Origin of the sequence: Streptomyces triticagri, from assembly GCF_003429565.1 — a bacterium.
Classification (GTDB): domain Bacteria; phylum Actinomycetota; class Actinomycetes; order Streptomycetales; family Streptomycetaceae; genus Streptomyces; species Streptomyces triticagri.
Genome location: NZ_QUAK01000068.1, coordinates 1 through 57,671, shown reverse-complemented (window position 1 = coordinate 57,671; position 57,671 = coordinate 1). Strand labels below are relative to the sequence as shown.

47 protein-coding genes (1 of these 47 running past the window's edge) are annotated in these 57,671 nt (G+C 72.2%); 16 read left to right on the top strand and 31 right to left on the bottom strand.

Annotated features, from left to right (window positions below):
• Positions 1-291: the 3' portion of an enoyl-CoA hydratase/isomerase family protein gene (locus tag DY218_RS12535; RefSeq protein ID WP_128556055.1), read on the top strand. 582 nt of this gene lie to the left of the window's left edge; 291 of the gene's 873 nt are visible here — the last part of the coding sequence; its start codon lies off the left edge, out of view; its stop codon occupies positions 289-291.
• A gap of 89 nt (positions 292-380) precedes the next feature.
• Complete coding sequence (locus DY218_RS12530; RefSeq protein WP_233521559.1) at positions 381-983, top strand: flavin reductase family protein; 603 nt, start codon at positions 381-383, stop codon at positions 981-983.
• Positions 984-1,047: 64 nt separating this feature from the next.
• On the opposite strand, the gene DY218_RS12525 is transcribed toward DY218_RS12530, so the two are convergent.
• The gene (locus DY218_RS12525) at positions 1,048-2,364 is read right to left on the bottom strand and encodes an MFS transporter (RefSeq protein ID WP_407703608.1); all 1,317 of its coding nucleotides are present in this window, start codon (positions 2,362-2,364) and stop codon (positions 1,048-1,050) included.
• A 71-nt stretch (positions 2,365-2,435) separates the two neighbouring features.
• Here DY218_RS12525 and DY218_RS12520 point away from each other — a divergent pair, with 71 nt between their 5' ends.
• A complete protein-coding gene (locus DY218_RS12520; RefSeq protein ID WP_128556054.1) occupies positions 2,436-3,416 on the top strand; it encodes a GlxA family transcriptional regulator in 981 nt (326 codons plus the stop codon).
• Positions 3,417-3,674: 258 nt separating this feature from the next.
• On the opposite strand, the gene DY218_RS12515 is transcribed toward DY218_RS12520, so the two are convergent.
• Entirely contained in the window at positions 3,675-4,745 is a 1,071-nt protein-coding gene (locus DY218_RS12515) for a Zn-dependent alcohol dehydrogenase (protein WP_128556053.1), read from the bottom strand.
• Between the two features lie 48 nt (positions 4,746-4,793).
• Positions 4,794-5,705 carry an SDR family oxidoreductase gene (locus tag DY218_RS12510; RefSeq protein WP_128556052.1) on the bottom strand — a complete coding sequence of 304 codons (912 nt, stop codon included), beginning with the start codon at positions 5,703-5,705 and terminating at the stop codon, positions 4,794-4,796.
• A gap of 110 nt (positions 5,706-5,815) precedes the next feature.
• Here DY218_RS12510 and DY218_RS12505 point away from each other — a divergent pair, with 110 nt between their 5' ends.
• On the top strand, positions 5,816-6,742 hold the full coding sequence (locus DY218_RS12505) for a cyclase family protein (protein WP_128556051.1): 927 nt from the start codon (positions 5,816-5,818) through the stop codon (positions 6,740-6,742).
• Positions 6,743-7,060: 318 nt separating this feature from the next.
• Here the strand turns inward: DY218_RS12505 and DY218_RS12500 are convergent, their stop codons facing one another.
• From DY218_RS12500 to DY218_RS12485, 4 genes are all read right to left on the bottom strand, one after another.
• Complete coding sequence (locus DY218_RS12500; protein ID WP_128556050.1) at positions 7,061-7,516, bottom strand: ATP-binding protein; 456 nt, start codon at positions 7,514-7,516, stop codon at positions 7,061-7,063.
• Positions 7,517-7,959: 443 nt separating this feature from the next.
• A complete protein-coding gene (locus tag DY218_RS12495) occupies positions 7,960-8,862 on the bottom strand; it encodes an acyl-CoA dehydrogenase family protein (RefSeq protein WP_128556049.1) in 903 nt (300 codons plus the stop codon).
• Positions 8,863-8,867: 5 nt separating this feature from the next.
• Positions 8,868-10,022 carry an acyl-CoA dehydrogenase gene (locus tag DY218_RS12490; RefSeq protein WP_128556048.1) on the bottom strand — a complete coding sequence of 385 codons (1,155 nt, stop codon included), beginning with the start codon at positions 10,020-10,022 and terminating at the stop codon, positions 8,868-8,870.
• Between the two features lie 13 nt (positions 10,023-10,035).
• Positions 10,036-11,262, bottom strand: a complete 1,227-nt coding sequence (locus DY218_RS12485) for an amidohydrolase family protein (protein ID WP_128556047.1) — start codon at positions 11,260-11,262, stop codon at positions 10,036-10,038.
• A gap of 223 nt (positions 11,263-11,485) precedes the next feature.
• On the opposite strand from DY218_RS12485, the gene DY218_RS12480 reads away from it, so the two are divergent.
• Positions 11,486-13,033 carry a class I adenylate-forming enzyme family protein gene (locus tag DY218_RS12480; protein WP_128556046.1) on the top strand — a complete coding sequence of 516 codons (1,548 nt, stop codon included), beginning with the start codon at positions 11,486-11,488 and terminating at the stop codon, positions 13,031-13,033.
• 254 nt (positions 13,034-13,287) lie between these two features.
• Positions 13,288-14,355 (top strand): glycoside hydrolase family 5 protein, encoded by a 1,068-nt coding sequence (locus tag DY218_RS12475; RefSeq protein ID WP_128556045.1) that lies wholly within the window; start codon positions 13,288-13,290, stop codon positions 14,353-14,355.
• 108 nt (positions 14,356-14,463) lie between these two features.
• Here DY218_RS12475 and DY218_RS12470 read toward each other — a convergent pair whose 3' ends face one another.
• Positions 14,464-14,979, bottom strand: coding sequence for an EF-hand domain-containing protein (locus DY218_RS12470; RefSeq protein ID WP_128556044.1), 516 nt, complete (start codon positions 14,977-14,979; stop codon positions 14,464-14,466).
• A gap of 183 nt (positions 14,980-15,162) precedes the next feature.
• Complete coding sequence (locus DY218_RS12465) at positions 15,163-15,537, bottom strand: STAS domain-containing protein (RefSeq protein ID WP_128556043.1); 375 nt, start codon at positions 15,535-15,537, stop codon at positions 15,163-15,165.
• Positions 15,538-15,847: 310 nt separating this feature from the next.
• Here DY218_RS12465 and DY218_RS12460 point away from each other — a divergent pair, with 310 nt between their 5' ends.
• Both DY218_RS12460 and DY218_RS12455 read left to right on the top strand, forming a co-directional pair.
• Positions 15,848-16,420, top strand: coding sequence for a sigma-70 family RNA polymerase sigma factor (locus DY218_RS12460; RefSeq protein WP_128556042.1), 573 nt, complete (start codon positions 15,848-15,850; stop codon positions 16,418-16,420).
• A complete protein-coding gene (locus DY218_RS12455) occupies positions 16,417-17,718 on the top strand; it encodes a zf-HC2 domain-containing protein (protein WP_128556041.1) in 1,302 nt (433 codons plus the stop codon). Before DY218_RS12460 ends, DY218_RS12455 begins: the two co-directional genes overlap by 4 nt.
• 21 nt (positions 17,719-17,739) lie before the next feature.
• Here DY218_RS12455 and purU read toward each other — a convergent pair whose 3' ends face one another.
• Together purU and DY218_RS12445 are read right to left on the bottom strand one after the other, a co-directional pair.
• Positions 17,740-18,621, bottom strand: coding sequence for a formyltetrahydrofolate deformylase (gene purU / locus DY218_RS12450; RefSeq protein WP_128556040.1), 882 nt, complete (start codon positions 18,619-18,621; stop codon positions 17,740-17,742).
• A 43-nt stretch (positions 18,622-18,664) separates the two neighbouring features.
• On the bottom strand, positions 18,665-19,111 hold the full coding sequence (locus DY218_RS12445; RefSeq protein ID WP_199566708.1) for an SCO4402 family protein: 447 nt from the start codon (positions 19,109-19,111) through the stop codon (positions 18,665-18,667).
• Positions 19,112-19,318: 207 nt separating this feature from the next.
• On the opposite strand from DY218_RS12445, the gene DY218_RS12440 reads away from it, so the two are divergent.
• On the top strand, positions 19,319-20,638 hold the full coding sequence (locus DY218_RS12440; RefSeq protein WP_128556038.1) for an ABC transporter substrate-binding protein: 1,320 nt from the start codon (positions 19,319-19,321) through the stop codon (positions 20,636-20,638).
• 33 nt (positions 20,639-20,671) lie between these two features.
• Here DY218_RS12440 and DY218_RS12435 read toward each other — a convergent pair whose 3' ends face one another.
• Positions 20,672-22,378, bottom strand: a complete 1,707-nt coding sequence (locus DY218_RS12435) for a hypothetical protein (RefSeq protein WP_128556037.1) — start codon at positions 22,376-22,378, stop codon at positions 20,672-20,674.
• A 216-nt stretch (positions 22,379-22,594) separates the two neighbouring features.
• A complete protein-coding gene (locus DY218_RS12430; RefSeq protein ID WP_128556036.1) occupies positions 22,595-23,977 on the bottom strand; it encodes a transcriptional regulator in 1,383 nt (460 codons plus the stop codon).
• 476 nt (positions 23,978-24,453) lie between these two features.
• Here DY218_RS12430 and DY218_RS12425 point away from each other — a divergent pair, with 476 nt between their 5' ends.
• From DY218_RS12425 to DY218_RS12415, 4 genes are all read left to right on the top strand, one after another.
• Complete coding sequence (locus DY218_RS12425; protein ID WP_128556035.1) at positions 24,454-25,137, top strand: bifunctional DNA primase/polymerase; 684 nt, start codon at positions 24,454-24,456, stop codon at positions 25,135-25,137.
• 77 nt (positions 25,138-25,214) lie between these two features.
• Entirely contained in the window at positions 25,215-25,370 is a 156-nt protein-coding gene (locus DY218_RS34205) for a hypothetical protein (protein WP_158574026.1), read from the top strand.
• Positions 25,349-26,119, top strand: a complete 771-nt coding sequence (locus tag DY218_RS12420; RefSeq protein ID WP_128556034.1) for an ABC transporter ATP-binding protein — start codon at positions 25,349-25,351, stop codon at positions 26,117-26,119. Before DY218_RS34205 ends, DY218_RS12420 begins: the two co-directional genes overlap by 22 nt.
• Positions 26,116-27,747, top strand: a complete 1,632-nt coding sequence (locus DY218_RS12415; RefSeq protein WP_128556033.1) for a transporter — start codon at positions 26,116-26,118, stop codon at positions 27,745-27,747. The genes DY218_RS12420 and DY218_RS12415 overlap by 4 nt, the downstream gene beginning before the upstream one ends.
• Positions 27,748-28,125: 378 nt before the next feature.
• Here the strand turns inward: DY218_RS12415 and DY218_RS12405 are convergent, their stop codons facing one another.
• Together DY218_RS12405 and DY218_RS12400 are read right to left on the bottom strand one after the other, a co-directional pair.
• Complete coding sequence (locus DY218_RS12405) at positions 28,126-29,016, bottom strand: alpha/beta fold hydrolase (protein ID WP_128556031.1); 891 nt, start codon at positions 29,014-29,016, stop codon at positions 28,126-28,128.
• A gap of 612 nt (positions 29,017-29,628) precedes the next feature.
• Positions 29,629-30,321, bottom strand: a complete 693-nt coding sequence (locus DY218_RS12400) for a metal-dependent transcriptional regulator (RefSeq protein WP_128556030.1) — start codon at positions 30,319-30,321, stop codon at positions 29,629-29,631.
• A 289-nt stretch (positions 30,322-30,610) separates the two neighbouring features.
• On the opposite strand from DY218_RS12400, the gene DY218_RS12395 reads away from it, so the two are divergent.
• Positions 30,611-31,366 (top strand): SIS domain-containing protein, encoded by a 756-nt coding sequence (locus DY218_RS12395; RefSeq protein ID WP_128556029.1) that lies wholly within the window; start codon positions 30,611-30,613, stop codon positions 31,364-31,366.
• A 55-nt stretch (positions 31,367-31,421) separates the two neighbouring features.
• Here the strand turns inward: DY218_RS12395 and DY218_RS12390 are convergent, their stop codons facing one another.
• Positions 31,422-32,840, bottom strand: coding sequence for a PAS domain-containing protein (locus tag DY218_RS12390; RefSeq protein ID WP_128556028.1), 1,419 nt, complete (start codon positions 32,838-32,840; stop codon positions 31,422-31,424).
• 513 nt (positions 32,841-33,353) lie between these two features.
• Positions 33,354-34,454, bottom strand: a complete 1,101-nt coding sequence (locus tag DY218_RS12385) for a citrate synthase 2 (RefSeq protein WP_128556027.1) — start codon at positions 34,452-34,454, stop codon at positions 33,354-33,356.
• A gap of 434 nt (positions 34,455-34,888) precedes the next feature.
• Here DY218_RS12385 and pdxH point away from each other — a divergent pair, with 434 nt between their 5' ends.
• The gene (gene pdxH / locus DY218_RS12380) at positions 34,889-35,524 is read left to right on the top strand and encodes a pyridoxamine 5'-phosphate oxidase (protein WP_128556071.1); all 636 of its coding nucleotides are present in this window, start codon (positions 34,889-34,891) and stop codon (positions 35,522-35,524) included.
• Positions 35,525-35,612: 88 nt separating this feature from the next.
• Here the strand turns inward: pdxH and DY218_RS12375 are convergent, their stop codons facing one another.
• The 11 genes from DY218_RS12375 to DY218_RS12325 all read right to left on the bottom strand — a co-directional run bounded on the left by DY218_RS12375 (position 35,613) and on the right by DY218_RS12325 (position 49,674).
• Positions 35,613-36,203, bottom strand: coding sequence for a TetR/AcrR family transcriptional regulator (locus DY218_RS12375; protein ID WP_128556026.1), 591 nt, complete (start codon positions 36,201-36,203; stop codon positions 35,613-35,615).
• Positions 36,191-36,919, bottom strand: coding sequence for an enoyl-CoA hydratase family protein (locus DY218_RS12370; RefSeq protein ID WP_233521558.1), 729 nt, complete (start codon positions 36,917-36,919; stop codon positions 36,191-36,193). Before DY218_RS12370 ends, DY218_RS12375 begins: the two co-directional genes overlap by 13 nt.
• 138 nt (positions 36,920-37,057) lie before the next feature.
• Positions 37,058-38,617, bottom strand: a complete 1,560-nt coding sequence (locus tag DY218_RS12365) for a 4-coumarate--CoA ligase family protein (RefSeq protein ID WP_128556024.1) — start codon at positions 38,615-38,617, stop codon at positions 37,058-37,060.
• Between the two features lie 209 nt (positions 38,618-38,826).
• Positions 38,827-39,960, bottom strand: coding sequence for a glycoside hydrolase family 26 protein (locus DY218_RS12360; RefSeq protein WP_128556023.1), 1,134 nt, complete (start codon positions 39,958-39,960; stop codon positions 38,827-38,829).
• A gap of 193 nt (positions 39,961-40,153) precedes the next feature.
• Positions 40,154-41,326, bottom strand: coding sequence for an acyl-CoA dehydrogenase family protein (locus DY218_RS12355; RefSeq protein ID WP_128556022.1), 1,173 nt, complete (start codon positions 41,324-41,326; stop codon positions 40,154-40,156).
• The gene (locus DY218_RS12350; protein ID WP_128556021.1) at positions 41,323-43,380 is read right to left on the bottom strand and encodes an acetyl/propionyl/methylcrotonyl-CoA carboxylase subunit alpha; all 2,058 of its coding nucleotides are present in this window, start codon (positions 43,378-43,380) and stop codon (positions 41,323-41,325) included. Before DY218_RS12350 ends, DY218_RS12355 begins: the two co-directional genes overlap by 4 nt.
• A 23-nt stretch (positions 43,381-43,403) precedes the next feature.
• On the bottom strand, positions 43,404-45,002 hold the full coding sequence (locus DY218_RS12345) for an acyl-CoA carboxylase subunit beta (RefSeq protein ID WP_128556020.1): 1,599 nt from the start codon (positions 45,000-45,002) through the stop codon (positions 43,404-43,406).
• A 55-nt stretch (positions 45,003-45,057) separates the two neighbouring features.
• Complete coding sequence (locus DY218_RS12340; protein ID WP_128556019.1) at positions 45,058-46,908, bottom strand: acyclic terpene utilization AtuA family protein; 1,851 nt, start codon at positions 46,906-46,908, stop codon at positions 45,058-45,060.
• A complete protein-coding gene (locus DY218_RS12335) occupies positions 46,905-47,753 on the bottom strand; it encodes a TIGR03084 family metal-binding protein (RefSeq protein WP_128556018.1) in 849 nt (282 codons plus the stop codon). The genes DY218_RS12340 and DY218_RS12335 overlap by 4 nt, the downstream gene beginning before the upstream one ends.
• 101 nt (positions 47,754-47,854) lie before the next feature.
• Positions 47,855-48,448, bottom strand: coding sequence for an SMI1/KNR4 family protein (locus tag DY218_RS12330; protein ID WP_128556017.1), 594 nt, complete (start codon positions 48,446-48,448; stop codon positions 47,855-47,857).
• 215 nt (positions 48,449-48,663) lie between these two features.
• A complete protein-coding gene (locus DY218_RS12325) occupies positions 48,664-49,674 on the bottom strand; it encodes an EamA family transporter (RefSeq protein ID WP_128556070.1) in 1,011 nt (336 codons plus the stop codon).
• A 320-nt stretch (positions 49,675-49,994) separates the two neighbouring features.
• Here DY218_RS12325 and DY218_RS12320 point away from each other — a divergent pair, with 320 nt between their 5' ends.
• Positions 49,995-50,888, top strand: a complete 894-nt coding sequence (locus DY218_RS12320; RefSeq protein ID WP_233521557.1) for a LysR family transcriptional regulator — start codon at positions 49,995-49,997, stop codon at positions 50,886-50,888.
• A 118-nt stretch (positions 50,889-51,006) separates the two neighbouring features.
• Here DY218_RS12320 and DY218_RS12315 read toward each other — a convergent pair whose 3' ends face one another.
• From DY218_RS12315 to DY218_RS12305, 3 genes are all read right to left on the bottom strand, one after another.
• Positions 51,007-53,835, bottom strand: coding sequence for an FAD-binding and (Fe-S)-binding domain-containing protein (locus DY218_RS12315; RefSeq protein WP_128556015.1), 2,829 nt, complete (start codon positions 53,833-53,835; stop codon positions 51,007-51,009).
• Positions 53,836-53,975: 140 nt separating this feature from the next.
• Positions 53,976-55,799, bottom strand: coding sequence for an ABC transporter ATP-binding protein (locus tag DY218_RS12310; RefSeq protein ID WP_128556014.1), 1,824 nt, complete (start codon positions 55,797-55,799; stop codon positions 53,976-53,978).
• Positions 55,796-57,671: ABC transporter ATP-binding protein (locus DY218_RS12305; RefSeq protein WP_147336138.1), on the bottom strand; the 1,876-nt coding region annotated here is incomplete at its 5' end. The genes DY218_RS12305 and DY218_RS12310, both read right to left, overlap by 4 nt.

Sequence of the window (57,671 nt, the reverse complement as noted above, 5' to 3'; positions counted from 1 at the left end):
GGCGACGCGCTGCCGGCCGCGGACGCGGAACGCCTCGGCCTGGTGAACCGGGTGGTCCCGGCTGCGGAGTTGGAGAAGACGGCCCGGGAGTGGGCGGAGCGGCTCGCACAGGGCCCGACCCGTGCCATCGCCCTCACCAAGGAGCTGGTCAACGCCTCGCTCGACACGGACCGCAGTACGGCGTTCGCGGCGGAGGCGGCGGCGCAGGAGATCAACATGACCACGGCGGACGCGCAGGAAGGCGTCGCGAGCTTCGTGGAACGCAGGGCGGCGGTGTACCGGGGCCGGTAGAAGCGCGGGGTGTTGCTTGCGGCGGGCGGACCGGCGCACCTGTCGAGCCCTTCCCATCTGACGCATCGTCAGGTTCAATCGTAGGCGTGATGGGACACGCAGGGATGGCGGCCACCGCCGTCCGTTACCTCAGGTCGGTAGGCGCCCCGACGACGGCGGAGCCGGTGACGGCCCTGCCCCGCCCGCGTCTGAGAGCGGTCGGGGACGACGAACGCTGCCCGGTCGACCCGGGCGAATTCCGTGCCGTACTGGGCCACTTCGCGAGCGGCGTCACCGTCGTCACGGCGGCCGCGCCGGACGGCCCCGCGGGCTTCGCCTGCCAGTCCTTCAGCTCTCTCTCGCTCGACCCCCCGCTGGTCGCCTTCATGGTGGCCCGTACGTCGACGACCTGGCCGCGCATCGCCGCCGCGGGAGCCTTCTGCGTGAACGTCCTGGGCGCCGAACAGGCCGACCTGTGCCGGTCGTTCGCCGTCAGCGGCGGCGACAAGTTCGCCGGCGTGCGCTTCGACAGGGCGCCCGCCTCCGGGGCCCCGCGACTGACCGGCACGCGCGCGTGGATCGACTGCGCGGTCCACGCCGTGCACACCGGCGGCGACCATCTGATCGTGGTCGGCCGCGTGGACGCACTCGGGGCGGCGGAGGACGGCGCCCCACTGCTCTTCCACCGGGGGCGGTTCGGGACGTTCACCTGAGGCGGGATGTTCCCCTGACGCGGGACGTTCCCCTCAGGCGGGACGTCCACCCGAGGCAGCGGCCTCACACCTCCGCCCTCCCCTTCCGGATCACCAGCGCCATCAGCGCCGCGGCCGCGCACAGGGCGCCCGAGGCGTACCAGACGACGTCGTAGGAGCCGAAGACGTCGCGGGCCATACCGCCGAGGAAGGCGACGAGGGCCGCGCCGACCTGGTGCGAGGCCAGGACCCAGCCGAAGACGATGGCGCTGTCCTCGCCGTAGTGCGCACGGCACAGGGCCATCGTGGGCGGCACGGTGGCGACCCAGTCGAGGCCGTAGAAGACGATGAAGAAGACCATCGGCGGGTGCACGCTCGGCGCGAGCAGCATCGGCAGGAAGAGCAGCGACAGGCCGCGCAGCGCGTAGTAGACGGCGAGCAGGCGCCGGGCGTCGAAGCGGTCCGTGAACCAGCCGGAGGCGATCGTGCCGAGCACATCGAAGACCCCGATCACGGCGAGCAGCGAGGCGGCGGCGGTGACCGGCATTCCGTGGTCGTGCGCTGCCGGTACGAAGTGGGTCTGGATCAGGCCGTTGGTGGACGCCCCGCAGATCGCGAACGTACCGGCGAGCAGCCAGAAGGGACCCGTACGGGCGGCGGAGAAAAGCACCCTCAACGCGCGCGTGGCGGCTCCCGGCACCGGCGGCGGCTTCGGCACGAACTCGGTGGCACCGTAGGGCGCGAGGCCGACGTCCGCCGGGTGGTCGCGGAGCAGCAGCCACACGAACGGCACCACCAGGAACGCGGACAGCGCGACCGTGACGGCGGCCGGACGCCAGTCGTGGTGCTCGACAAGCCAGGACAGCAGCGGCAGGAAGATCAGCTGGCCGGAGGCGCTCGCGGCGGTCAGGATGCCGGTGACCAGGCCGCGGCGCTCGGTGAACCAGCGGTTGGTGACGGTCGCGGCGAAGGCGAGGGCGAGCGATCCGGAGCCGAGCCCGACCAGCAGTCCCCAGTAGAGGATGAGCTGCCAGGCGGCCGTCATCCACACCGTGAGCAGCGATCCGACGGAGATCACGGTGAGCGCCGCGGCCACCACGCGCCGGATGCCGAAACGGTCCATCAGGGCCGCGGCGAAGGGCGCGGTGAGCCCGTAGAGCGCCAGATTCACCGAGACCGCGAAGCCGATGGTGCCGCGCGACCAGTCGAACTCCTGGTGCAGCGGATCGATGAGCAGACCCGGCAGCGAGCGGAACGCGGCCGCCCCGATGATCGTCACGAACGCGACGGCGGCGACGAACCAGGCGCGGTGGATGCGCGGCGTGCGGCGCCGTATCGGCGGGGGCGTGCCCTGGACGGTCGGTGCGGCGGTGCCCTCGGGTCCGGAAGTTGTCTGTGTCACGACAGGAAGCCTGCCGCCTGCGGCTTCGCCGCACGAGTGGCCCGACGGACATGGTTCGCTAGGATCGGGCCATGACACCACCTCGTGCGGCCAGGACCCATCGCGTGACCGTGCTCGCCCTGGACGGCTGTCTGCCCTTCGAGCTGGGCATCCCGCAGCGCATCTTCGGGCGTGCAAGGTCCGCCCAGGGCGAGCCGCTGTACACGATCACCACCTGTTCCGTACGGCCGCCGGGCCCGGTCCGCACGGACGCCGACTTCTCGGTCCTGGTGGAGAACGGCCCCGAGGAGCTGGCCCGCGCCGACACGGTCGTGGTCCCCGCCTCGTACGAACTCGGCCCGGTCTTCACCGACGGCAGATTGACCGACCCGCTGGAGTCGGCGCTCGCCCGTGTCCGTCCCGGCACCCGCATGGTCTCCATCTGCACCGGCGGCTACGTCCTCGCCGCGGCGGGCCTCCTGGACGGCCGGCCCGCGACCACGCACTGGGCGTCCGCCGAGCACTTCCAGCAGCTCTTCCCGTCCGTACGGGTCGACGCGGACGTGCTGTTCATCGACGACGGCGACGTGCTGACCTCCGCGGGCGTCGCGGCCGGTATCGACCTGTGCCTGCACATCGTGCGCCGCGACCACGGCTCTGGCATCGCCAACGACGTGGCCCGCCGCACGGTCGTACCACCGCACCGGGACGGCGGCCAGGCCCAGTACGTGGACCGCCCTGTGCCCGAGCCCCAGGTCGCGTCCACCGCCGCCGCCCGCGCCTGGGCGCTCGCCCGCCTGCAGGAGCCGCTCCAGCTGCGCGACCTGGCCGAGCGCCAGTCCATGTCGGTACGCACCTTCACCCGCCGCTTCCGCGAAGAGGTCGGCCTCTCCCCCGGCGCCTGGCTGACCCGTCAGCGCGTGGAGCGCGCCCGGCACCTGCTCGAGTCCACCGACCTGCCCATCGAGGCCGTGGCCCGCGACGCCGGCTTCGCCACGGCCCAGTCGCTGCGCGCCCACGTCCAGCGCTCCCTGGGCGTCAGCCCCACCGCGTACCGCCGTACCTTCCGCTGACCGCGGGACGCGGCGCGCATCTCTCGGCGAGACTCGACGGGTGCTGACCGATCTTCCGCGTGAGACGAGCGATTTCGTGGGCCGTGCGGCCGAACTCGAGGCGCCGGCCGGGGCACTTGCCCGCCCCGGGGCCGGCAGGCACCGCCGTGACGGTCACCGGCGCCGCCCACCACATCAACCCCGTCCGGCGCTTGAGGACAAGGCGCCCCAGCGCCGGGCTGGAAAACGCAACCACCACCCGACCGCAGACACCAGGAGTCAGAACGTAAGAACCCCCCGAGCCAGCCGCCCGGCCCTCGCATCGCTCACCGCCGACGCGAAGTCCTCCACCTCATACGTCCGAGTGACAAGCTCATCCAACAACAGCCTCCCGGCAAGGTACTGCGCCGCGTACAACCCCACATCCCGCTGCGGCCGAGCAGCCCCATAGCGGCACCCCAGGATCGACTTGTCCAGGAACAGCCCGGCCGGCAGGAAGCTCGCCTCCGCGTCCGGCGCCGCCATCCCGAGCAGCACCGCCTGCCCGCGCCGCCCGAGCAGATCGATCGCCTGCCGCACCAGGGCGGTGCTGCCGACGCACTCGAAGACGTGGTCGGCGCCCTCCGGCAGCACGGCCCGCACGGCCTCCTCCACACCCCCGTCGGCCGTACTCGCATCGACGAAGTGGGTCGCGCCGAACTGCCGCGCCACCGCCTCCTTCTCGGCGTTCGCGTCCACCGCGATCACCGTCAACGCCCCGGCTATCCGGGCCCCTTGGAGCACATTGAGTCCGATGCCGCCGGCCCCGATGACGACGACGCTGTCGCCGCGGTCGACCCGGGCCCGGTTCAGTACCGCCCCGACCCCGGTCAGGACCGCGCAGCCGATGAGCGCCGCGGAGGTCAGCGGGACCTCCGGCGGGATCCTCACCGCCTGGACGGCCTTGACGACGGTGCGCTCGGCGAACGCCGAGTTGGCCGCGAACTGGTACACCGGCTCCCCGCCGCGCGTGAACGGCCGCCCCGGCCGCCCGATCGCCTTGCGGCACATCGTCGGCCGCCCGCGGTCGCACTGCGCACAGGCACCGCAGTTGGCGAGCGTGGACAGCGCGACATGGTCGCCGGGGGCGACATGCCGCACGCCCTCGCCGACCGCCTCGACCACCCCCGCCCCCTCGTGCCCGAGCACGACCGGCACCGGGAACGGGATCGTCCCGTCCACCACGGACAGATCGCTGTGGCACAGCCCGGCCGCGGCGACGGCGACGAGCACCTCACCGGGCCCCGGGTCCCGTACCTCCAGATCGTCGACGACCTGGACCTCTTTCCCGTCGAACACCACTGCGCGCATCGGACGCCTCCTCCGGCTCCTGACCACGGGCTACGAGTTGGGGCGGGCCTACGAGTTGGGGCGGGCCTTCGCAGCCGCCGCCTGCGCCATCCGCTCCACCTGCTCGAGCAGCGGCATGGGATCCGTCCCGACCGTGCCGGGCAGGAAGTCGGCGATCCGCTCCGGCGTCCAGGGCCCTTCCGCGTATCCGGCACGCAGTTCGCGGGGCTGCGCCCACACCGCGATCTTGGGACCGGCGATCGTGTAGACCTGCCCGGTGATCCGCTCCTCGCGCGCCCGGTCGCTGAGCAGATAGGTGACGAGGGCCGCCACGTCCTCGGGTTCGCCGATCTCCTTGAGCTCCATGGGGACGTTGGCGGACATCCGGGTACGGGCCACGGGCGCGACGGCGTTCGCGGTCACGCCGTACTTGTGCAGGCCGAGGGCCGCGCTGCGGACCAGGGAGATGATGCCGCCCTTGGCCGCCGAGTAGTTGGCCTGGGCGACGCTGCCCTGATGGTTGCCGCTGGTGAAGCCGATCAAGGTGCCGGAGCCCTGCTTGCGCATCACGGCCGATGCGGCGCGGAAGACCGTGAAGGTGCCCTTGAGGTGGGTGGCGACCACCGGGTCCCACTCCTGCTCGGACATGTTGAACAGCATGCGCTCGCGCAGGATCCCGGCGACGCAGACGACTCCGTCGATGCGGCCGTAGCGGGTGAGCGCGGTGTCGACGACCCTCTGGCCGCCGTCCATCGTGGAGATGTCGTCGGCCACCGCGACGGCCTCGCCGCCCGCCGCCTCGATCTCCTTGACCACCGATTCGGCGATCTCGCTCGCCGGTTCGCCGCCCTCGATCGGTACTCCGTAGTCGTTGACGACGACCTTCGCGCCCTCGGCCGCTGCGGCGAGCGCGACCGCCCGGCCGATGCCGCGTCCGGCGCCGGTGACGGCGACTGCCTTGCCTGCCAAGAAGTTCCCCACGTCCGGCCCCTTCCCGCGGTTTCTGACGGACCGTTAGATTCTATGGGGCACCGGTCGTACGAGCACAAGGCCGCGGAGCCGAATCGATTCCCGGACTTACGGAGTGCGCCATGGGCCTGCCCGCCGAGTTCCACGACATCGCCAAGCGCGTGAACAACTGGGGCCGTTGGGGCGCCGACGACGAGATCGGCACCCTCAACCTGATCACCGACGAGGTGGTCCGCGCCGCCGCCACGACCGTCACCTCCGGCCGGCGCATACCGCTCGGCCTGCCGCTGCGCCAGGACGGCATCCAGACCGGGGTGATCCCCGGGCGCATCAACCCGGTGCACGCGATGGTGCAGATCAACCAGGAGATCTTCGGCCCGGGCACGGTGGCCTGCAGCGACGATCTGGTGACCCTGGGCCTGCAGTCGGCCACCCACTGGGATGCGCTGCCCCATGCGTCGCACTCGGGCCGGATCTACAACGGCCGCCCGGCCGATTCGATCACCGCACACCACGGCGCCGAGTTCAGCGGAATCGACAAGGTGCCGCACCTCGTCTCGCGCGGCGTCCTGCTCGACGTGGCCCGCGCGAAGGGCCTCGACCGGCTGCCGGGGAACCACGCGGTGACGCCCGAAGACCTGGACGAGGCAGCCGAGTTCGGCCGGGTCACGGTGGGCGCGGGCGACATCGTCCTGGTCCGCACGGGCCAGTTGCAGCTGAGTCTGGCCGGCGACCATCACGCGTACGGCTATCCGTCCCCCGGGCTCTCGATCCGTACCCCGGAGTGGTTCCACGCCCGGGACGTGGCGGCCGTCGCCAACGACACCCTGACCTTCGAGATCTTCCCCCCGGAGATCGAGAACCTGTGGCTCCCGGTGCACGCCCTGCACCTGGTGGAGATGGGCATGCTGCAGGGCCAGAACTTCAATCTCGAGGAACTGTCCACAGCCTGTGCACAGGAATCGCGTCACGCCTTCCTGCTGTCGGCCATGCCCGAGCCCTTCGTGGGCGCCACGGGGACACCGGTGGCGCCGGTGGCGGTGCTGTGAGGGGAAGTGCCGCGGACGGGCGGCACTTCAGATCCCGAAGCCCGTGCGCGCCAGGGGGATCGCGGCGGGATGGCGGCGCGATGATGGCGCCCCGAGCGCGGCATCGTGCGCCGCCACCCGCTGCGGCGTCCGCTTCCCGTCATCGCCCCGAGGGGACCGGTCGCCGGCGGCGAACCGCACTTGCCGAGTACTGCCGAGTCGTCGGCGGCGCCCTCGACATCCCCTCGCGGCGGATTCGCTGCCACAAGGGTGATCAATCGGACACCTCGCGTCAACACCCACTTCGGTGATTGCGCGAGCAATGGCCTCGCCGGCCGTTCAGACCGGAAAGGCGACCGCACTGCCCGTGGGGACCGCCTCCACGCCGGCCGCGCAGTGGTCCAGTTCGCACCAGATGCGCTTGCCGCCGCTCTCCTGCTGCCAGCCCCAGCGGTCGGCGAGCCCCTCGACGAGCTCGAGCCCACGGCCGTTCGTCTCCTCGCCGTCCGCGTGCCGGGGCTGCGGGGGCCGGGCGCTGGCGTCGGCGACCTCCACCCGCACCGTGCCCGGACAGGCCCCGGAACACCCGGGGAGCTGGATGCGCAAGACCGCCGGACTGCCCGTGTGCACCACGGCATTGGTGACGAGTTCCGAGATGATCAGGACCAGGGTCTCGGCCAGCGGCTCGTCGGCTCCTATGCCGCTGCCCACGAGCCGGGACCTCGCCCACCGTCTGGCGCGCCCCACCTCCGCGGGGTCGGGCGCGACCTCCGTCTGCACTTGAAGCACCTGCACCGCTCACACCATCCGAACCGGCGGACACATCGCCTCGTGTCTCCTCGGAGTCACGCACCGTGACCCCCGTGTGAGACAGCATGGTTGACGTACAGTCACCCCAACAAGCGCTTCGGGCATATTCCAGCGCGAAGGAGTACGGGTGCGGCATACTGTGCGACGCACTTCGCGGGGTGTCGAACACCTGGGCGTACGAGAGGGAATGGCCGTACGAGCGGCGGGCATCCGGGGCTTCGGGGCGGCCCCGAGGGCAGCTCCGGTCCGGCTCAACCACAGCACCGATCGCACCCCACGGAGCGTACCGGAGCAGTTGCCCGACTCCGGGCCGTGACGATCGCGTTCCGGGACACAACCCGATATCGAGGCGGGCGACTGCTCAAAGCCTCGCTCTGAGTAACCGTCAGGCGGCTGCGCGGGATTGGCGCGCCCACCCCTCACTCCGGTCACAGCGCCGCGGCGAGCGCTTCCTCCGACGCTGCCGCCGACGGGCCGAGTTCGGTGCGCAGCCAGGCCCGCTTGAGATGCAGATGGACGTCGGACTCCCAGGTGAAGCCCATGCCGCCGCACACCTGGAGGCAGTCGCGGGCTCCGCGGACCGCCGCCTCGTCGGCGAGCAGCCGGGCGCCCGCGGCCTCCAGCGGGTCGCCGGTGACCGCGGCCGCGTAGACGGCGGCGCGTGCGGTCTCGGTGCGCACCAGCATCTGGGCACAAAGATGTTTGACCGCTTGGAAGGAGCCGATGGGGCGGCCGAACTGTTCGCGCTGACGGGCGTGTTGGACCGCGAGCTCGCAGCTGCGGGCCGCGCTGCCGAGCTGCTCGGCGGCGGTGAGCAGGACCCCGGCGGGATCGTGTGCCGCCGTGTCGGCAGGCGGCGACGGACGGGGCTCGAACGGCACCCGGTGCAGTGGCGTGAGCGGGTCGACGGACCGTACGGGGCGAGCTCCCGCCACGTCGCCGAGCACTACGTCGGCGGCGTCGAGCCATGCCACCAGGGGGCCTTCGGCGCGGGTGACCACGGTCGTACCGGCCGCGGCGCCGGGCACCGTGGCGGCCGCCAGCTCGGTGGCGACCAGTGGGCCCGGCAGCAGTACCCGGCCGGCCTCCTCGAAGGCGAGCACGGCCTCGGGGAGTCCCAGTCCGACCCCGCCCTCCTTCTCGGGCAGTCGCAGCGCGAAGAAGCCTGCCTCGCCGAGCTCCCGCCACAGCTCCCGGTCGAGCGCCGGGCCGCCCTGCCGCTCGGACCCGTCCACGGCGGCCCGAAGCGCGTCCCGTCCGAAGCGGCCCTCGAGCAGCTGCCGTACGCCCGCCCTCAAGGCCCGCTGGTCGTCGGTGAGTTGGAAGTGCATGCCGGTCACCGCCCCTTCGGCAGTCCGAGCACCCGCTCGGCCACGATGTTCTGCTGGATCTGCGAGGTGCCGGCGGCGATGGTGTACGAGAGGGAGCTGAGCCGGTCGGCGGTCCACTCCTCGCCCAGGTCGAGGGCGTCGGGTCCGAGGACCTCGGCGGCCGTGTCGTAGAGCTCCTGACGGGCGTGCGAGTAGCGGAGCTTGAAGACGGAGCCGCCGGTGCCGGGGACGCCGCCGGTGGCCTGGGCCTCGGAGACGTTCCACTGGGTGAGGCGCCACAGGGCGGTGAATTCGGCGCTGAGTCTGCCGAGCCTGCGGCGCAGTACGGCGTCGTCCCAGCGGCCGTTCTCCCGTGCGCGCGCGGCGAGTCGGCCCAGGGTGCGGCGGCAGGCGACGACCTCGCCGACGAAGGCGGTGCCGCGCTCGAAGGACAGGGTGACCATGGTGACGCGCCAGCCGTCGTTCTCCGCGCCGACCCGGTTCGCGACCGGTATGCGTACGTCGTCGAGGAACACCTCGGCGAATTCGGTGGATCCGGCGAGGGTGCGCAGCGGCCGCACGGTGATACCGGGTGCGTCCATGGGCATCGCGAGCCAGCTGATGCCGCGGTGCTTGGGCGCGGACGGGTCGGTGCGGACGAGGAGTTCGCACCAGTCGGCGACCTCGGCGTGCGAGGTCCAGATCTTGGAGCCGGTGACCACATAGTGGTCACCGTCGCGCACCGCGCGGGTGCGCAGCGCGGCCAGGTCGGAGCCGGCGTCCGGTTCGCTGAAGCCCTGGCACCAGACCTCGTCGCCGCGCAGCACGGGCGGCAGCCAGCGGCGCCGCTGCTCCTCGGTGCCCTCGGCGGCGATGGTGGGTCCGGCGTGCAGCAGGCCGACGAAGTTGGCGCCGACATAGGGGGCGCCCGCGCGTTCGGTCTCCTCCAGATAGATGAGGTGCTGGGTGGGCGTGGCGCCGCGGCCGCCCGCGTCGACCGGCCAGTGCAGGCCCGCGTATCCGGCGTCGTACAGCATCCGCTGCCAGCCGAGGTCGTAGGCGCGGCGGCCCGGCCAGTCGGTGGGGTCCGGCTTCGGCGGGAGGCCGGGCAGCACCTTGCCGAGCCACTCCCGCAGCCTCGACCGGAACTCTTCCTCTTCCTCGCTGTACTCGAGGTCCACGCGGGCCGCCCGGCTACTTCGCGGCGCCGCGGTCGCGAGCGGAGTCGCGGTCGCGGTCGAAGTCGAGGTCGAGCATGCGGATCGCGTTGCCGCGCATCAGCTTGTAGACGGTCTCGTCGTCGAGGCCCTTGACGTGGTCGAGGGCGACCTCCTTGGTGTGCGGGAAGGTCGAGTCGACGTGCGGATAGTCGGTCTCGAAGACGGCGTTGTCGCGGCCGACGACGTCGAGGGACGCGACCCCGTGCTTGTCGCGGAAGAAGCAGCAGAACATCTGCCGGTAGTAGTACGTGGACGGCGGCTCGGGGATCAGATCGCGGACGCCGCCCCAGGCGCGGTGCTCCTCCCAGACGTCGTCGGCGCGCTCCAGGGCGTACGGGATCCAGCCCATCTGGCCTTCGCTGTAGGCGAGTTTGAGCCGCGGGAACTTGACCAGGACGCCGCTGAAGAGGAAGTCCATCATCGAGGCCATCGCGTTGTTGAAGGAGAGCGAGGCCTGGACGGCGGGCGGTGCGTCGGGGGATGCGGCCGGCATCTGGGAGCTGGAGCCGATGTGCATGTTGACCACCGTCCCGGTCTCCTGGCAGACGGCGAAGAACGGGTCCCAGTACCCGGAGTGGATCGACGGGAGCCCGAGATAGGTCGGGATCTCCGAGAAGGTGACCGCCCGAACCCCTCGCGCGGCATTCCGCTTGATCTCCGCGACGGCGAGGTCGATGTCCCAGAGCGGGATGATGCAGAGCGGGATGAGCCGGCCGCCGCTGCCGCCGCACCACTCCTCGACCATCCAGTCGTTGTACGCGCGGACGCAGGCGAGGGCGACCTCCTTGTCGTGCGCCTCGGCGAAGGTCTGCCCGCAGAATCGCGGGAAGGTGGGGAAGCACAGGGACGCCTCGACATGGTTGAGGTCCATGTCCTCAAGGCGCTCGGCGGGGTCCCAGCAGCCGGGTCGCATCTCGGCCCGCGTGATGCCCTCGAGGGTCATGTCGTCCCGGTCGAAGCCGACGGCCGCGATGTTCCGCTTGTACGGGAACCTCAGGTCCTCGTAGATCCACCAGTCGGTGGGCGGGCCGTCCGGGTCCATGGTGATGACGTACTTGCCGCCGGTGTACTCGAGTTCGCCGATGCCGGCGGTGAGCGGCTTCGGGCCGCGGTCGCGGTACTTCTTCGGCAGCCAGGTGTCGAAGAGGTGCGCGGGCTCGATCACGTGGTCGTCGACGCTGATGATCCGAGGCAGTTCCATGGGGGTCCCCTCACCTGGCGGTGCCGTGTCGGCGGTGCGGCCTGCGACGCGGACCGGTCCCTGGGGCATGTCCGGAGGGGCCGGGCGCTGAGGCGTGCCTTACCTGATGGGTCGTCAGATAGCAGGCTAGCCCCCGACCTCTGGACCGACAAGGCGCGGCGCCCTACGCTCTCGACACGATCTGACGCTTCGTCAGTTACATCGGTGAGTACGGAGGTTCGCGATGACCGGCACCGCCCACCGCCTCGGCAGCGCACCCACCCTCTGGGACCTGGTGGCCCGGCGCGCCGCGCTCACCCCCGACGACCCGGTCCTCATCCAGGCCGAGGACGACCCGGCGGCGGACCGCACGCTCACCTTCGGGCAGCTGCGGGACCGCTCGGAGCGGGTGGCGGCCGGGCTGCACGGACTGGGCATCCGCCCCGGCACCGTGGTCGCCTGGCAGCTGCCGACCCGGATCGAGACGGTCCTGCTCTCCATGGCGCTCGCCCGGATCGGCGCCGTACAGACCCCGCTCATCCCCTTCTACCGGGACCGCGAAGTGGGCTTCGCACTGCGCGAGTCCAAGGCCGAGTACTTCGCCTCGCCCGGCAACTGGCGCGGCTTCGACCACACAGAGATGGCCGAACGCCTGGGCACCCGCGGCATCTTCGACGGCTACCGCGCACTGCCCGACGGCGACCCGGCCGTACTGCCGCCGCCGCCCGCGGACGGCACGGCGGTGCGCTGGATCTACTGGACCTCCGGCACCACCTCGGCCCCCAAGGGCGTACTGCACACCGACCGTTCGCTGATCGCGGGCGGCTCCTGCCTGGCCCACGCGCTGCACCTGTCGGCGTCCGACGTGGGCTCGATGGCCTTCCCGTTCGCCCACATAGCCGGGCCCGACTACACGGTGATGCTGCTGCTCTACGGCTTCCCGGCCATCCTCTTCGAGAAGTTCGCGATGCCGGGCGCGCTGGACGGATACCGGCGGCACGGGGCGACGGTCGCGGGCGGCTCGACGGCCTTCTACTCGATGTTCCTCGCCGAGCAGCGCAAGGATCCGGACACTCCGGTGATCCCCTCGCTGCGCCTGCTCGCCGGCGGCGGCGCGCCGAAGCCGCCGGAGATCTACCACGCCGTCGTACGGGAGATGGGCGTCCAACTCACCCACGGCTACGGCATGACGGAGGTCCCCATGATCACGATGGGCGCCCCCGACGACACGGTCGAGAATCTGGCCACCACGGAGGGCCGGCCGCCGGACGGCATGGAGATACGCATCACCGGACCCGACGGATCCGTACTGCCGCCGGACACGGACGGCGAGGTGCGGCTGCGGGGCGAGGCCGTCTGCCAGGGCTATCTCGACCCCGTGCAGTCCGCGGAGGTCTTCGACCCGGACGGGTTCCTGATCACCGGCGACCTCGGGCATCTCACCCCGAGCGGCCACCTCGTGCTCACCGGACGCCTCAAGGACGTGATCATCCGCAAGGGCGAGAACATCTCCGCGAAGGAGATCGAGGACCTGCTGCACGAGCACCCCGACGTCGGCGACGCGGCGGTCGTCGGCCTCCCGGACGCGGAGCGCGGCGAGCGCGTCTGCGCGGTGATCGAGCAGCCGGACGGCGCCGCCCCGCTCACCCTCCCCGCCGTCACCCGATACCTGCGCGACCAGGGCCTCTCCGTACACAAGCTCCCCGAACGCCTGGAGATCCTCCCGACGTTGCCCCGGAACGAAGCACTCCGCAAGGTCCTCAAGTACGAGCTGCGCGCGCAGTTCTCCTGAGTTCGCGTCCCGCGCTTCCCGCACCCCGCTGAGCCCTCGGTGAGCCGTGCAGCCGTGCCACCGGGGGCCGACTTCTGCGCGACGACTGTAAGGAAACTTTCCTAACCCCTTGACTGCAATTGGAAAGAACCCTAACTTTCCCGCCACCCCCAAAGAACAGCGCGACCCACACGCAACGGGATCCCCGCAGGTGTCCCGTTGCGTTGCCTCAACTCCCCCCACTCACACTGACGTTGATCAGGAGGCACATCCCCATGGTCGAGCACTCCCCCACCCGCCGGCGGCGCGCCGGCGCCGTGTCCGTCGGCGCCGCGGTCGCCCTCCTGTTCGCCCTCACCGCGCCGTTCAGCGCCGGCGCCGAGGAGGACCGCACCTCCGCCGCGGCGGAGGTGACCGCACCGGCCGGCTCCGCCGTGGCCCGGAACGGCGAACTCGGCGTCTGCGGACAGAACCTGTGCAATGCCCAGGGCAAGGCGGTGCAGCTCAAGGGCATGAGCTCGCACGGCACGCAGTGGTACGAGCAGTGCCTCACCGACGGCTCGCTCGACGCCCTCGCACAGGACTGGGGCGCGGACGTCCTGCGCGTGTCGACGTACGTCCAGGAGGGCGGATACGAGTCCGACCCCGAGCGGTTCACGCAGATCGCCCAGCGCGTCGTCGACCAGGCCCTCGCCCGCGGCATGTACGCGATCATCGACTGGCACCAGCTCACTCCCGGCGACCCGAACGCCAACACCGAGCTGGCGAAGCGCTTCTTCACGGACATGGCCTCGAAGTACGCGGACGAGCCGGGGGTCCTCTACGAGATCGCCAACGAGCCCAACGGCGTCTCCTGGGCGGACATCAAGTCGTACGCCGAGGAGGTCATCCCGGTGATCCGCGAGCACGACCCGGACGGTGTGGCGCTGGTCGGCACCCGCGCCTGGTCGTCGTTCGGCGAGTCCGAGGGCGGGAGCGAGCAGGAGGTCGTCGACAATCCGGTCGACGCCGACAACATCATGTACACCTTCCACTTCTACGCGGCCTCGCACGACGACGCGTACCTGCAGACGCTCTCCCGCGCGGCCGATCAACTCCCCGTCTTCGTCACGGAGTTCGGGACGCAGAACTCGGCGGGCGAGGGCGGCAACGACTTCGCCATGGCGCAGCGGTACCTCGATCTGATGGAGCAGAAGGGCATCTCCTGGACCAACTGGAACTACTCCGACGACGACCGCTCCGGGGCGGTCTTCAAGCCGGGCACCTGCTCCGGTGACCAGTGGGCCGGCACGGATGTGCTCAAGGAGGCGGGCGTCTGGATCCGGGAGCGGATCCAGAGCTGAGCACGCCGGCACGGACGCACCACCCCACGAACGCACAGAAGCACAACAGAAGAAGAAGGGGGGGTGCACCTTCGCAGGTGCACTCCCCTTCGCGTCCGCCGGTGTCCGCTACTCCGGCTCCGGCGTCGTGAAGTACGCGGCGAAGGCGGTGAGGATCTCGTCCTCGGAGATCCGCCCGTCGCCGTCGGCGTCGAGCGCGGCGCCCGCCGATTCCGCGAGTTCGGCGTCGACACCGAGCACCCGCAGCACCCGGGCGGCGGCCTGCGGCGTCGCGCCTTCGCCGTCCTCGTCCGCCACCGCGATCACCGCGCGCAGGAACGGGCGGGCGATCTCACCGAACCGGTCGGGGCTGTCGCGCAGCCGCTTCACCGCGCCGGTGACGAACTCCTCGCGGGTCACCCGCTGGTCGCCGTCGACATCGGCGATGCCCGCCATGCCCTGCCAGAACGCCTCCGCCCCGATGTACAGCGCCTGGCCCTTGTCGCTGCGGGCCGTCGTACCGAACTCGGCGAGCAACGCCTTCGCCGCGGCGCTGAAGTCCTCGCGGTCGATGTAGCCGTTGCCGTCCTGGTCGAAGGATGCGAAGCGGGCGGCAATCTTGCGCTCGTACTCTGCGCTGTCCATTTCGGCTGCCTCACAGATCAGGTGGGGTGTGGATGCGTCTCAAGGAAGGAGCGTACGTGGAGCCGGCGGGCGCACCGCGCCACAGCGGCGGTCTTGTAGCAAGACCGCAGAATTCCGCGACGCAATCGCAACCAGCGGGAAGCGGGGGACGGGAGACGGGGGACGGGGGACGGGGGGCGGGAACTATGCCGACAGCGGCGGTACGGAGTCCAGGACCGCCGTGTCCACGTCCGCGTACACCGAGAAGAGCCGCCGGACGCCGAGGGCGGCCAGGACACGGTTCACGTGCGAGCCGTCCTCCGCTCCGCGGGCGGGGAGGATGAGCCTCAACTCGCCCTGGCAGGAACGGATCAGCCGGCGCGTGGCGATCAGTACGCCCACGCCGCTTGAGTCGCAGAACAGCACCTCGGAGAGATCGAGCACCAGACGGCGCCGGCCGTCGGCGACCGCTTCGTGGACGCGCTGACGCAGCACGGGTGAGGTCACCAGGTCCATCTCGCCGCGTACCTGGATGACGGCCCAGCCGTCCTGATCCCCCTCGTTCACCCTGAGCGCCACACCACGCCTCTCGCTCGACCGGTCAGGAAGCCGTCCTTCCGCTCCCTGCCACTTTCACCTGCTTGTTCGCACACAACCTCGATGGATGCGGAAGCCTTCCCTTCGTTTGCTACTTCCGCGGCTGCCCCGCCACTCCCCCATGAAACACGAACCCCGTGACCGGACACGACCCGCCCGCCCTCGGCGACCGGTGCCGCCCTGCGTGACCGATGCCTTACCATCCGCAGCCGCGGCGGCGCCATGCATTGCAGTAAAGGGGCATGCAACGCCATCCGTTCCGATTACATTCGTTGGTGAGGGAGGGAGTCATATGGCGAAGGACGCACCACCTCGCTGGGACCGCAGGATGCAGCAGCGCCTGGCCCGCGGGGAGGCAGCCGCCCTCGGTGAGCTGTACGACCGCTTCGCGACGCTCGTGCACGGCCTGGCCCACCGCGTGCTCGACGACGACTCGGACGCCGACCGCGTCACCCGCGAGGTCTTCGCCCACATCTGGGAGAACCCGGAGAGTTACGACCCGGGCCAGGGTCCCCTGCGGTCCTGGATAGCCGGTCTCGCGCACCAGCACGCCGTGCAGCGGCTGCGGCAGACCGAGACCGCCGCGCTCGCCCGCAGCGGCGCCGGCACCGCCGAGGACCTCGAGCGCAAGGTGCGCCAGGCGTCCGTCGCGGCCCGCGCCGACTACATCGTGACGTCCATGCCCGCACCGCTGCGGGCCGCCCTCGAGCTGGCGTACTTCCAGCGCCGCGACTACCGCCAGACGGCCGCCGACCTCGGCGTCACCGAGGACGAGGCGCGGCGCCGGCTCCGGCTCGGCCTGCAGCTCCTGTCCACGGCCAACGACCAGCGCGCCCTGCACCACCGCCCGCGGAGAGCGCTGTGAGCGACGACCACTCCCTGCCGCCGGAGGAGCCCGACGACCCGGCCGGCGACAGCCCCGGTGAGACCCGGGGCAGCCCGCGCATACCCCCGCCCCGCAGCTCCGTCGAGGACACCGGCGGGCCGCTGCCGCCGGCGCCGCCGCCCGCCGCTCCTCCGGAGCCGACCCCACCCCCACCGCCGCCAGTGATCCCACCGCAGCTCGAACACACCGTCCTGAAGTCGCTGCTCGGCGCCTGGGCGCTCGCCGCCTGCTCGCCCGAGGAGGCGAAGGCCGTCGAGCTGCACCTCGACGGCTGCACCCCGTGCGCCGAGGAAGCGCTGCGGCTGCGCGACGCCGTCGGCCTGTTGCACCCGGAGGAGAGCCTCGACCTCGACCCGGGTCTGCGCAGCCGCGTCCTGGCCGGCTGTCTCGACCGCAGACCGCCCCGTATCCCCGTACCGGAATGGGCCGGTGCCTACGACGCGGAGACCGCCCGGCTCGACGCGCTGCTGCGCGACATGGGCGACTCCGAGTGGCACGCCCCGGTACGTCTGCGCTGGTACGAGGGCGACACCGGGCACCACCGCCGTACGACCGTGGCCGGCACCATCGCGCACCTGCTCACCGTGGACGGCCTCGCGGCGATGGCGATCGGCCTCGAGGACCCGCTCGGCGTGATGGCCCCGAAGAGCCGCAAGCCGACCGACCGCACCGAGAAGTACTGGCGCGGCTCCCGGTTCCCGCCGACCCGTTCCGTACGGCGGCCCTGGCGCCGGCAGAGCCACGCGATCGTACGGACCCTGTCGATCGCCGGCGCGACCAGCGCGGAGGTCCCCGTGCAGTACGGGACGTTCGAACTGCCGCTGCGGGACGCCCTGGTGGACCGGGCCTTCGAGACCTGGATCCACGCGGGCGACATCGCGGACGCCGTGGACTACCCGTACAAGCCGCCCGCGCCGCGGCATCTGCACCGCATGATCGACCTGGCGGCGCGGCTGCTGCCCGCGGCGCTCGCCGAGCGGCGCAGGAGCGGCTTCGCCACCCCTGCGAGCGGGCTCACCGAGGCCGGTACGCCGGGGCGCAGTCTGCTGCTCGAAGTGGAGGGAAGCGGCGGCGGCGAGTGGTACATCGCCCTCGACTCGCCGGGTGCGCTGGCCTCGCCGGAGCGTGCGGTGGCCCATGTCGCCCTGGACAGCGACGAGTTCTGCCAGCTGGCCGCGGGGCACATACCGCCCGAGGAGGCGGCCGCTGGCCAGGACGGCGACCGCGAGGCGATCCACGACGTGCTGGCCGCGGCGGCCTCGCTCAGCCGGATGTGAGGCGTTCCGCCGTCGGCCGTCTCAGGTGAAGACGACCGTGCGGCGGCCGTTGAGCAGGATGCGGTGCTCCGCGTGCCACTTCACCGCACGGGCGAGTGCCTGGCACTCGACGTCGCGGCCGATCGCCACCAGCTGCGCCGGCGTGACCTCGTGGCCGACCCGCTCGACCTCCTGCTCGATGATCGGGCCCTCGTCGAGGTCCGCGGTCACATAGTGCGCGGTGGCGCCGATCAGCTTCACGCCACGGGCGTGCGCCTGGTGGTACGGCTTGGCGCCCTTGAAGCTCGGCAGGAACGAGTGGTGGATGTTGATGATCCGGCCGCTCAGCTGCTTGCACAGATCGTCCGAGAGCACCTGCATGTACCGGGCGAGCACCACGAGCTCCACCCGCTCGACCCGCACAAGCTCGAGCACCTGTGCCTCGGCCTCGGCCTTGTTCTCCTTCGTCACCGGGATGTGGTGGAAGGGGATGTCGTACGAGGCGACCAGCTCGGCGAAGTCCGTGTGGTTGGACACGACCGCGGCGATCTCCACCGGCAGCGCGCCGGTGCGGGCGCGGAACAGCAGGTCGTTCAGGCAGTGGCCGAACTTGGACACCATCAGGACGATGCGCATCTTCTCGTCGGGCCGGTGGATCTGCCAGTCCATCCGGAACGAGTCGCCCACCGCGGCGAAGCTGGCCCGCAGCTTCTCCACGGTGACCGGCGGCTCCGCCGAGAAGTGCACGCGCATGAAGAACAGACCGGTGTCGTGGTCCCCGAACTGCTGGCTGTCCTCGATGTTGCAGCCGGTCATGAACAGATAGCTCGAGACGGCGTGCACGATGCCCTGCTTGTCGGGGCAGGACAGCGTGAGGACGTACTGGTCGGACTGCTCGGGGGCCGGCACGGGCTGCGCATTCATGTGCGGAAGGATCGCACACGCCCGGCCGCGGGTGCTCGGGCCGTCAGGCCGAGCGGGTCAGGATGCGGAGCACCTCGAGCGTCTTCGGCGGCGAGTCCGGATCCTCGCCGTCACCCGCGGCGAGCGCCACATGCGCCTCGCGGGCCGCCCGGACCGCCTCCGGCCAGCCCTGGTGCTCCAGATACGCGGAGACCGGGGCGTCGGGGCCGACCTCGTGCATGATGCGCAGCACCCTGAGGACGGCGACATCGACCAGGGACGCCTCCGACGCGTCGCGGAAGATCGTGCCGACGTATTTCTCCGCGGACCAGTTGTCCAGCCAGGTGTCCTCGACCAGGCGGTACACGGCGTCGGTGACGTCCCCGTACTCCTCGCGTCCGGCCAGCCAGCACTCCTGCTGGAAGACGGGGTCGGACAGCATGTGCAGGGCCGAGCGCACATTGCTGCGCCAGCGCCACCACGGCATGTCGTTGAGAGCCATGCCGCCCATGGTGGAGGAGCGACGGCCGCGACGGGAAGAGTTGTCCGAGCTTTGCACGGTTGCCGATCGTACGTTTCCGCTTCGCGACCGCCCGGTGCGGGTCGGCCCGGGGTCGTCGGGGGCCGGCTCGGCGGCTCCCGCTATTCACCTGTGCGTCACCGGGCGTTGAGGCGGGGTCACTCGGAGGTTAGGAGTGGGGCGGAATCGTGCAGGTTCATGACCGCTCGGCGACGCACCAAGTCCACTCGCCCCTTCGTCAGCGTCGCGCTCGGCGCGGCCCTCGCGGTGTGTGCGACGTCACTGAGCGGCTGCGGCGTGCTCCCTGGGGCTGCGGGGGGCTCCGGGGAGCCCGTGGTGGTGATGACCTGGGCCCCGGAGAAGACCCGGGCGACCAATGTGCCGGGCGTCCCGGCGATGGCCCAGGCGTACGCGCGCTGGGTCAATGCGAACGGCGGCCTGGACGGCCGCGACCTCGAGGTCGTCACCTGCAACGAGCACAACGACGCCGCCGGCGCCGGCGACTGCGCGCGCCGCGCCGTCAAGGAGGACGTGGTCGCCGTCGTCGGCTCCTACAGCCAGCACGCGCGTTCCTTCCTGTCCCCGCTGGAGGCGGCCGGCATCCCCTACATCGGCGGATTCGGGCTCACCAACGAGGAGTTCACCAGCTCCCAGTCGTATCCGGTCAACGGCGGTCTGGTCGCCCTGATGGCGGGCAACGGCCGGCAGCTCGCCAAGGCCTGCGACCGGGTCTCGCTGGTACGCCCGGACACCGTCGCCGGCGACGACCTGCCAAGGATCATGGAGTCGGGCCTGGCGGCGGGCAACGGCGCGGAGGTCGCCGACATCCGCGCCGCCGAGGACGCCACGGAGTTCACCTCCAAGGCCGAGGAGGCGCTGAACCAGGCGGGCGCGAACCCGGCGCTCGTGGCCGAGCTGGGTCAGGCGGGCGCGGCTGAGCGTTCCCGCTCCGGCTGCGTCACGGCCGCGCTCGGGGACCGTACGGACACGTTCTTCGACTCGTTCCGCCGGGCCAGGGAGGACTATCAGCAGGTGCGGATCTCCTCGGTGCTCGGCAGCGTGGACCAGTCCCTGGTGGACCGCTCCGGCGGCAAGGCCGGCCCGTACGAGGGGGCTTATGTCACCGGCTGGTACCCGGCGGCCGACGACAAGCGCTGGGACCCGATGCGCGAGGTGATCCGCAAGCACGCCTTCGACGACAACCGGATCGATCCGGCGTCGGCCGCGGTGCAGACGACCTGGATCGCGTACTCCGTACTGCGGCAGGTCGTCGAGTCGCTCGACGACGAGGTGACCGCGCGCACGATCAGCCGTGCGCTCAACTCGGGCGTGAAGGCCACCACGGGCGGGCTCACCCCGCCGCTGCGCTGGCGCTTCGAGGACACCATCGCGGCGCGCGAGTTCCCGCGCCTGGTCAATGCGCACGTGACCTTCCAGGTGGTCCGCGACGGGCGCCTGGTCGCGGCCCGCAAGAAGGCCGTCGACGTGTCCTCGGAGCTGGAGGACAGCCGGATCTGATCCGGCCGCCCCGGCCCGGTCCGCCGTGGCCGGTCAGAGGTCGACGGGCTGGCGCTGGGTGAGCTGGTACTTCGTGGCCAGCGGGTTCCAGATGCCGACGGCCTGCTTCTTCGCCGCGGAGGCGACGCCGCTCTGGCGGTCGCCGGAGCGCTTGTGCGGGGTCTGGCCGGCCTTCTTGTTCTTGCCCTTGCCCTTGCAGGTCTCGCCGGCCCAGGCCGCGTAGTGGTTGTCCGCCGATGCGGAGGCCTTCCAGGCGCGGTTGAGGGAGGCGGTCAGCCGCGCGTTGTCCGGGATCTTGTCGACCTTCAGCTCGGCGAGGCGGGTGACCAGGCTGGTGCGCTGGCGGGCGGCGCCGCGCAGGTCGCGGGCGGCCTGCGGCAGGTTCTTGCAGGACTTGATGAGCTCGACGGAGCGGATCACCGCGGCCCGGCTGTTGTTGCTGTCCTCGAGGAGCTTGTCGAGCTGCTCGGCCTGCTCCTTGGCGGGGTCGGCCGTCGGCGACGGGCTGGGCTCGGACTTCTTCGTCGGGTCGGTCGCGGCGACGGTGCGCGGTTCGTCGGAGCTGTCGTCGCCTCCGGCCATGTTGATCAGGACGCCCGCGCCGAGGCCGACGAGCGCGATGGCGACGCCGATCGCGGCCAGCATCGGGACCTTGGATCCGGTGCTCGAGGAGCCCTCGGAGGCGGCGCGGCGGTTCGCTGCGCGGCCGCGCGGCGGCTCACCGCCCGGGTCCGGGGACCGGTGCGGCGCCGGGGCCTCGAAGCGGGGCATCTGCTGCGTCGAGTCGGTGCCGTCGCCGCCCGGGGCCGGCTCGTTGCGGAAGAGGCTGTCGAACTCGGGCGGCGGCTGCCGGTCGCCCGGCGCCCCGGGCCGGATGCCGTACGGGGCACCGGTCGGCTGCGCGGGGACGGGGGCGATGTACTGGGTGGCCTCGACGTCGGGGTCGGCGCCGGCGGCCGCGGACGGCTGCGGGGCGCGGTGCGCCGGCGGCGCCTGCTGCGGTACGTCGGACCTGCGGCCGAGGAACTGGGTGGCGTCCACGGGCTGCTCGGGCGGCAGGGCGCCGGGGAGGCCGGGAGCCGGGTCCTGCGGGGCGTACGCGGGCGGACCCGAGGGGGCGGTCGGGGCCGCGTGGGCGCCGGGTGACGGCGCGGCGTGCGCGCCCTGGGCGGGTGGGAAGCCGGGGCCTGCCGCCGCGGCGTCGGTCCCCGGCATCGGTCCGGGAGGGCCGTTCTGTCCCGGTACAGGCGGAATGAGTTGGGTCGCGCCCTCGTCGGCGGCGCCGGGATCGGCTGGGACCGGCGGGATGTACTGCGTGGCCCCCTCGTCGACTCCGGCCGGCGGCGAACCGGCCGGGCTCGCGGGAGTCGCCCCGGGCTGCTGCGCCCACGCGGCGGAGCCCTCGGCGTACGGGGCGGGGCCACCGTAGGGCGCGTCACCCGGAGACGGGTCGCCGTACGACGGGCCGCCCTGGGACCCGTCGCCGTACGAAGGGCCCTCCTGGGACCCGTCGCCGTACGAGCCGTCGCCGTAGCCGCCCTGTCCGGGCCCCCCGGCCCCCGCACCGTCCTGACCCGGTCCCCACGGCTGCCCCCAGGGCAGTCCACCGGCCGGTACGGTCTGGTCCGGAAGGCCGCCGGATATGAGGGGCTCCCCGCCGTCCGCGGGCAGCACGACGCCCTCGTGCGCGGGCCGTGCCGCGGGATACTGCGGCTCCTCGCCCTGTCCGCTCTGCGTCACCGGTACTCCTACACCTGGGGGACCTTCGCAATCGTCGCTTCACGCTACCGGGTCCCCGAGCCCCCTTTCCACGCAGCAGCGGCCCCCTGGCACCGCAGTAACAAGACCCGTGCCCCGTACGCTGATTAAGGCCGTCCCCAGCAGCGACGGAGCCGATCCGGACACTGTGACGCAGCTCGCGCATGAGCTGGCTCACGCCGTGGAAGCGCAGGTGGCTCAGGCCGCCCGCGCGTCGACCCGGGCGCCGAAGTCCCGTACCGCGGGCGTCCGGGCGTACGGTTCGAGCCGCGCGCGGAAGTCGTCCAGATACTCGGCGCCGCGGTTGGAGCGCAGCGTGGCCAGGAGCTCCACGGCCCGCGTCCCGGTGTGGCAGGCCTGCTCCACCTCCCGCTGCTCCAACTCGGCGGTGGCGAGCAGCAGAAGACCGATCGCCCGCCGCCTGGCACGGCCCTCCGGATGGCCCTCGAGCGACTCGCGGGCCGCCCGCGCCGATTCCTCCGGCCGTCCCAGATCGCGGTGGCAGTGCGCCAACTCGTCGGCCAGATAGGCCTCGTCGAAGTGCGCGATCCACACCGGGTCGTCCCCGGAGTGCGCCGTCGCCCGCTCCATCGCGCTCTGCGCGCGCGACGCCACCGACTGCGCCGAGCGCCCGTCCCCCAGCAGGGCGTGCCCGCGCGCCTCGGCCGCGTAGAACATCGCCTCGGTACGCGGTGTGACGCGCCCGCGTGCGCCCTCCTGCGCGGCCCGCGCGAGCTGGGAGATCTCCCGAGGATTGCCGAGCTGAGCGGCCAAGTGGCTCATGGACGCCGCCAGTACGTATCCGCCGTAGCCGCGGTCGCCGGCGGCCTGGGCGAGCCGGAGGGCCTGGATGTAGTAGCGCTGGGCGAGCCCGGGCTGCCCGGTGTCCACCGCCATGTAGCCGGCGACCTCGGTCAACCGGGCCACCGCGCCGAAGAGTTCACGCCCGACCGCCTCCCGGTACGACCCGGCGAGCAGACCCGACACCACCGAGTTGAGGTAGTGCACCACCACGGGCCGTACGTGCCCGCTGCCGTACTGGTGGTCCAGGCGTACCAGCGAGTCGGTCATCGCGCGCACCGCGGCCACGTCGGACGGGCCGACGCGCGGGCCGGCGGACCGGGCGACATGGGCGTCGGTGGCGGTGATCAGCCAGTCGCGGCTCGGCTCGACGAGCGCGGACGCGGCGACCGAGGATCCGGCGAGGAAGTCGCGGCGGCCGACGTCGCTGCGCCACAGCTCGCAGACCTGCTCCATCGCACCGAGCACGGTCGGCGAGAACTGCAGGCCGACTCCGGAGGCCAGATTCTTGCCGTTGGCCATGCCGATCTCGTCGATGGTGACGGTGCGGCCCAGCTTGCGGCCGATCGCCTCGGCGATCACCGCGGGCGCCCGGCCGCGCGGCTGCTGGCCGCGCAGCCAGCGGGCGACGGACGTCTTGTCGTAGCGAAGGTCGAGGCCGTGCTCCGCGCCGCAGAGATTGACCCGGCGGGCGAGTCCGGCGTTGGAGCAGCCGGCTTCCTGGATGAGCGACTGCAGCCGTTCGTTCGGCTGTCGCGCGACGAGAGGCCTTGCGGCCATGGCGTAACCCCCTGGTGTGCGCCGAGAGACAACATCCCCGATGATCAATGCCCCGCCGGCAAACGGAAGATGCGGGACATAACCAGACATGCGAGATGTGCACGGAATCCACGCAGTGCGACGGGCCTGCCGAAACCCTCCGGACTGCGGCGTTTCCTCCCGTTCGGCTACCCAACGCAGGAGCGGATCGTGCTGCGCGCCCCCGGACATGCACCCATGCGCCCCAGGGTGTGTCCGCAAAGTCCCGTGCGGTGCTCGCGGTGTCCGGTGCGTGCTCTCGGCGTGCCGGCCGGAAGTCCTCGTACTGGACCGTACTTGGGCTTTCGGCCGGTGCGGCGAGAGTGCGTGCCGGGCGCCGTGAGTGCCGTGCGGGACTTTGCGGACACACCCCCGTGCAGAATCGATGCGCCCGACCAGCGCGCAGGGCGGGCGCTCGGCGGCCGTAACCCGGATCTGCGGCGGAAGTTGAGTGGTGCGTGGAAGAGACGATCGAAGTCACCGGAGCCGGCCAGATCCCCCAGCAGCGCGGGGAGCGACTGACCGACGGCGGTCAACTCACCGACCATGCCGTGCGGTACGCCGAGGAGCGGCACTGGGACGTGTTCCCCGGCACCAGCCTGTCGCCCGTCGAGGACGACGCCGGGGCGGTGCGCTGCTCCTGCGGGGACACCGGCTGCGCACGCCCCGGCGCGCACCCCGCGCGCGACGACTGGGCGGCGCAGGCGACCGGCAGCGCCCGCGCGGTGCGCCGGCTGTGGACGAAGCAGCCGGGGGCCTCGATCCTGCTGCCGACCGGGCGCACCTTCGACGCGATCGACGTCCCCGAGACGGCCGGCTTCCTGGCCCTGGCCCGGATGGAGCGGATGGAGCTCACCCTCGGCCCGGTCACCGTCACCCCCGATCGCCGGATGCAGTTCCTGGCGCTGCCCGGCACCGCGGCGCAGGTCCCGGACCTGGTGCGCAAGCTCGGCTGGCCGCCCGCCAAGCTCGATCTGCGCCCGCTCGGTGAGGGCGACTGGATCGCCGCGCCGCCCACCCGCTTCGGCCGCGGCGGCGCCGTCCAGTGGGCCTGCCGGCCGACCGCGGCCAACCGCTGGCTGCCGGACGCCGACGAACTGATCAGCCCGCTCGCGTACGCCTGCGCCCGCGAGCGGCGCTGAAGCCGGCGCATCCGCCCTCCGGGCCCCTCGCCCCGTAGAACGTGCGCGCGAAAAGCCCTCCGGTCCGTATCGTGACCATGAGCATGGTGATCGACTGCGTCGCGGCCGACGGCGTCGTGATCGACAGGACCGTGTTCGACAGCACCGTGATCGTCAGCAGGCCACGCGTACGGGACGCGGGTTCGGGGCGTGGGTTCGGAGGGAAGCACCGGTGGACGAGGCAGTACGCGTAGAGGGCCTGTGGAAACGCTTCGGCGAGCAGATCGCCGTGTCCGGGATCGATCTGGTCCTGCCGGCGGGCAAGTTCATCGGCCTCGTCGGGCCGAACGGCGCGGGCAAGACGACCACCCTGTCCATGGTCACCGGCCTGCTCAGGCCGGACCAGGGCAGCGTCCACGTGGTCGGCCACGACGTGTGGCGCGATCCGGCCGAGGTGAAGGCCAGGATCGGCGTACTGCCCGAGGGCCTGCGGCTCTTCGAGCGGCTCTCGGGGCGTGAACTCCTCGAGTACACCGGCCGGTTGCGCGGCCTGCCGGGCGAGGAGGTGGACAAGCGGGCCACCCAGCTCCTGGACGTACTCGACCTGGCGGGCTCCCAGCACAAGCTCGTCGTCGACTACTCGACCGGTATGCGCAAGAAGATCGGCCTTGCGTCCGCGCTGCTGCACAATCCCGAAGTGCTGTTCCTGGACGAGCCGTTCGAGGGCGTGGACCCGGTCTCCGCGCAGACCATCCGGGTCGTGCTCGAGCGGTACACCGCCTCCGGCGCGACGGTGGTCTTCTCCAGCCATGTGATGGAGCTGGTGGAGTCGCTGTGCGACTGGGTCGCGGTGATGGCCGCCGGACGCATCCGCGCACAGGGCACCCTCGAGGAGGTGCGCGGTGACGCCACCTCGCTGCAGGACGCGTTCCTCGAACTGGTCGGCGCGGGCGGGCTCCAGGACGGCAGCTCCCTGGACTGGCTCGGGGGCGGCGCCCGATGAGCACCACGACCCCGGTCAAGCCCACCGCCCCGCCGAACACCACGGCCGCCCTGACGCCCGTGATGGTCCGCCTGAAGCTGTCCCTGCTGCGCAACGGGCTGCGCCAGTCGGCCGGCCGGCGGGCCGCGTACATCGCCTCGATGGTCTTCTCGCTGCTCTTCGCGGCGCTCCAGCTGCTCGGCCTGCTGCTGCTGCGCGGCCATGAGCACGCGGCGACCGTCGTGGTGCTGCTCACGGCGGTCCTCGCGCTCGGCTGGGCCGTGATGCCGCTGTTCTTCCCGAGCGGCGACGAGACCCTCGACCCGACCCGTCTGGTGATGCTGCCGCTGCGGGCGAAGCCGCTGGTCGGCGCGCTGCTCGCGGCGTCGCTCGTGGGCATCGGCCCGCTGTTCACGCTCTGTCTCGTGCTCGGCTCGGTGATCGCCGTCGCGCACGGCGCGGCGGCCGTGGTCGTCGGGGTGTTCGCCGGGGTGCTCACGATCCTGGTGTGCGTGGCGCTCGCCCGTGCCGTGGCCGCCGCCAACACCCGCCTGCTGACCAGCCGCAAGGGCCGCGACCTGGCCGTACTGAGCGGACTGATCATCGCGGTCGGCGCGCAGGTGGTGAACTTCGGCGCCCAGCGGCTCGGGCGGGCCGGCGGCCTCGAGCCCCTCGAACCGTACGCCGACGTGGTGCGCTGGATCCCGCCCGCCTCCTCGATCGCCGCGGTCGACTCGGCGGGCGACGGCGCCTACCCGGTGGCGCTCGCCCAACTCGCCCTGTCCGCACTGGCCCTCGGCGCCCTGCTGTGGTGGTGGCAGCGGAGCCTGACCCGCCTGATGACCATGCCGGACGGTTCGACGCTCGCCGCCGCCGAGCAGAGCGCCGACAAGGAGCGCTCCACGGGCCTGTCCCGGCTGCTGCCCGCGGGCCGCACCGGCACGGCGATGGAGCGCACCCTGCGCTACGTCTGGCGGGACCCCAAGACCAAGGCGGCGTGGGTGACCTCGCTCGCGATCGGCCTGATCGTGCCGGTGTTCAACGCCCTGCAGGGCACCGGCTCGGTGTACTTCGCCTGCTTCGCGGCGGGCATGCTCGGCACCCAGATGTACAACCAGTTCGGCCAGGACACCTCGGCCTTCTGGATGGTCGCCATGACGATCTCCTCGCCCCGGGACGCCTATCTCGAACTGCGCGCCCGCGCCCTGGCGTTGCTGGTCGTCACGCTGCCGTACGCGGCCCTCGTCACACTCCTGACCACGGGCATGATCGGCGACTGGGGGGCGCTGCCGGAGACCTTCGGGCTGTCCTTCGCGCTGCTCGGTGCGATGCTCGCGACCGGTGCCTGGGCCTCGGCGAGCTATGCGTACTCGATCCCGCAGGAGGGGCACAAGAACGTCGCGCCCGGGCAGGCCGGCCTCGCCTGGATCTCGATCTTCGGCGGGATGCTCGCGGCGGCGGTGATCTGCGCGCCGCTGCTCGCCCTGACGATCTGGATGCATCTCTCGGGCGCGCACGACTGGCTGTGGCTGCTCCTCCCGATCGGCACGGCCTACGGCTGGCTCGTCACCCTCGGCGGCCTGCGCCTGGCCGCTCCGCGCACGGCGAACCGACTGCCGGAGATCCTGGCGGCGGTCAGCAAGGGGTGACGGTCCGGCGGGTGCCCGCTCGGTGGGGTGCTCCGGCGGTCGTCCCCAGGTCGTAGCCCTCTTCTGCCGTACGGGGGAGCCAGGTTCGGACCGCGGGGCGATCCGCCGCACGGGGCTCGGCTGTGAGCGTGGGGCCGCGTGGCGGGCGGCGCACCCGCCCGTTCCAGGAGTGTTCCGGCGGCTGCAACCGGCCGCCCGGGCCGTGCCGTTGGCCGCCCTGCCGTCGGGGCCGTACTGCTCACCCTGCGGTGGGCCGTCCGCGCGCTCGTCACCCGGATCCAGGGCCCGACGATCCGGGGCGAGCCACTGCCCGAGGACTTCCCCGCACGGGCCGGCGGGCGGCAGGGACGCGGCCGGGCCCTGCCGGCGCGCCGCGGCTCAGCTCGTCAGGACGCCGTCCAGGAACGGCTCGACCGCCGCGCGCCAGCCCTCCGGCCGGTCGTAGTGCACCAGATGTCCGGCGTCGGGGACCTCCGCGTACTCGCCGCGGGGCAGTACCCGGACCATCTCCTGGGCCTCCGCGCGGCCGAGTTCGCCGTCCAGGCCGCGGACCACCAGGGCCGGGCACTGGACCTGGGCCAGCTCCTCCCAGTGCGCGTCGTACACCCACGTCTCGCGGGAGACCAGCATCTGGTCGTGGGCGAACACCGGGCGCCAGCCGTCGTCGGACTCGGTCATCACCTCGGCGTAGAAATCGCCGCGGGCCGGGTTGGGGCGCTCCACCCACGGGTCGTCCTCGCCGAACCACTTGCGTACGTCGGCGAGGGTCGCGAAGGGCAGCGGCCAGGCCTTGAACCAGTCCGCCCACTCGCGCTGCGAGGCCGCGCCCAGCGGAGAGGCCTTCATGTCGCAGATGATCAGGCCGCTGACCAGGTCGGGACGGCGGGCGGCGAGCTGCCAGGCGGTGAGCGCTCCCATCGAGTGGCCGATGAGCACGGCAGGGGCGAGACCGAGCTGGACGAGGGCGGCCTCGGCGTCGTCGACGTAGGCGTCGCGGGTGTAGGGGCCCTGCGGGGGCTTGTCGCTCTGGCCGTGGCCGCGCTGGTCGAGGGCGACGGCGCGGTGGCGCTCGGCGAGCCAGCGGGCGGTGCCCGCCCAGTGCGAGGCGCGACCCATCAGGCCGTGGAGTAACAGCACGCCCGGCGAGGGCGGTTCGGGAGCTCCCCGGTGCTCCGGCCGGGAGGAACTCCAGAGCTTCGGAGGGTCGGCGTACTCCCAGGCGGCGAGACGTGCGCCCCCTGCCCCCGATACGTCGATGCGTCGCACCATGGTCCTGGCACCCCCTCTGCGGGCCGACTTGCCCCGGCTCGTCCCGTACGACCGACTGTCCTGCACGACCTACCGAGTCGTACAGCCGACCGTGCCGTACGGGAAACGCTGTAGAACCTGCATTCGAAAACGGTGGTTCTGGCGGCAACACCCCTCGTTCGAGTGACCACCCTCAAGGAATGATCGGCGTGGCCGAGGGGAGACCTTTTGCGGGAGGCGGGCCGCTCGGGGAAAACGGTCCGACGGGATTGACCCTGGGAGCTCGGGGCTCCGGGTCAGCACAGGGGAGGACAGGCCCCGGCGCCGCGAGGCGCCGGGGCCCTCTGTCACCCCAGGGCGTGTGCCGCGGGCGTGCGCGTCGCGGTGGCACATGTCCCGCCCCTCTCCCCGATCCCGATCCGTCACCCGGCGGTCAAGAGCCCTCACGTCATATGCCTCACGCGACAGGGTGGCATGCAAAACGTCCGGGCGCTGCCGTTCCGCACAGTGAATCTTCGTACGCGCCCTCGGTCGTCCGCCCCAAGTGCCCCTGCACAAGGGGCAGTTGAGCCAGATGGGCCGGCGCTTCACGCACGGTCCGCGGACCGTGCACCGGCCTGCGCCCGGTGTCCGTCAGCGCTTGGCGACGAACACGTGCGAGGCGATCTCCGACTCGAGCTCCGCCGCCTCACCGCTGCTGCCGACCAGCACGCCGCCGGGCGACTCGGTGACGCTGACGACCGCGCCGGGCTGCACGCCGGCCCTGCGCAGCGTGTACATCAGCTGGGCGTCGGTCTGGATCGGCTCGCCGATCCGGCGCACCACGACCGTCTTGCCCTCGGCGCCCGCGTCCAGGTCGGACAGGCTGACCATCCCCTCGTCCAGGAAGGGATCGGCCTCCGCCTTCTCGCCCAGCTCCTCGAGACCCGGGATCGGATTCCCGTACGGCGACTCGGTCGGGTGGCGGAGCAGATCGAGCACGCGGCGCTCGACCGCCTCACTCATCACGTGCTCCCAGCGGCAGGCCTCGGCGTGCACCTGCTCCCACTCCAGGCCGATCACGTCGACCAGCAGACACTCTGCGAGCCGGTGCTTGCGCATCACGCGGGTGGCCAGACGGCGGCCCTCCTCGGTCAGCTCCAGATGACGGTCGCTGGCGATGGAGACCAGTCCGTCGCGCTCCATGCGGGCCACCGTCTGGCTGACCGTCGGGCCGCTCTGATCGAGCCGCTCCGCGATCCGGGCACGCATGGGGACCACACCTTCCTCTTCGAGCTCGAGGATGGTGCGGAGGTACATCTCCGTGGTGTCGATCAGTCCGGACATACGTGCCCCTCGATGCTGTGACAGAAAATCGTCGTGCGGTGGCCCCGGCCTCAATTCTGACGCATACCGCCGACAACCGTGCCCCGCCCGCCGAAGGGATCCCCCAGAACCCGCCACAGGCCCGGAATTCCGGGCCCGTGGGACGATCCGAAGCCGATGCGGGAACGGTACGCGACCGAGCCGGACCGCGCCGTGCGCGCGACGCCGCCGGCCCGGGCGGCCCGTATTGACAGGCCACTGGTCCAGACCGCAACGTGAGCGGCGACACATGGCGGAAGGGGCCTGCTCGATGGACGGGAACAAGCTGGCGGACCAGTATTTCGACGCCGCGATCGGCCTGCTCCAGCGGGTGCGCGACGAGGAGTCCGAGTCCGTCGCCGCCGCGGCCGCGCTGATCGCGGACACCGTCGAGGCGGACGGTCGGCTCTTCGCCTTCGGCGCGGGGCACTCCTCGCTCGCCGCCCAGGACATCGTGTACCGGGCGGGCGGGCTCGCCCTGATGAACCTGCTCGCCGTGCCCGGCGTCGTCGGTGTCGACGTCATGCCCGCGACCCTCGGCTCCGCCCTCGAGCGGGTGGACGGCCTGGCCGGCGCGGTGCTCGACACCAGCCCCGCGAAGGCCGGCGACGTCCTGGTGATCATCTCCCTGTCCGGGCGGAACGCCCTGCCTGTGGAGATGGCCATGAACGCCCGCGCGCTCGGCCTCAAGGTGATCGGCGTGACATCGGTGGCGTACGCGACGGAGACCAGGTCCCGGCACGCCTCGGGCACCTTCCTCAAGGACCACTGCGACATCGTCCTCGACAGCAAGATCACGGTCGGGGACGCGGAGCTCACCGCGGACGGCATCGAGGCCCCCTTCGGACCGGCGTCGAGCGTCGTCACCAACGCCCTCCTGCAGGCCGTCATGGCCCGCGCGGCCGGCGACCTCGCGGCCCGCGGCATCGACCCGCCGCTGCTGCGCTCGGGCAATGTGGACGGCGGCCACGACTGGAACGGCCAGATCTTCGCCCGCTACGGGGACCGGATCTTCTACCGGCAGTGAGGACGGCCTCCACGCGCGCGTGGAGGCCGCTCGGTCGTCGCCCACGCGCGCGGCGTCAGCGCCCTGCCGGGTCCGGGCCCGCGAGGTCCAGGCTCGCGCCGATCCGTACGGCCACACTCTCCGCGTACATCGCCTCGCCGCGCTCGAACGGCGACCGTGTGACGCCCCGCAGGAAGGTCACCACGCCGACCGTGCGCCCCCGGCTGCGCGCCGCCACACACAGGGCGTGCACCGCGTCGGACGGCCACTGCCGGGCCTCGGCCCACCGCTCGGCCTCCGCGGGCCCGGCGGCGCCCGCAGAGGCGCGTACCGCCCCGGCCCGCTCCAGGCACTGCAGCGCCGGATGCCCCGGCGCGTACCGCAGCGGGATCCCGCCGTGGGCGAGCGACTGGACGGGCCCCGGCGTCCCGGCCGGCGTGGCCGCGGACCGCACCAGACGAGGCGGCTCGACGGATGCCGTCAGATCGATCAGGGCATGGTCGGCGAAGCCGGCGAGCGCGAAGTCCAGCTGGACCGTCGCCGCCTCGTAGGGGTCCTCGCACTCGGCGGAGGCGCGCGCGGCACGGTGCAGCTGATTGGCGCGGAACCGCAGCTGCGCGGCGTCCTGCTCGAGCTGCTTGGCCTCCGTGACGTCCACGAACAGCCAGCCCACGCCCAGCGGCACGGGCTCCTCCGCGAGCGGCGACGACAGGCGTACGAAGCCACTGCGCCAGCAGCGCCGCGACTCGCCCTCGTCGGTGCGCAGGGTCACCCACATCTCGGCCGGCTCGGGCGGTGCACCCTCGGCGAGCACGTGCGTGAAGGCGTTCTCCAGGTCCTCGACGCCCTGGGTGAGGAGCTCGCCGAGCGGGCGGCCGAGCAGGGAGCTGCGGCCCACGCCGAGTGCGTGTGCCGCGTGGGCGTTCACCACGGCGGGGCGCAGATCGGCGTCCACCAGGACCACTCCCCAGGACGCCGAGTCGAAGAGCGCCTCGCTGAGTGCGATGGACCGCTCCAGGTCGATCTGGGTGTGCACCTCGCTGAACGCGCAGTACACGCCCGCCGGTTCGCCGTCCGGGCCGCGCACGGCCGCGGACTGGGTACGGACCAGGACCCGGCCGCCGTCCTTGGTCAGCAGCGCGAACTCGTGCACCTGGCGTCCGGGCGAGCCCATCGCGCCGAGCAGCCGCTGCGCCACCTCGTCGGCGTCGGCGCTGCGGACCGCCCAGCCGGCGAAGCCGCGGCGGCCGACGGCCTCCTCCGCCGTCCAGCCGAGGATGCGCTCCGCCTCGCGGTTCCAGTGGGTGACCACGCCGTCGGCGTCGAAGGCACACAGTGCCGCGTCCATGCCGTCGAGCAGGGCCGCGAGCAGGTCGTCGGAGCCCGGTCCGTCCCTGTCCGGGTCGTGTTCCGGATCCCTTTCGGGATCCCGTTCGGGCTCGGGGTCTCCGGAACCCAAGGAGTCCGCGGTACCACTGCGCCGGGAAGCACTCACCTGGCCACCCCCATGCAGGACGAGTCAGCTTGTCGGTGTGCACTGATCGGTGTGCACCGCACACCGATCATTCAACTCGAACGTGACGCACCGCACAGGAGGTTTGTCAAAACGTGCCGGTGTCCGGGTCCGAATCGTTGTCCTGGGACCTTCAGGGGACCTTCAGGTGGCCCGGTACGACCCGTTCCGGTGGCGTTTGCGGGTGCAGAGTCAAGGTCGTAGAAAATCCCTTGAGCCACCCGGCGACGGCTCCTAGTGTGGGGATCAACCGGAAGGGAGGTGGTTCGGAAGTGATGACATACCGGACAGGTGAGGTGGCTGCGGGCTAGCGGCCTGCCACCGTAGAACCAGTGCGGTGCCGGACCAGCGCGCGATGCGTGTGCGCAGCCGGCCCAATCCCAAGCAGTCACCCGACCCGCGGGCCGCCGGTATTGTCCGGCCGGCTCCCCGCCGTCTCGTACGGCGGGGACCAAGGCCCGCGGGTCGTCTGCGTTTCCGGCCTTCTCGGCCTACTCAGCCCGCCAGGTCCGCGTAGCCCTCGATGTCGCGCGGGTCGCGCGAGCCGGGCCCGGTGTAGCGCGCGGACGGGCGCACCAGGCGGCCGGTGCGCTTCTGCTCCAGGATGTGCGCGCTCCAGCCCGCGGTCCTGGCACAGGTGAACATCGAGGTGAACATGTGCGCCGGCACCTCGGCGAAGTCCAGGACGATCGCCGCCCAGAACTCGACGTTGGTGGCGAGCACCCGGTCAGGGCGCCGGGCGTGCAGCTCCTCCAGCGCCGCCCGCTCCAGCGCCTCGGCGACCTCGAAGCGGGGTGCGGCGAGCTCCTTGGCGGTACGGCGCAGGACCCGCGCGCGGGGGTCCTCGGCGCGGTAGACGCGGTGTCCGAAGCCCATCAGGCGCTCGCCCTTGTCGAGGGCCTGCCGGACGTACGCCGCGGCGTCCCCGGTGCGCTCGATCTCCTCGATCATGCCGAGCACCCGGGACGGTGCGCCGCCGTGCAGCGGGCCCGACATGGCGCCGACCGCACCGGACAGGGCGGCGGCGACATCGGCCCCGGTGGAGGCGATGACCCGGGCGGTGAACGTCGAGGCGTTCAGGCCGTGTTCGGCCGCGGAGGTCCAGTACGCGTCGACGGCCTTGACGTGCCGCGGGTCGGGCTCGCCGCGCCAGCGGATCATGAACCGCTCGACGACGCTCTCGGCCTTGTCGATCTCGCGCTGCGGCACCATCGGAAGGCCCTGGCCGCGGGCGGACTGGGCGACGTACGACAGGGCCATCACGGCGGCGCGTGCCAGGTCGTCACGCGCGCGTGACTCGTCGATGTCGAGCAGCGGTTTCAGGCCCCAGACCGGGGCGAGCATGGCGAGCGCGGACTGCACGTCGACGCGGATGTCCCCGGAGTGCACCGGGATCGGGAACGGTTCGGCGGGCGGCAGGCCGGGCGCGAAGGCGCCGTCCACGAGCAGGCCCCAGACGTTCCCGAAGGAGACGTGGCCGACCAGGTCCTCGATGTCCACACCGCGGTACCTCAGGGCGCCCCCTTCCTTGTCCGGTTCGGCGATCTCCGTCTCGAACGCGACGACTCCCTCGAGACCGGGTACGAAGTCGGACATCAGGCGGCTCCTCATGAGTGGCGGCAGAGGGTGACTGCCGCGGCGACAGATGCATGGCTGACCACATGTCAGGAACAGGCGGCGGCCGGCCCGGATCCGCGGTCGGCCACCCTCGAGGAGTGACCTTTCTGCGACTCGCGGTCCTTTCCGGTCAACCGGGTCATGCCCCGTACGGCTGGAGGTCACCCAACCGGTACGCGGACAGGACGGGATCCTGGAGTGCCACACCCGAAGGAACCTGCGGCACTCAGTGCCATGAGACCACCTCTCGGGGGTCGGGGGCCAGCCATCGGGTGCGGCAGGATGAGCGGGTGACCGATCACCGCCATCCGGGCCGGGAGATTCCGGGGGACCTCCCCGATGCCGCCCCGCCCCCGCTCGACGGCCCCGAGCCACCGCCGTCCAGCCCCGCCGACCTGCACGACCCGGCCGTGATGCGCCGCCAGTACCGTGCCGAGGGTGTCGATCCCGCGGGGCTCGCGGCGGAGCCGATGGAGCAGTTCGGACGCTGGTTCGCGGAGGCCGCCCTGGCCGAGCGGAACGGCGGCCTCTACGAGCCGAACGCGATGGTCGTCTCCACCGCCGACGCCGACGGCCGCCCCAGCTCCCGCACCGTGCTCCTCAAGGCGTACGACGCGCGCGGGTTCGTGTTCTTCACCAACTACGAGTCCCGCAAGGCCCGCGAGATCGAGGTCAACGCGCGCGTGGCGCTGCTCTTCCCATGGCACTCGATGGCCCGTCAAGTCCTGGTCACCGGCGACGCCGAGCGGATCGGCCGGGACGAGACGGCACGCTACTTCCGCTCCCGGCCGCACGGTTCACAGCTCGGCGCCTGGGCCAGCCCGCAGTCCACGGTGATCGCCTCGCGGGAGGAACTGGACCGGGCGTACGCGGACCTCGCGGACCGCTACCCGACCGGTGAGCAGGTGCCGGTGCCGCCGCACTGGGGCGGGATCCGGGTGGTGCCCGACCAGGTGGAGTTCTGGCAGGGCCGGGAGAACCGCCTGCACGACCGGCTCAGGTACGCGCGCGTGCCGGGCGGTTGGACGGTGCAGCGGCTCGCGCCCTGAAACCGTCGCGGGTGCGGATCGGTCCAGGGAACGTGGGCAGTCCAGGGCGCGCGGGCGCTCCGGGGAGCGGTTCACTCCAGGGCGCGGTTCACTCCAGGGTGCGCTCGATGATGAGCGCCCACTCGCCGACGACGCGTTCGCGGCGCGCGGTGTCGTCCGTGAGGAGGTTGGCCAGACCGAGTCCGCGGGCCATGTCGAGCAGCCCCTGGACGGTCTCCCGTACGCCGGGGCGCTGTTCGTCGGCGGCGAGCAGTTCGACGGCGATGCGGTGGGTCTCGCGGCCGACGCGGGCCTCGAGTTCGGTCACGCGCGCGTGCAGCTGCGGTTCGTTGGAGGCGGCCACCCACAGCTGCAGGGCGGCGCGGAAGAACGGCCCGGTGTACAGGTCCACGAGCGCGTGCACGACGGCGGCACGCCCCTGCACGGGCAGTTCGCGCAGCGCCTGGGAGCGCTGCTCGGCGACGTACTCGACGGCCGCCGTGAACAGGTCCTCGCGGGTCGGGAAGTGGTGTTGCGCCGCCCCGCGCGAGACGCCGGCGCGTTCGGCGACGGCGGACACCGTGGAGCCCGCCCAGCCGTGCTCGGCGAGACAGCAGACGGCGGCCTCCAGGAGGCGCTGTCGGGTGGCGCGGCTGCGGTCCTGCTTGGGCGCGCGGTCGGCAGGGGTCACAGCACCCATCCGGGATCCCGTCGTTCGAGGAAGGCGGTCATGCCCTCGCGGGCGTCGGCGGACGCGAACAGCGTCGCGGAACGCTGCACGTAGTCCTCCGCGTGCTCGTCGAAGGCCTGCAGGACTCTAGCGGTGACAAGGCGCTTCGCGGCCGCCAGGCCCCCCGGTGCGGCCTTGCGGAACGCCTCGAGCACGGTGTCCAGGGCGGCGTCCACGTCGTCGGCGACCTCGGTGAGCAGACCGGCCGCCGCAGCCTGCCGGGCGTCGAAGCGTTCGCCCGTGAGGTAGTGGCGCTCGACCGCGCGCGGGTCCATGCGGGGCAGCAGGGTCAGCGAGATCACCGCGGGTGCCACTCCGATGCGTACCTCGGTGAGTGCGAAGTCGGAGCCGGGTGAGGCGAGTGCGAGATCGCAGGCGGCGAGCAGGCCGAGGCCGCCGGCCCGCACATGCCCGTCGACGCGCGCGACGACGGGCTTGGGCAGCTCCACGATCTGTCGCATGAGGGCGACGAACGCGTACGGGCTGCAGGGCTCCTTGAGGTCGGCGCCGGCGCAGAACGTCTCGCCGGTGTGGGTCAGGACGACGGCCCGCACGCGCGCGTCGCTGCCGCAGTCCGCGAGCGCCTTGGTGAGCGCCTCGACCAGCGGTCCCGACAGGGCGTTGCGGCGGGCCGGGGCGTCCAGAGTCAGGGTGCTGACGCCCCGGCTGTGACTGTGCTTGATCACGTGCTGTTCTCCCTGTCCGGGTATCTCTACGTTGAGCGGTTCTTTCGACGTTGAGCGGTTCTTTCGACGTTCAGGGGATCTCTCAACGTTCATGCTTCTCTCAACGTTGAGCGGATCCCTCAACGTTCATTGGCTCTCTCACCGTTCACGCAGTTCGCGGCGGAGGATCTTGCCGCTCGCGGCCCGCGGCACGGCCTCGACGAACTCGACGCGCCGGATCTTCTTGTACGGGCTGACGCGTTCGGCCACGTAGTCGGTGACGTCGCCCGCGGTGAGTCCACTGCCCGGCTGCGGGACGACGTAGGCCTTCGGCACTTCGTTGCCCTCCTCGTCGTAGACGCCGATCACCGCGGCGTCGGCGATGTCGCGATGGGTGAGCAGCAGCGCCTCCAGTTCGGCCGGCGCCACCTGGTAGCCCTTGTACTTGATGAGTTCCTTGACCCGGTCGACGACGAACAACCAACCGTCGTCGTCCACTTGGCCGATGTCCCCGGTGTGCACCCAGCCGTCCGCGTCGATCATGTCGGCGGTCGCCTGCGGCCTGCCCAGATAGCCCTTCATGACCTGAGGACCGCGGATGAGGATCTCGCCGCGCTCGCCGACGGGGACGTCCTCGGCCGGGTCGTCGAGGGACACGATGCGCATCTCGGTGGAGGCGATGAGTTTGCCGACGGTGCCGGGCGGCGGACTCTCGGCGCCCAGTGGCACGACGTGGGTGCCGGGCGAGAGTTCCGTCATGCCGTACGCCTGGCCCACCGGCGGCAGCCCGAGCCGCTCGGAGCAGGCCGCGGCGAGCCCGGCGTCCAGCGGGGCCGCGGCACTGAGGATGAACTTCAGCGAGGACAGGTCGTAGTCGGCGACGGCCGGGTGCTTGGCGAGGGCGAGCACGATCGGCGGGGCGACGTACAGGCCGGTGATGCGGTGCTTCTCGATGGCCGCGAGGAACGTGTCGAGTTCGAAGCGGGGCAGGACGACCACGGTGGCGCCGTGCCGCAGCGGGGCGTTCATCAGGGCGGTCAGGCCGTAGATGTGGAAGAACGGCAGGACCGCGAGGATCCGCTCACCCTCGCCGACCGGCATCGTCGGATACAGCTGGGCCAGGTTGGTGGCGATGGAACGGTGCGTGAGCATCACGCCCTTGGGCGTGCCGGTGGTGCCGGACGAGTACGGCAGGACCGCGACGTCCTCGGCCGGGTCGACGGCCACGGCCGGCTCCGGCGCGGTGGAGCCGATCAGGTCCAGGATGCTGCGGTGCCCCTCGGCCTGGTCGCAGACGAGGATCTCCCGGATGCCGCCGCAGATCTCGGCGGCCGCGCGGGCGGCGCCCAGGAGCGGGGACACGGTGACGATCCAGGTCGCCCCCGAGTCGGTGAGCTGCTTGGCGAACTCCTCGGGGGTGGCGAGGGGATGGACCGTGGTGACCGAGGCCCCCGCGCGCGTGGCCGCGAAAAAGACCGCCGGATAGGCGACCGTGTTGGGGCTGTGCAGGGCCAGCACATCGCCCTTGCCGAGACCGGACTCGGCAAGGGCGGCGGCGATCCGCCGGTGGAAGGTGTCCAGTTGGGCGTACGTGAAGGTGGTGCCGGCGACACCGTCGATCAGGGCCGGGGTGTCACCGAAGTCGGCGGCCCGGCCGAGCACGGCTTCGTGGATGGGCTCGTCGAGGACGGGGACGTCTGCGTACTGGCTGCGGAACACGGTCCCTCCAGGGGCGAACGGTGGCGGACGGGGACGGACGGGGCGAACCTTGCGGACATGACGAACCTTGCGTGCCTTGCGCGCCTCACCTGACCTGCGGTGCCGGCCCGGCCGCCCGGGGCCCTGTGCCGGACCCCGGCCGACAGGTGAGGCAAGACCGTACCCCCGTATGAGCCCCGTGCCGCCCGCCCGTACGCGGACGGTTCGGATCAGTCCGGGAGCGGCCTGTAGCGCCTCCCGAGGGCCGCGACGTCCCTGCCGGCCCCCTTGGCCCAGCGGCGCCGCGTACCCGCGCCGACGAGGTCCTGCAGCCGCGGCAGCCCCGGCGGCAGCGACCAGCGCTCCTCCTTGTCGATGTCGAACCAGTTGAGCAGGCGCAGATTCGGGAAGCGGCCGGCCTCCAGCTCCGCGATCATGGTCGCGATCCAGTCCGGCTTGTCGCCGCCGTCCTCGCTCGAGGCGAACTCCGGCAGCATGACGGGCTTTCGGGGGTCGATCGCGCGGGCGCGCGCGTAGGCGTCGGCGAACGTGTCGGCGAAGCTCTCCCAGTGGTCGACGTCCGGCTCCCAGGACGGTCCGAAGCCCCAGTTGTAGCCGTCGATCCCGATCCAGTCGACGTAGTCGCCGCCGGGGTAGGCGAGTTGCTCGTCGTTCCAGTCGGCGATCGGGGCGGGGCCGTTGTTGTAGGCCCAGCACCACTGGACGTTGAGGGCGCGCTGCGCCCGTACGATGCGGTGCACGCGCCGGTACGCCGCCACGTAGGCCTTCGGGTCCTGCCCGTTGTTGGCGACCGACCAGGGGTACCAGTCGCCGTTGAACTCGTGGCCCCAGCGCACCACCAGGGGTTTGCCGTAGCGGGCGAATTCTCGGCCGCGTGCGGCTATGTAGTCGTCCCAGTCGCCGTCGTTGATGGCGGCGAGGGTGATCTGCCCGGGGTCGGTGAGCGGCAGTTCCGGGTCCCAGGGCTCCCAGGTGTAGTGCGGCAGCACGTGCCGGCGCCACAGCGCCCGCGCCGTGTCGACGGGGAACGGGACCTGCCTGCTCCAGCTGTCGAACCACATGACACTGGCGGGCACCGCGCCGAAGTCGGCGAGCGCGCCGTCCGGGACGGTCGACTGGTCGGGGACCTCGCGGAACAGGCCGAAGTAGCGGTCCTGGTCCGGCAGCGGACCCGTGACGGGCCGCGGACGTGCACCGGGACGCGGCCGTGCACCGGGAAGCGGCCGTGCCGGCGCGGCCGCGGCGACCGGTGCGCCGGCGACACCGGCGACGGCGGCGGCCGTCACCGGGACGGCGCCGAGCAGAGTACGTCGGGACATCGAGCGGTCGTGCGGGATCTTCATGGTGAGGGTTCCCGATTCGTGTGAAGACGTCAGAGACCGAGCGCTCGGAGCGACGGGCACAAGCGGAACGAGTCGCTCTCAGGAGTGGCGCGAGACTAACCTGAGAGCGCTCTCACGAACAGGGAGCCGACGCCCGCACCACGTCCCGGTCCCCGCGTCCTCAGTGCGTGCTCGGTGCGTACTCAGTACGTACTCAGTACGACTTGGGCAGCCCCAGAGTCTGATGGGACACGTAATTGAGGATCATCTCCCGGCTGACGGGCGCGATCCGCGCCACCCGGGACGCGGTGATCAGCGAGGCCAGGCCGTACTCCCGCGTGAGCCCGTTCCCGCCCAGTGTGTGCACGGACTGGTCCACGGCCCGCACACAGGCCTCCGCGGCCGCGTACTTGGCCATGTTGGCGGCCTCACCCGCCCCCACGTCGTCACCCGCGTCGTAGAGATGCGCCGCCTTCTGCATCATCAGGCGGGCCAGCTCCAGATCGATGTGCGCCTGCGCCAGGGGATGCGCGATCGCCTGATGGCTGCCGATCGCGGCGTCCTTCCACACACTGCGCTCCTTCGCGTACGACACGGCACGCTCCAGCGCGTAGCGGCCCATGCCGACGGCGAAGGCGGCGGTCATGATGCGCTCCGGATTCAGACCGGCGAACAGCTGCAGCAGCCCCGCGTCCTCCTCCCCGACCAGCGCGTCGGCGGGCAGCCGCACCTCGTCCAGGACCAGCTCGAACTGCTTCTCCGCAGCCTGCAGTTCCATGTCGATCGCATTCCGCGCGAAACCCTCGGCCTCCCGCGGGACGATGAAGAGGCACGGCTTGAGCCGCCCCGTGCGGGCGTCCTCCGTGCGGCCGACGATCAGGGTGGCGTCCGCGATGTCGACACCGGAGACGAACACCTTGCGACCGGTGAGCACCCAGGAATCGCCGTCCCTGCGCGCGGTGGTGGTGATCCGGTGGGAGTTCGATCCGGCATCGGGCTCGGTGATGCCGAACGCCATGGTGAGGCTGCCGTCCGCGAGCCCCGGCAGCCACTGACGCCGCTGCTCCTCGGTACCGAAGCGGGAGATGACCGTGCCACAGATCGCGGGCGACACGACCATCATCAGAAGCGGACAGCCGGCGGCACCCAACTCCTCGAGGACTATGGACAGTTCCGCGATTCCGCCACCCCCGCCGCCGTACTCCTCGGGCAGATTGACCCCCAGGTAGCCGAGCTTCGCGGCGTCCGCCCACAGTTCGGTGGGGTGGCCGCCGTCCCGTACGAGGCGGGTCACGTAGTCGCGTCCGTAGCGCTTGCCGAGGGCGGCGACGGCGGCCCTGAGGGCCTGCTGCTCCTCGGTCTCCACGACGGTGCCGGGGGTGCTCATACGGGGTCCTCCTGTGCGTCGGTGGGTGCGGCATCGGTTGCGGCATTCGGTGCGTCGGCAGCTGTGCCGTCCGGTACGGAGACATCAGCAGCTGTGCCGCCCGGTACGGAGACACCGTCCGGTTCGACGACGGCGAGCAGCGTGCCGACCTCGACCTGGCGGCCGGGAGCGGCATGCAGGGCGGTGAGCGTGCCGGTGACCGGCGCGACGATGCGGTGCTCCATCTTCATCGCCTCCAGCCACAGCAGCGGCGTGCCCGCCCGCACCGCGTCACCGGCGGCCAGACCGTCCGCGACCCGGACGACGGTGCCGGGCATCGGGGCGAGCAGCGACCCCGGAGCACGCTGCTCCACAGGGTCGGCGAAACGAGGCAGCGCGACGAAGGTCCACGCGCGCGTGGAGCTGTCCACGAACACCCGGTCCGGACCCCGTCCCCGCTCCTCTCCCCCGTGCCGTACGACATGGAACTCGTGCCGTACGCCGTCGACTTCGAGCACCGTCCGCCCGGCCTCCGAGCCGACGAGACGGACGCCGGGATGCCCTTCGATCCCGTCCCGGGTGATCCGGTAGCCGACCTCGAACTCGGCGCCGTCCGGCTCACTGCGATAGCTCTTCGTCTGCAGGGCGGACGGCAGATTGCGCCAGCCGCCGACTCCGAGGCGGGAGCGGCCCTGCCCGTCCGCGAGCGCCGCCGCCAGCGCCGCACACCGGTCCATGCCGTCGTCGTCCGCCCGCGCGGTCAGCCCGTCCAGATGCCGGTCGTAGAAGCCGGTGTGCACCTCGCCCGCGAGGAACTCCGGATGCCGCAGGCTGCGCACCAGCAGCTCGCGGTTGGTGACCGGCCCGTGGATCCGGGTGCGTTCCAGGGCGCCCGCGAGCCGGCGTGCGGCCTCGGCGCGGGTCGCGCCATGGGCGACGACCTTGGCCAGCATCGGGTCGTAGTGCACACCGATCTCGTCGCCGCCGGCATACCCGGAGTCGACCCGGATGCCGTCCCCGTCCAGCGGCACATCGAAGCGGTGCAGCACACCGGCCTGCGGCGCCCAGCCGCGCGCAGGATCCTCGGCGTACAGACGGGCCTCGATCGCATGCCGCCCCGAGGGCGCCGGCGGAGCCTCCGGCAGCCGGGCCCCCTCGGCGACACGCAGCTGCCACGCCACCAGATCGATGTCGAACACGGCCTCGGTGACCGGGTGTTCCACCTGCAGCCGGGTGTTCATCTCCAGGAAGTACGCACGCCCGTCGGCGACCAGGAACTCCACCGTGCCGGCGCCCGCATAGTCGATGGCCTTCGCCGCGGCGACCGCGGCCCGCTCCATCTCCCGCTCCAGCGCCTCGCCGAGGCCCGGCGCCGGCGCCTCCTCGACGACCTTCTGATGCCGCCGCTGCAGCGAACAGTCACGCGTACCGAGCGTCCACACGCCGCCCTGACCGTCCGCGAGGATCTGCACCTCGACATGCCGGCCACGCTCCACATACGGCTCGACGAACACCCGCCCGTCACCGAAGGCGCTCTCCGCCTCCGCGCTCGCCGCCTTCAACTCTCCCGGCAGCGCGTCGAGTTCCCGTACGACCCGCATACCGCGCCCGCCGCCGCCCGCCGACGCCTTCACCAGAACCGGCAGATCACCTGCCGTCACCGCCTCGGGATCGAGCGCATCGAACAGCGTCAGCCCCGCATCCCGCATGATCCGCTTGGCGTCCGTCTTGTACGCCATCGCCTCGATCGCGGCAGGCGGCGGACCGATCCACACCAACCCGGCGTCCAGGACCGCACGCGCGAACTCCGCGTTCTCGGAAAGGAATCCATACCCCGGATGCACCGCGTCCGCTCCCGCCGCGAGCGCCGCCCGCACCAGCAGATCGCCCCGCAGATACGTCTCTCCCGGCGCACTGCCCGCCAGCCGCACAGCCGTGTCCGCCTCCCGTACGTGCAGAGCCTGGGCATCCGCATCCGAATACACCGCCGCCGTGGCGATGCCCAGCTCCCGGCAGGTGCGGAAGATGCGGCAGGCGATCTCGCCGCGATTGGCGACCAACACCCTTCGAAGCATGCGCACTTCAGTCACGTGGTCCCTCACATCCGGAAGACGCCGAAGCCGCCGCGCGCGCCCTCCACGGGCGCGTTGTGGATCGCGGACAGGCACAGGCCGAGAACGGTGCGTGTGTCGCGGGGATCGATGACCCCGTCGTCGTAGAGCCGCCCGGACAGGAACATCGGCAGCGACTCCGACTCGATCTGCTGCTCCACCATCGCCCGCAGCCCCGCGTCCGCCTCGTCGTCGTACGGCTGCCCCTTCGCAGCCGCCGACTGCCGGGCCACGATCGACAGGACACCCGCCAGCTGCTGCGGCCCCATCACGGCGGACTTCGCACTGGGCCAGGCGAACAGGAACCTCGGGTCGTACGCGCGCCCGCACATCCCGTAATGGCCCGCCCCGTAGGAGGCGCCCATCAGGACCGACAGATGCGGGACACGGGAGTTCGAGACCGCGTTGATCATCATCGCGCCGTGCTTGATGATGCCGCCCTGCTCGTACTCCTTGCCGACCATGTAACCGGTCGTGTTGTGCAGGAAGAGCAGCGGAATGTCGCGCTGGTTCGCCAACTGGATGAACTGGGCGGCCTTCTGCGACTCCTCGCTGAACAACACCCCGCGCGCATTGGCGAGCACCCCCACCGGATAGCCGTGCAGCTCGGCCCACCCCGTCACCAGGCTCGGCCCGTACAACGGCTTGAACTCGTCGAAGTCCGAACCGTCCACGATCCGGGCCACCACCTCATGCGGGTCGAAGGGGACCTTCAGGTCCTCCGGCACGATGCCGAGAAGCTCCTCCTCGTCGTACTTCGGCGGAGCCCCCGGAGCCGGATCGGCCTGCGCCTTGCGGTGGTTGAGGCGCGCCACCACCCGGCGGGCCTGCCGCAGGGCGTCGGGTTCGTCGGCGGCCAGATAGTCCGCGAGACCGGACACGCGCGCGTGCATCCCGGCGCCACCGAGCGACTCGTCGTCGCTCTCCTCGCCGGTGGCCATCTTGACCAGCGGCGGACCACCGAGGAACACCTTCGCCCGCTCCTCGACCATGATCACGTGGTCGCAGAGCCCCGGCACATACGCACCGCCCGCCGTGGAGTTGCCGAACACCACCGCGACGGTGGGGATACCGGCCGCGGACGACTGCGTGAGGTGCTTGAAGAGCGCACCGCCCGGGATGAAGATCTCCTTCTGGCTGGGCAGGTCCGCGCCGCCCGACTCCACGAGATGGATGGACGGCAGACGGTTCGCGTAACTGATCTCGTGGGCGCGGAAGGCCTTCTTCAAGGTCCAGGGGTTGCTGGCCCCGCCGCGCACGGTCGGGTCGTTGGCGGTGATCAGGCACTCGACGCCCTCGACCACACCGATGCCGGTGACCATCGAGGCACCGACCGGATAGTCGCTGCCCCAAGCGGCCAGCGGAGACAGCTCGAGGAACGGGGTGTCCGGGTCGAGGAGCAGCTCGATCCGCTCGCGGGCCAGCAGCTTGCCGCGCTTGCGGTGCCGCGCCACATACTTCTCGCCGCCGCCGGCCAGCGCCTTGGCGTGCTCGGCGTCGAGCTCGGCGAGCCTGCCGAGCATCGCCTCGCGACGCTCGGCGAACTCCGGCGCGGCGGGGTCGAGCGCGGTGGGCAGTACGGTCACGGGGATCCCTTCGGGGTGGCTGGGCGGACAGTGGGATCGGCCGAGGCTCGGAGGGTCACGGGCCGTCGGTCCACAGCAGCTGCTCCGGGACGTCCACATGCCGCGAACGGAGCCACTCACCCAGCCCCTTGGCCTGCGGATCGAAGCGGTGCTGGGCGGCGACGCCCTCACCGAGCAGCCCCTCGACCACGAAATTGACCGCCCGGAGCCGGGGGAAGAGATGCCTGGTGATGGTCAACTCGGCGGTCTCGGGCAGCAGTTCGCGGAGCGTCTCGACCGTGAGCGCATGGGCCAGCCAGCGCCAGGCGGCGTCCGTACGCACCCACACCCCGATGTTGGCGTCCCCGCCCTTGTCGCCGCTGCGGGCCCCGGCGACCGCACCCAGCGGCACGCGGCGCACCGGCCCCGGCGGAAGCGGTTCGGGCAGCGGCGGAGCGGGCACGGGGGCGAGCTCCCGGGTGCTTACGGGGTCGGGGACGGCCAGGCGGCCCCCGTCGGGGAGTACGGCCACATGCCGCACGGCGTCCCGCTCGACGTACCGGGCCTCGAAAACCCCGTACGGGGAACCCTTTCCGGGCGGGGCGGTCAGATGGAAGCCCGGGTAGCCGGCCAGACCGAGCTCGACAGCGGCACTGGTCAGCCGGCGGCCCACTGCCTCCTGCTCGGGGTCGCGCACCACGAGCCGGAGCAGCGCACTCGCGGTCTCCTCGGTGGAAGCGTCGGGACGATCGGTACGTGACAGCTCCCAACTGACGTGCGCTGGGGGGTGTTTGGCCAGGGCATCCGCCAACTGCGCCTTGACCAGCGCCGCCTTGGCCTCGATGTCCAGGCCGGTGAGCACGAACACGATCTCGTTGCGCCAACCACCCAGCCTGTTCAGACCGGTCTTGAGCGTCGGCGGCGGAGGCTCACCCTCGACCCCGGCGACACGGACCCGGTCCGGCCCCTCCTGAGTGAGGGTCACCGAGTCGAGTCGGGCGGTGACGTCGGGGCCCGCATACCGGGCACCACCGGTCTCGTACAGGAGTTGGGCGGTGACGGTGTCCACGTCGACGAGGCCGCCCGTGCCGGGATGCTTGGTGATGACGGCCGAGCCGTCGGCGTGGATCTCGGCGAGCGGGAAGCCGGGGCGACGCAGATCGCGGCCCGCCGCCAGAGCCTCGGCGAAGAAGGCGTAATTGCCGCCGGTGGCCTGGGTGCCGCACTCGAGGACATGGCCGGCCACGACGGCTCCGGCGAGGGCGGCTTCGTAGGAGGTGGGGGTGGAGGTGGACTTGGAGGCGGACGTGGACATGGAGGTGGAGGGTGTGGTGCGGTCCCGTGCAGGGGACGTGGTGCGGTGTGGGGCGGTGTCGCGGTCCCAGTCGAACCACCAGGCGGCCGGGCCGGTGACCAGGGCCGCGTCGGTCACCCGGCCGGTGACCACGACGTCGGCACCGGCCCGCAGACAAGCGGTGATGCCCTCGCCGCCCAGGTAGGCGTTCGCCGTCAGGACGCCCTCGCCCCAGCCGCCGCGCGCCAGCAGATCGTCACCCTCCACGTGCGCCACCCGCGCGGGGACGCCGGCCCGCCCGGCGAGTTCCCGTACGGCGGAGGCGAGGCCCGCCGGGTTGAGCCCCCCGGCATTCGTCACGATGCGTACGCCACGCTCGTGCGCCAGACCGAGACAGTCCTCCAACTGCCGCAGGAACGTCTTGGCGTACCCGAGCCCGGGGTCGCGCAGGCGGTCGCGGCCGAGGATCAGCATGGTCAGCTCGGCCAGGTAATCCCCGGTGAGCACGTCGAGTTCACCACCGCTGAGCATCTCCCGTACGGCCTCGAAACGGTCACCGTAGAAGCCGGAGGCATTGCCTATGCGCAGGGGGCGGACGGCGTTGTCGACGCCGGCGGAGTCGGCGTCGCTCATCGTCCGCCGTCCTCTGGGGCGGTGGGGTCGGCAGCGGCTGTGCCGTCCGTCGTGTGCGCGGTCTTCGGTGCACGTCCCTGCCCGGGCGGGCCCGCGAAGGCCTGGGCGATGTCCAGCCACCGGTCCGCCTCGGCCCCATCGGCCCGCAGGGCCAGGTCGTCCCGGTGGGCACGCTGGGTGACCAGGAGGCAGAAGTCGAGCGCCGGCCCGGTCACGCGCTGAACTGCGTCCGGCGGACCGTACGTCCACGGCTCACCGCCGTCCGGCGCGGCCAGCTCGATACGGAACTCGGCTTCGGGAGGCGTCAGTTCCCGCACCACGTAGGCGTAGTCACGGGCACGTACGCCGATGCGTGCGACGTGCCGGAGCCGCGCCGTGGGCACCCGCCGCACCGCGAAGGCGTCGGCCACGTCCTGCCCGTGCGCCCAGGTCTCCATCAGGCGCGCGGTCGCCATCGAGGCGACACTCATCGGCGGCCCGTACCAGGGACAACGGGTGCCGGGCGGGGCCTCGCGCAGCGCCAGCTGCAGCGCCTCACGGCCGTGCCGCCAGCGCGCGAGCAGCTCGTCGGGTGGCAGTACCGCGCCTCGCTCGGCGCCCTCGTCGACGAATTCGTGCGGCGCCGCGAGCGCCTTCTCGACCTCCTTGGCGAAGGCGTCCGGGTCGGTCACGGCGACCAGGGCCACCTCGTCCGTCCAGGCGAGATGGGCGATCTGATGGGTGACCGTCCACCCCGGCGCAGGGGTGGACCGCGCCCAGTCAGCCGGACTCAACTCCCCTACGAGAGCGTCGAGTTCCGCACTCTCCGCACGCAGATCGTCGAGCACGGGAACGGGGTCGGCCACGGCGCACTCCCCTCACGGGACGTCGTTGTGCGGCGAGCATGGCAGCTGCCGGGACGATAAACAAGCACGCGTGCTTGAAACCCTCCCCGGGGCCCTCCCCCTCACCCCTCCACGTACGAACCGTCGACCACGCTGCAGTCGTCCAACTCCTCGAGGACGTCGTCGAGATAGTCGATGAAGCCGTGTGCCGTGGGGCCGCTCGGGCCCACCTCGTGGTCCATGTCGAGGAGTTGGCCGCGGGTGCCGCCGGGGCCCGGGGCGAGGTCTATCACCGCGCCGTTCCCCGCGCCGTCGGCGTCGATGCAGATCCAGCCCTCGTTCCACCAGCCCGGCTGTACGGCCCGCTCCGCGTCCTCCAGGTCCTCGTCGTCCTCCGGGTCGTGGTGCGAGCGCTTGTCGAAGCTGCCGTCCGCGAGGAGCTCGCGCCATATCCCGGTCTCCTTGACGATGCCCGCGCAGGACAACAGGGTGCCGCCCGGCCAGCCGTCCTCCTCGGTCCCGTCGTGCAGCTCGAGGGATCGCTTCAGCTCCTCGGGCAGTGTCACCCCCAGCTCCTGCTCGACCCCGGCGATCGCCTCCGGGGAGGCCGGCCCGCGCAGCAGGTGCGCGCCGCCCTCCTGCGCGTACCACTCCTCCAGTTGCCGCCACTGCTCCGCGAGGACTTCCTCGACTCGCCCCGCCGCTCGCCTCGTCATGTGCTCTCCCCCGGTAACGCATCGAATCTGCCCTTGCGCGACCGGTCGGGCAGTCCGCCGCGCATGCGGCTCACCGCACTCGCAGCCGTGGCGACTGCGTGTCCCGACCGTCAGGAGCGATCCTCACACACGGCACGGACATCGCTCCGTGCCTGTGGATAACTTCCGGACCCGGCATCGGCCCTCGACAGAATCAGCCTGCGGCGTCGGCGGACTCAGCCTCCGGCGGTGGGGCGCTCGGCCCGCTCCCGCCTCCCCTTCGACCGTCCGACCTGGGTGCGTACCGCGCCCATGCTGGCGGCGATGACGAGCGCGATGGCCAGAGCCTGGGTCGCGGAGAGCGCCTGGTCCAGGACGAGGAAGCCGGCCGTCGCGGCGAAGGCGGGCTCCAGGCTCATCATGATCGCGAAGGTGGAGGCCGGGAGTCGCCGCAGGGCGAGGAGTTCGAGGGTGTACGGCAGTACGGAGGACAGCACCGCGACGCCGACGCCGAGTGCCAGGGTCGTCGGCACGAGCAGCTTGGAGCCGGATTCGGCGATGCCGAGGGGCAGGCTGAGCAGGGCCGCGACTCCCATGGCGAGCGCGAGGCCGTCCGCCTGCGGGAAGCGGCGGCCGGTCTTGGCGCTGAAGACGATGTACGCCGCCCACATCGCGCCGGCGCTCAGGGCGAACGCGGCGCCGACCGGGTCGAGCGACTCGAACCCGCCGCCGCTGAGCAGGAAGACGCCCGCGAGCGCGAGTGCCGCCCACAGGGCGTTCACCGCGCGGCGTGAGGCGATGACGGACAGGGCGAGCGGTCCGAGCACTTCGAGGGTCACGGCCGCGCCGAGCGGGATGCGGTCGGCCGCTTGGTAGAAGAGCGTGTTCATGGCGCCCATCACGACGCCGAAGGTGACGACGGTGCCCCAGTCGGCGCGGCTGTGCCCGCGCAGCTTGGGTCGGCAGACGATCAACAGCACGACGGCCGCTGCGACGAGGCGGATCGTGACCACGCCGAGGGCCCCGGCCCGCGGCATCAGGGACACGGCGAGCGCGCCGCCGAACTGCACGGACAGGCATCCGGTGAGGACGAGTCCCACGGGGCCGAGGGTGGAGCCTCGCAGCCGGCGCAGTCCTGTGGCGCTTGCGGGCCGATCGGTGCCGGCCGTGTCCACGACGCCGGCCGCCTCCGGCTGTGCGACGGCGGCCCCGGCGGCCGCCTCTGCGGCGCCCGCCTCGGGAGCGATCCCGCCCGTGACCGGCCCGCCGGTCTGCCTCCCTGCGTCCACTGGAGCCTTTCCCTTCGCTGCACTGCTCACTTCACTGCACACATGTCACGCCGCCGGCGCTGCCACGTCTCTGGCGCCGTCACGCCGCCGGCACTTGGCGCTGTCACGTCTCCGGTGCTGTCGCCGAGCACAACGTAGAACACTGTAGTGAACTCCACGATCCATTGCACTGGACTATTCGAGCACCCCGTTCCACCCCGCTTCCACCGCCTTCCCACGCTACGGACTCCCGCGCGGCACGTGAAATGCCGACCGCGACCCGGTTATGCTCCGCACGCATGAGCGCCACGACCAGCGGCAACGACCACGCCGGCGCCGGCCAGGTCGAGCTCCGCCACCTGCGCTGCTTCCTCGCCATCGCCGAGGAGCGCAACGTCACCCGCGCCGCCGAGCGCCTCCGCCTCACCCAGCCCGCCGTCTCCCGCACCCTCGCCGCCCTCGAACGGGCCCTCGGCGTACGCCTGGTGGACCGCAGCACACACCATCTGGCGCTCACTCCGGAGGGCCGCGCGTTCCAGGACCGTGCCACCGCCGCGGTCGCCGCCTTCGAGGACGCCCTCGCGGCCGGCCGTACCGCACGCCGGCCGCTGCGGCTCGGGCACGCCTGGTCCGCGGCCGGCCCGTACACCACTCCGCTGCTGCGACGCTGGCGCGAGGCCCACCCCGACGTGCCCCTCGAACTCCTGCGCATCGACGACCGTACGGCGGGACTGACCCGCGGCGAGGTCGACGCCGCGCTGCTGCGGGGCACCGTCGACGCCCCGGGCCTGGTCACCGAACTGCTCTACACCGAGGCCCGGGTGGCGGCCCTGCCTGCCGACGACCCGCTGGCCGACCGCGACCGGCTCTCGCTCGCCGACCTCACGGACCGCACCATCGCCCTGAACACCGTCTCCGGCACGACCACCCTCGACCTGTGGCCGGCCGCGATCCGCCCCAAGGAGGCGATCACGGTGGCCAACACGGACGACTGGCTCGTCACGATCGCCGCGGGCCGCGCGGTGGGCATCAGCGCGACGGCCACCATCGGCATGCACCAGTACCCGGGCGTGGTCTACCTGCCGCTGACCGACGCCCCCGAGGTCCCCGTCGTCCTCGCCCGCCGGGACACCCCCGGCCACCCGTCCGTCCCCGAACTCACCGCCCTGATCCACAAGATCGCCCACAGCTGACGGCCTCGACCGCGTCCTGGGTGCCGATGCACGGATCGTACGAGTCCTTCTCACCGCCTCCGACACCACCACCCGCGGATGCCGGTCGGGCGGGGCGGTGAGGGCGCTCGTGACACTTCTACTCGGTACGGCCGGTCCACTCGGTACGACCTGCGCCGGGCTGGGAGCGATCCAGGGCTTCCGCAAGGATCTCCGCCAGGTGCCGGGCGCCGCGGCCGTCGCCGAGTTGTTCCAGTTGGGTGCGGCAGGAGAAGCCGTCGGCGAGTACGGAGGTGGCCGGGCCGGCGGCGCGTACCGCGGGCAGGAGTTGGTCCTCGGCGCAGGCGCGGGAGACTTCGAAGTGGCCGGGTTCGAAGCCGAAGTTGCCGGCCAGGCCGCAGCAGCCGCCGGTCAATTCGCCGGTCAGGCCCGCCTTTTCGCGTAGGGCGCGGTCCGCCCTGTCGCCGAGTACGGCGTGCTGGTGGCAGTGGGTCTGGCCGGTGACCTCGCGGTCGAGGCGGGGTGGCTGCCAGTCGGGGGCGAGTTCCTCGATGGTCTCGGCGAATGTCCGGACGGAGGCGGCGAGGCGGTGGGCCCTCGGGTCGTCGCCGAGGAGTTCGGGCAGATCTGCCTTGAGGGCCGCCGCGCAGCTCGGCTCCAGGACCACCAGGGGCCTGTCCGGCGGGACACGGTCGAGGGTGCGGCGCATGACGTCGCGGGCGAGGTCGAGCTGGCCGGTGGAGACGTAAGTGAGGCCGCAGCACACGCCCTTGGGAGGCAGGATCACGGAGAGGCCCGCATCCTCGAGGACTCGCACCGCGGCCCGGCCGACCGAGGGTGAGAGGTGGTCGGTGAAGGTGTCGGGCCACAGGACGACGGTCGGGGTGCCGTCCTCGCGGCGGGTCGCGCCGCGCCTCTCGTACCAGCGGCGGAACGTGACCGGGGCCAGGCGTGGGATGTCGCGTTCGGGTGCGATGCCGCCGAGGCGTTTGGCGAGGGCGGCGAGCGGGCGCAGGCGCAGGGCCGCGTTCGCCGGGCGGGCGAGGCGCAGGGTGGCCGCGGCGCGCAGCCAGCGTGGCAGGCGTCCCATGGAGTAGTGCGCCATGGGACGCCGCCGGCCCTTGTAGTGGTGGTGCAGGAACTCGGCCTTGTAGGTGGCCATGTCGACGCCGACCGGGCAGTCGCTGCGGCAGCCCTTGCAGGACAGGCACAGATCGAGCGCGTCATGCACCTCGGTGGAGCGCCAGCCGTCGGTGACGACCTCGCCGGCGAGCATCTCGTGCAGCAGTCGGGCGCGGCCGCGGGTGGAGTGCTCCTCCTCGCCGGTGGCGCGGAACGACGGGCACATGACGCCCGAAGTCGTCGTCGTGTTGCGGCATTTGGCGACTCCTACGCAGCGGCGTACGGCGGCGGAGAAGTCGCCGTTGTCGTGCGGATAGCCGAAGGCGACGTCGACGGGGCCGCGGGGCAGCGGGTCGAAGCGCAGGTGGGAGTCGAGGGGTTCGGGGCGTACGAGGATGCCCGGGTTGAGGCCGTCGTCGGGGTCCCAGAGGCCCTTGACGCGCTCGAAGAGGCGGACCAGGTCCTTGCCGTACATGGCGGGCAGCAGCTCGGCGCGTGCGATGCCGTCGCCGTGCTCGCCGGAGAGTGATCCGCCGTGGGCGACGACGAGTCCGGCCAGGGCCTGGGAGAACTCCCTGAAGCGCGCGATACCGGGCTTGCTGAGCAGGTCGAAGTCGATGCGTACGTGGATGCAGCCGTCGCCGAAGTGCCCGTACGGGGTGCCGCGCAGGCCGTGTTCGGCGAGCAGGGCCCTGAAGTCGCGGAGATAGGCGCCCAGTCGGGCGGGCGGCACGGCACAGTCCTCCCAGCCGGGCCAGGCCTCCGAGCCGTCGGGCATGCGGGTGGCCGTGCCGGAGGCGTCCTCGCGCACCCGCCACAGGGCCCGCTGCCCGGCCGGGTCGGTGACGACGACCGAGTCCAGTACGTCCGCGGCCCGCACGATCGCATCGGCACGCGCGCGTGCCTCGTCCCGGCTGTCGCCGCCGGTCTCCACGAACAGCCAGGCGCCGCCGCGCGGCAGGCCCTGGGCGTCGCCCACCAGGTCGGCGGCCATGCCTTCCACGGTGAGCGGCCCGTACGGCAACAGTCCGGCCGCGGCTTCCGCTGCCGCGCTCTCGTCGGAGTAGCCCAGTACGGCGAGGGCACGCGCGCGTGGAGCCTCGACGAGTTTGACGGTGGCCTCGGTGAGGACGGCGAGGGTGCCTTCGCTGCCGCAGTACGCGCGCGCGAGGTCGATGCCGTTCTCGGGGAGCAGGGCGTCGAGTGCGTAGCCGGAGATGCGGCGCGGGAGGTCGGGGAATCCGGTGCGCAGCAGGGCGAGTTCGGACTCGGCGAGGGCGCGCAGGCCGTCCGGGGCGCCGTCCCAGCCTCGGCCGAGGCGCCGGGGGGCGCCGCCGCCGTAGGTGGCCACGGTGAGGTCGTGGACGTTGTCCGCGGTCGTGCCCCAGGCCACGGAGTGGCTGCCGCAGGAGTTGTTGCCGATCATTCCGCCGAGGGTGCAGCGGCTGTGGGTGGACGGGTCGGGGCCGAAGGTGAGGCCGTGCGGGGCGGCCGCGGTGCGCAAGGTGTCGAGGATCAGGCCGGGCTGGACGACCGCGGTGCGCTCGGCGGGATCGAGGGCGAGGAGGCCGTCCATCCAGCGCGTGAAGTCCAGGACCACGCCGGTGCCGGTCGCCTGGCCGGCGATGGAGGTGCCGGTGCCGCGGGGGACCACGGGGACGCGGTGGTTGCGGCAGATCGCCAGGGTGGCTTCCACGTCGGTGGTGTCGCGCGGGGCGACCGTGCCGAGGGGGACGCGGCGGTAGTTGGAGGCGTCCATGGTGGTGAGGGCGCGGGCGGTGGGGCGGAAGTCGACGGTGCCGCGGAGTTCCGTGCGGAGGCTGCGCTCCAGGGCTGCGGTGTCCATGTTGTCCAGCGTGCCAGTCCCTTGGCAGGGGGCCTTGTCCTCAAACGCCGGACAGGCTTGAAAAGTGTCGACCCGTCCGGGTCGAAAGGTGCCCTGGGCGCGTGCCGCCTCGGGGCCCCGGACAGGATCAAAAGATGTCCTCAAACGCCGGACGGGCTGGAAGTACCGGACGGGCTGGAGATCCTGGAGGTGTCCGCAGGGCCGACAGTCGGGGTGAGGCGCCAGGCGGCGCTCTCCTGGGCCTCGTGCCAGAACGTGGCGAAGCGGCCTCCCATGGTGAGGAGTTCGTCGACCGTGCCGTCCTCGGTGATCTCACCGTCCTCGAGGAACAGGACCCGGTCCGCGCCACGGACCGTCGCGGGACGGTGGGTCACGATCACCCGGGTGCGGGGCAGGTGGTCGGCGGACAGAGCGGACGCCACGGCCGCCTCGTTCTCCGTGTCGAGCGCGCTGGTGGCCTCGTCGACGAGCAGTACGGGCGCCGGTTTGAGCAGGGCGCGGGCGATGCCGACCCGCTGCCGTTCGCCGCCGGAGAGTGCCGTGCCGCCCTCACCCACCCTGCTGTCCGCACCGTCGGGAAGCCGGGCGGCGAGCTCGTCCACCCGGGCCAATCGCAGGACCTGCTCCACGCGCGCGTGGGCCGCATCCGGGTCGCCGGCCATGACGTTCTCCCGGACCGTCCCGTCGAACAGATAGGAGTGCTGGAAGACCATGCTGGTCAGCGACCGCCGGTGGGTGTCCTGAAGTGTCGTGGTGTCGACGCCGTCCGCGAGTACGCGACCACGGGTCGGTGTGTGCAGTCCGGCGAGCAGCGCGAGGACCGTGCTCTTGCCGGACCCCGAAGGGCCGACGATCGCGGTCGTGGTGCCGGATTCGAGGGTGAGGTTCAGGCCGCGCAGCACGGGCTCGCCGGCCACGGCACCGTCGCCCCCGTCCCCGTCCCCGTACGCGAAGTGGACGTTCTCCAGTTGGAGTCGGGGCGCGCCGTCCCGGCCGGGTGCCGCGGTGCCGGCGGGTGTCGTCGGCGCGGTGAGGACGGACCGGATCCGGTCGAGCGTGGAGCGGATCGTCTCGACGGCCGGGGCGAGCTCGGCGAGCGTCGTGAACGGCTCCAGATAACGCACGACGACCACGATCAGGGCCACGGCCTCCGGGGCCGTCAGATCGCCGCGTACGGTCAGCACGGCGGCGACCCCGGCGAGCGCCACGAGGGCCGCCTGGCCGGCCAGTCCGAACAGCACCTGCCCGGGCACCTGGAGCAGCAGGAGTCGCATCGTGGAGCCGTGCTGCTGCTCGAGGGCGCGCCCCACATGGCTGCGGGCCGGCTCGACGCGGCGGGCGGCGCGCAGCGCCTGCTGGGTGCCGGCGAACTCCACCAGGCGCTCGGTCAGTGCGCTGTTGGTCTCCGCGGCGAGCGCGTCCGCGCGGCGGGTGATCCGCCCGGACGCCCACAGGGCGCCGAGCAGCACCGGCACCCCGGCAGCGGCGGCGAGGCCCAGCTGCCAGGCGACCGGCACCAGGGCGACGGCGATCGCCGCGGGCAGCAGTACGGCTCCGATCAGCGGGGTGAGCAGATTGGCGAACATGCCCACCAACTCCGGTCCTCCGGAGGCGATCGCGGACCGTGCGGTCGGGACGTTGCCGGCGGCGAGCCAGCTCAGGCGGACCCGGGTCAGACGGTCGGCGACATCGTGCTGGACGCCGTCGAGCAGCGCGAATCCCAGGTCGAAGCCGAGCCGTGCGGCCGCCGTGTCGACGACCCAGCCGACCGCGGTCACCGCGGTCAGTGCGCCGAGCCAGGGCAGCGCGGCGGCCGGATCGGCGCCGAACAACTCCCGTACCAGCGGCACCAGAAGCACCACGCCTCCCGCGCGGAGCAGCACCGAGAGCAGGGCGAGGACGGCGTAGGCGGCGGCGCGGGAGCGCCGGTCCGCGGGCAGCAGCCACAGCAGCGAGCGGATCATGAGGCGGCTCCTTCGGCCACGGTGGTACCGGTCGGGGCGCCGGTGGCCGAGCCGGACGTCGTCGCTGCGGCTGCGGAGCGCCCGCCGCCCGACTCCCAGAGCCGGCGGTAACGGCCGTCCGCAGCGAGGAGTTCGGCGTGGCTGCCGGTCTCGGCGACCCGGCCGCCGTCGAGTACGACGATGCGGTCCACGCCGGTGACGGTGTGCAGGCGGTGCGCGACGACCAGGACGGTGCGGTCCCGGGTGAGCCGGTCGAGGGCGCGCTGCAGGAGGTACTCGGACTCGGGGTCGGCGAATGCGGTGGCCTCGTCGAGGACGAGTACCGGGGTGTCGGCGAGGATGGCACGGGCGATGGTGAGCCGTTGGCGTTCGCCGCCGGACGGTTGAACGCCCTCCCCGATGACGGTGTCGTAGCCGTCCGGGAGCCGCACGATCCGGTCGTGGATCCGGGCGTCCCGGGCCGCCGCCTCGACCTGTGCGTCGGACGCGTCCGGTACGGCGAGCGCGATGTTCTCCCGTACGGTGCCCCGCACCAGTTGGACGTCCTGGAGAACGAAGCCCACGCGCGCGTAGAGCTCGTCCGCGGTCAGCGACCTGATGTCCTTGCCGTCGATCCGGATGGCCCCCTCGTCGACGTCGTGGAAGCGTGCGAGGAGCGCGGCGAGCGTGGACTTGCCCGCTCCCGAGGGGCCGACGAGCGCGGTCACCGTCCCGGGGCGCAGCTCGAGCGACACGTCCCGTACGACGGGGACTCCCGGCCGGTATCCGAAGGTGACCCGCTCGAAGGCGACGTGCCCGGCGCGTTCGCCGCCGTCGGCCCCCTCGGCACCGTCCGTGCCGGCGTCCGGATCCGCCGCGGCTGCGCTCGTCGCGAGCTCCCGGTCGTCCAGGGTGGTGGCGATGGAGCGGGCCGCAAGGGTGCCGTCGCGCAGCCCGGCGAGGCCGTAGCCGATGCCGAGCAGGCGGGCGCCGAAGGTCGTGCCGAGCAGCAGGAACGGCAGCAGGTCCACCGGTGCCATCCGGTCGGCGACGACGAGGAGCGTGCCGGTGGTGGCGATCAGCCACAGGAACGTCGACGGCCGGGTGGCCAGGTCCATGAAGGTCTTCTTGCCGATGAACGGCCGCTGCCAGTCACCGAGGAACTCCAGATACGCGTCCAGGCGCCGCCGGAAGACGGAGGCCGTGGCGCCGCCGAACACCCGGACCACGGGCTGCCCTTCGAGATAGGCGCCGGCTTCGCCGCCCATGCGCTCGGCCCGGCGCGGGGCCTCGGCGATCTTCGGCCCCGACTGGACCATCATGATCGACATGGTCACGACGTACACCAGGATCGGTACGAGCAGCACGAGGGCGGGCCGCCAGTCCACGCTGAACAGATAGCCGAGCACCGCGAGCGGCGCGACGACCGCCGCGACGGCGTCCGGCACGGCGTGCGTGACCAGATAGTGCAGGGCCAGGGTGTCGTCCTGGACGACCTTCTTGGTGCCCGCCGAGCCGCGGGCGGTGAACCAGCCGAGCGGAAGGCGGGCGAGCTTGCCGAGCAGCCGGGCGCGCAGCACGCGCGCGTGGCGGGCGTCCACGGCGTGCAGCCACAGGGTCAGTGCGGCGGCGAGCGCGGTGCCCGCGCCGAGCAGGACGAGCGCCAGGATGCCGACCGTCCGCAGCCGGGCTTCCGGTTCTCCGTCCAGGAGCCGCCTGGCCAGCTCCACGAGCAGGACGTACGGGGCGAGTTGGAGCAGAGTGATCACGGCCTGCAGGACTCCGGCGAGCACCAGCTTGCGCCGGACGGGCGCGAGGAGCCGGCCGGCCGCCTGCGACCGCCACCGGCCGGCGGCGGGCTCCGGTTCGGGCGCCGCTGCCGCTCCGGCCGGC

Coding starts and splice junctions, on each gene's coding strand:
- DY218_RS12530 (WP_233521559.1), top strand. CDS start 381: ATGGGACACGCAGGGATGGCGGCCACCGCCGTCCGTTACCTCAGGTCG.
- DY218_RS12520 (WP_128556054.1), top strand. CDS start 2,436: ATGACACCACCTCGTGCGGCCAGGACCCATCGCGTGACCGTGCTCGCC.
- DY218_RS12515 (WP_128556053.1), bottom strand. CDS start 4,745: ATGCGCGCAGTGGTGTTCGACGGGAAAGAGGTCCAGGTCGTCGACGAT.
- DY218_RS12505 (WP_128556051.1), top strand. CDS start 5,816: ATGGGCCTGCCCGCCGAGTTCCACGACATCGCCAAGCGCGTGAACAAC.
- DY218_RS12495 (WP_128556049.1), bottom strand. CDS start 8,862: ATGCACTTCCAACTCACCGACGACCAGCGGGCCTTGAGGGCGGGCGTA.
- DY218_RS12485 (WP_128556047.1), bottom strand. CDS start 11,262: ATGGAACTGCCTCGGATCATCAGCGTCGACGACCACGTGATCGAGCCC.
- DY218_RS12480 (WP_128556046.1), top strand. CDS start 11,486: ATGACCGGCACCGCCCACCGCCTCGGCAGCGCACCCACCCTCTGGGAC.
- DY218_RS12475 (WP_128556045.1), top strand. CDS start 13,288: ATGGTCGAGCACTCCCCCACCCGCCGGCGGCGCGCCGGCGCCGTGTCC.
- DY218_RS12470 (WP_128556044.1), bottom strand. CDS start 14,979: ATGGACAGCGCAGAGTACGAGCGCAAGATTGCCGCCCGCTTCGCATCC.
- DY218_RS12460 (WP_128556042.1), top strand. CDS start 15,848: ATGGCGAAGGACGCACCACCTCGCTGGGACCGCAGGATGCAGCAGCGC.
- purU (WP_128556040.1), bottom strand. CDS start 18,621: ATGAATGCGCAGCCCGTGCCGGCCCCCGAGCAGTCCGACCAGTACGTC.
- DY218_RS12445 (WP_199566708.1), bottom strand. CDS start 19,111: ATGGGCGGCATGGCTCTCAACGACATGCCGTGGTGGCGCTGGCGCAGC.
- DY218_RS12440 (WP_128556038.1), top strand. CDS start 19,319: ATGACCGCTCGGCGACGCACCAAGTCCACTCGCCCCTTCGTCAGCGTC.
- DY218_RS12430 (WP_128556036.1), bottom strand. CDS start 23,977: ATGGCCGCAAGGCCTCTCGTCGCGCGACAGCCGAACGAACGGCTGCAG.
- DY218_RS34205 (WP_158574026.1), top strand. CDS start 25,215: ATGAGCATGGTGATCGACTGCGTCGCGGCCGACGGCGTCGTGATCGAC.
- DY218_RS12415 (WP_128556033.1), top strand. CDS start 26,116: ATGAGCACCACGACCCCGGTCAAGCCCACCGCCCCGCCGAACACCACG.
- DY218_RS12405 (WP_128556031.1), bottom strand. CDS start 29,016: ATGGTGCGACGCATCGACGTATCGGGGGCAGGGGGCGCACGTCTCGCC.
- DY218_RS12400 (WP_128556030.1), bottom strand. CDS start 30,321: ATGTCCGGACTGATCGACACCACGGAGATGTACCTCCGCACCATCCTC.
- DY218_RS12395 (WP_128556029.1), top strand. CDS start 30,611: ATGGACGGGAACAAGCTGGCGGACCAGTATTTCGACGCCGCGATCGGC.
- DY218_RS12385 (WP_128556027.1), bottom strand. CDS start 34,454: ATGTCCGACTTCGTACCCGGTCTCGAGGGAGTCGTCGCGTTCGAGACG.
- pdxH (WP_128556071.1), top strand. CDS start 34,889: ATGCGCCGCCAGTACCGTGCCGAGGGTGTCGATCCCGCGGGGCTCGCG.
- DY218_RS12375 (WP_128556026.1), bottom strand. CDS start 36,203: ATGGGTGCTGTGACCCCTGCCGACCGCGCGCCCAAGCAGGACCGCAGC.
- DY218_RS12360 (WP_128556023.1), bottom strand. CDS start 39,960: ATGAAGATCCCGCACGACCGCTCGATGTCCCGACGTACTCTGCTCGGC.
- DY218_RS12355 (WP_128556022.1), bottom strand. CDS start 41,326: ATGAGCACCCCCGGCACCGTCGTGGAGACCGAGGAGCAGCAGGCCCTC.
- DY218_RS12350 (WP_128556021.1), bottom strand. CDS start 43,380: ATGCTTCGAAGGGTGTTGGTCGCCAATCGCGGCGAGATCGCCTGCCGC.
- DY218_RS12340 (WP_128556019.1), bottom strand. CDS start 46,908: ATGAGCGACGCCGACTCCGCCGGCGTCGACAACGCCGTCCGCCCCCTG.
- DY218_RS12330 (WP_128556017.1), bottom strand. CDS start 48,448: ATGACGAGGCGAGCGGCGGGGCGAGTCGAGGAAGTCCTCGCGGAGCAG.
- DY218_RS12320 (WP_233521557.1), top strand. CDS start 49,995: ATGAGCGCCACGACCAGCGGCAACGACCACGCCGGCGCCGGCCAGGTC.
- DY218_RS12315 (WP_128556015.1), bottom strand. CDS start 53,835: ATGGACACCGCAGCCCTGGAGCGCAGCCTCCGCACGGAACTCCGCGGC.
- DY218_RS12310 (WP_128556014.1), bottom strand. CDS start 55,799: ATGATCCGCTCGCTGCTGTGGCTGCTGCCCGCGGACCGGCGCTCCCGC.